At 66.5% G+C, this 57671-nt stretch carries 51 protein-coding genes and 1 tRNA gene (2 of these 52 cut by a window edge); 20 read left to right on the top strand and 32 right to left on the bottom strand.

Features of this window, described 5'->3' with window-relative positions; translation table 11 throughout:
* The 3 genes in view from FPY90_RS18795 to FPY90_RS18785 are tightly spaced (at most 56 nt apart) and all read right to left on the bottom strand, a layout consistent with a single transcriptional unit that may run on beyond the window.
* On the bottom strand, positions 1–76 hold the start of the coding sequence (locus FPY90_RS18795; protein WP_498682727.1) for a DUF5719 family protein. 1808 nt of this gene lie to the left of the window's left edge; the window shows 76 of its 1884 coding nt (coding positions 1–76); its start codon is at positions 74–76; its stop codon lies off the left edge, out of view.
* A complete protein-coding gene (locus FPY90_RS18790; protein WP_498682725.1) occupies positions 73–3444 on the bottom strand; it encodes a glycosyltransferase family 2 protein in 3372 nt (1123 codons plus the stop codon). The genes FPY90_RS18795 and FPY90_RS18790 overlap by 4 nt, the downstream gene beginning before the upstream one ends.
* A gap of 56 nt (positions 3445–3500) precedes the next feature.
* Positions 3501–4031, bottom strand: a complete 531-nt coding sequence (locus FPY90_RS18785; RefSeq protein ID WP_498682724.1) for a WhiB family transcriptional regulator — start codon at positions 4029–4031, stop codon at positions 3501–3503.
* A 289-nt stretch (positions 4032–4320) separates the two neighbouring features.
* Between FPY90_RS18785 and FPY90_RS18780 the strand changes: the two genes are divergently transcribed.
* Complete coding sequence (locus tag FPY90_RS18780) at positions 4321–5055, top strand: TIGR03089 family protein (protein ID WP_498682722.1); 735 nt, start codon at positions 4321–4323, stop codon at positions 5053–5055.
* 159 nt (positions 5056–5214) lie between these two features.
* Here FPY90_RS18780 and FPY90_RS18775 read toward each other — a convergent pair whose 3' ends face one another.
* On the bottom strand, positions 5215–5781 hold the full coding sequence (locus tag FPY90_RS18775) for a GtrA family protein (protein ID WP_071215453.1): 567 nt from the start codon (positions 5779–5781) through the stop codon (positions 5215–5217).
* 249 nt (positions 5782–6030) lie between these two features.
* Here FPY90_RS18775 and FPY90_RS18770 point away from each other — a divergent pair, with 249 nt between their 5' ends.
* From FPY90_RS18770 to manA, 4 genes are read left to right on the top strand one after another with little or no spacing between them, the layout of a single operon-like run.
* On the top strand, positions 6031–7182 hold the full coding sequence (locus tag FPY90_RS18770; RefSeq protein WP_498682721.1) for a 5-(carboxyamino)imidazole ribonucleotide synthase: 1152 nt from the start codon (positions 6031–6033) through the stop codon (positions 7180–7182).
* A gap of 29 nt (positions 7183–7211) precedes the next feature.
* A complete protein-coding gene (gene purE / locus FPY90_RS18765) occupies positions 7212–7712 on the top strand; it encodes a 5-(carboxyamino)imidazole ribonucleotide mutase (RefSeq protein ID WP_498685621.1) in 501 nt (166 codons plus the stop codon).
* Between the two features lie 7 nt (positions 7713–7719).
* The gene (locus tag FPY90_RS18760) at positions 7720–9348 is read left to right on the top strand and encodes an LCP family protein (RefSeq protein WP_498682720.1); all 1629 of its coding nucleotides are present in this window, start codon (positions 7720–7722) and stop codon (positions 9346–9348) included.
* A gap of 31 nt (positions 9349–9379) precedes the next feature.
* Positions 9380–10627, top strand: a complete 1248-nt coding sequence (gene manA / locus FPY90_RS18755; RefSeq protein WP_498682718.1) for a mannose-6-phosphate isomerase, class I — start codon at positions 9380–9382, stop codon at positions 10625–10627.
* Between the two features lie 89 nt (positions 10628–10716).
* On the opposite strand, the gene glpX is transcribed toward manA, so the two are convergent.
* Positions 10717–11739, bottom strand: a complete 1023-nt coding sequence (glpX, locus tag FPY90_RS18750) for a class II fructose-bisphosphatase (protein WP_071215450.1) — start codon at positions 11737–11739, stop codon at positions 10717–10719.
* A gap of 173 nt (positions 11740–11912) precedes the next feature.
* Here glpX and FPY90_RS18745 point away from each other — a divergent pair, with 173 nt between their 5' ends.
* The 5 genes from FPY90_RS18745 (at position 11913) to FPY90_RS18725 (ending at position 17578) form a co-directional block, all read left to right on the top strand.
* Positions 11913–12599, top strand: a complete 687-nt coding sequence (locus FPY90_RS18745; RefSeq protein WP_498682716.1) for a DUF4245 domain-containing protein — start codon at positions 11913–11915, stop codon at positions 12597–12599.
* Positions 12600–12770: 171 nt separating this feature from the next.
* Complete coding sequence (locus FPY90_RS18740; protein WP_498682715.1) at positions 12771–13415, top strand: carbonic anhydrase; 645 nt, start codon at positions 12771–12773, stop codon at positions 13413–13415.
* Positions 13416–13573: 158 nt separating this feature from the next.
* A complete protein-coding gene (locus FPY90_RS18735) occupies positions 13574–14986 on the top strand; it encodes a class II fumarate hydratase (protein ID WP_498682714.1) in 1413 nt (470 codons plus the stop codon).
* Between the two features lie 175 nt (positions 14987–15161).
* Positions 15162–15839, top strand: a complete 678-nt coding sequence (locus FPY90_RS18730) for a TetR/AcrR family transcriptional regulator (RefSeq protein ID WP_071215447.1) — start codon at positions 15162–15164, stop codon at positions 15837–15839.
* 56 nt (positions 15840–15895) lie between these two features.
* Positions 15896–17578: an MDR family MFS transporter gene (locus FPY90_RS18725; protein ID WP_498682712.1), complete on the top strand. Its 1683-nt coding sequence runs from the start codon at positions 15896–15898 to the stop codon at positions 17576–17578.
* 112 nt (positions 17579–17690) lie between these two features.
* Here FPY90_RS18725 and FPY90_RS18720 read toward each other — a convergent pair whose 3' ends face one another.
* The gene (locus FPY90_RS18720; protein ID WP_071215446.1) at positions 17691–18176 is read right to left on the bottom strand and encodes an NUDIX hydrolase; all 486 of its coding nucleotides are present in this window, start codon (positions 18174–18176) and stop codon (positions 17691–17693) included.
* 42 nt (positions 18177–18218) lie between these two features.
* Positions 18219–18737 carry a prepilin peptidase gene (locus FPY90_RS18715; protein ID WP_083411316.1) on the bottom strand — a complete coding sequence of 173 codons (519 nt, stop codon included), beginning with the start codon at positions 18735–18737 and terminating at the stop codon, positions 18219–18221.
* Between the two features lie 96 nt (positions 18738–18833).
* On the opposite strand from FPY90_RS18715, the gene FPY90_RS18710 reads away from it, so the two are divergent.
* On the top strand, positions 18834–19709 hold the full coding sequence (locus tag FPY90_RS18710; RefSeq protein ID WP_498682709.1) for a hypothetical protein: 876 nt from the start codon (positions 18834–18836) through the stop codon (positions 19707–19709).
* A 31-nt stretch (positions 19710–19740) separates the two neighbouring features.
* Here FPY90_RS18710 and phoH2 read toward each other — a convergent pair whose 3' ends face one another.
* Together phoH2 and FPY90_RS18700 are read right to left on the bottom strand one after the other, a co-directional pair.
* Positions 19741–21015: an RNA 5'-3' helicase PhoH2 gene (gene phoH2, locus FPY90_RS18705; protein WP_498685620.1), complete on the bottom strand. Its 1275-nt coding sequence runs from the start codon at positions 21013–21015 to the stop codon at positions 19741–19743.
* A gap of 280 nt (positions 21016–21295) precedes the next feature.
* Positions 21296–22057, bottom strand: a complete 762-nt coding sequence (locus tag FPY90_RS18700) for an isoprenyl transferase (RefSeq protein ID WP_071215444.1) — start codon at positions 22055–22057, stop codon at positions 21296–21298.
* Between the two features lie 217 nt (positions 22058–22274).
* Here FPY90_RS18700 and trhA point away from each other — a divergent pair, with 217 nt between their 5' ends.
* Entirely contained in the window at positions 22275–22955 is a 681-nt protein-coding gene (gene trhA, locus FPY90_RS18695) for a PAQR family membrane homeostasis protein TrhA (protein WP_498682706.1), read from the top strand.
* On the opposite strand, the gene FPY90_RS18690 is transcribed toward trhA, so the two are convergent.
* The 3 genes from FPY90_RS18690 to mca all read right to left on the bottom strand — a co-directional run bounded on the left by FPY90_RS18690 (position 22952) and on the right by mca (position 26645).
* Positions 22952–25177, bottom strand: coding sequence for a thioredoxin domain-containing protein (locus FPY90_RS18690; RefSeq protein ID WP_071215443.1), 2226 nt, complete (start codon positions 25175–25177; stop codon positions 22952–22954). The two genes, trhA and FPY90_RS18690, sit on opposite strands and share 4 nt — an antisense overlap.
* 250 nt (positions 25178–25427) lie before the next feature.
* The gene (locus tag FPY90_RS18685) at positions 25428–25700 is read right to left on the bottom strand and encodes a hypothetical protein (protein WP_071215442.1); all 273 of its coding nucleotides are present in this window, start codon (positions 25698–25700) and stop codon (positions 25428–25430) included.
* Between the two features lie 51 nt (positions 25701–25751).
* Entirely contained in the window at positions 25752–26645 is an 894-nt protein-coding gene (gene mca, locus FPY90_RS18680) for a mycothiol conjugate amidase Mca (protein ID WP_175475503.1), read from the bottom strand.
* A gap of 133 nt (positions 26646–26778) precedes the next feature.
* Here mca and FPY90_RS18675 point away from each other — a divergent pair, with 133 nt between their 5' ends.
* Together FPY90_RS18675 and greA are read left to right on the top strand one after the other, a co-directional pair.
* Entirely contained in the window at positions 26779–27180 is a 402-nt protein-coding gene (locus FPY90_RS18675) for a DUF4307 domain-containing protein (protein ID WP_083411314.1), read from the top strand.
* Between the two features lie 273 nt (positions 27181–27453).
* Entirely contained in the window at positions 27454–27948 is a 495-nt protein-coding gene (gene greA, locus FPY90_RS18670) for a transcription elongation factor GreA (RefSeq protein WP_071215440.1), read from the top strand.
* A gap of 211 nt (positions 27949–28159) precedes the next feature.
* Here greA and ilvA read toward each other — a convergent pair whose 3' ends face one another.
* From ilvA to FPY90_RS18655, 3 genes are all read right to left on the bottom strand, one after another.
* Entirely contained in the window at positions 28160–29410 is a 1251-nt protein-coding gene (ilvA, locus tag FPY90_RS18665) for a threonine ammonia-lyase (protein WP_071215439.1), read from the bottom strand.
* A gap of 102 nt (positions 29411–29512) precedes the next feature.
* Positions 29513–30829, bottom strand: a complete 1317-nt coding sequence (locus FPY90_RS18660) for an AI-2E family transporter (RefSeq protein ID WP_071215438.1) — start codon at positions 30827–30829, stop codon at positions 29513–29515.
* Between the two features lie 204 nt (positions 30830–31033).
* Entirely contained in the window at positions 31034–31846 is an 813-nt protein-coding gene (locus tag FPY90_RS18655; RefSeq protein ID WP_071215437.1) for a Bax inhibitor-1/YccA family protein, read from the bottom strand.
* A gap of 683 nt (positions 31847–32529) precedes the next feature.
* Between FPY90_RS18655 and FPY90_RS18650 the strand changes: the two genes are divergently transcribed.
* The 4 genes from FPY90_RS18650 to FPY90_RS18635 are packed head-to-tail and all read left to right on the top strand — an operon-like array spanning position 32530 to position 36566.
* Positions 32530–33762 carry a branched-chain amino acid ABC transporter permease gene (locus FPY90_RS18650; protein ID WP_175475502.1) on the top strand — a complete coding sequence of 411 codons (1233 nt, stop codon included), beginning with the start codon at positions 32530–32532 and terminating at the stop codon, positions 33760–33762.
* 16 nt (positions 33763–33778) lie between these two features.
* On the top strand, positions 33779–34759 hold the full coding sequence (locus FPY90_RS18645) for a branched-chain amino acid ABC transporter permease (RefSeq protein WP_498682702.1): 981 nt from the start codon (positions 33779–33781) through the stop codon (positions 34757–34759).
* Positions 34756–35784, top strand: coding sequence for an ABC transporter ATP-binding protein (locus FPY90_RS18640; protein ID WP_498682700.1), 1029 nt, complete (start codon positions 34756–34758; stop codon positions 35782–35784). The genes FPY90_RS18645 and FPY90_RS18640 overlap by 4 nt, the downstream gene beginning before the upstream one ends.
* Complete coding sequence (locus FPY90_RS18635; RefSeq protein WP_498682698.1) at positions 35781–36566, top strand: ABC transporter ATP-binding protein; 786 nt, start codon at positions 35781–35783, stop codon at positions 36564–36566. The genes FPY90_RS18640 and FPY90_RS18635 overlap by 4 nt, the downstream gene beginning before the upstream one ends.
* 104 nt (positions 36567–36670) lie before the next feature.
* Here the strand turns inward: FPY90_RS18635 and FPY90_RS18630 are convergent, their stop codons facing one another.
* Entirely contained in the window at positions 36671–37945 is a 1275-nt protein-coding gene (locus FPY90_RS18630; RefSeq protein ID WP_071215434.1) for an ABC transporter substrate-binding protein, read from the bottom strand.
* Positions 37946–38150: 205 nt separating this feature from the next.
* Between FPY90_RS18630 and FPY90_RS18625 the strand changes: the two genes are divergently transcribed.
* A complete protein-coding gene (locus FPY90_RS18625) occupies positions 38151–38390 on the top strand; it encodes a hypothetical protein (RefSeq protein ID WP_498682696.1) in 240 nt (79 codons plus the stop codon).
* A gap of 154 nt (positions 38391–38544) precedes the next feature.
* Here FPY90_RS18625 and FPY90_RS18620 read toward each other — a convergent pair.
* The 16 genes from FPY90_RS18620 to FPY90_RS18545 all read right to left on the bottom strand — a co-directional run bounded on the left by FPY90_RS18620 (position 38545) and on the right by FPY90_RS18545 (position 56625).
* Positions 38545–38626, bottom strand: a tRNA-Leu gene (locus tag FPY90_RS18620).
* A 163-nt stretch (positions 38627–38789) separates the two neighbouring features.
* Entirely contained in the window at positions 38790–40163 is a 1374-nt protein-coding gene (locus FPY90_RS18615) for an NAD(P)/FAD-dependent oxidoreductase (protein ID WP_071215433.1), read from the bottom strand.
* A gap of 88 nt (positions 40164–40251) precedes the next feature.
* Positions 40252–41745: a S8 family serine peptidase gene (locus FPY90_RS18610; RefSeq protein WP_071215432.1), complete on the bottom strand. Its 1494-nt coding sequence runs from the start codon at positions 41743–41745 to the stop codon at positions 40252–40254.
* 54 nt (positions 41746–41799) lie between these two features.
* On the bottom strand, positions 41800–42756 hold the full coding sequence (locus tag FPY90_RS18605) for a Ppx/GppA phosphatase family protein (RefSeq protein ID WP_498682695.1): 957 nt from the start codon (positions 42754–42756) through the stop codon (positions 41800–41802).
* Entirely contained in the window at positions 42753–43484 is a 732-nt protein-coding gene (locus tag FPY90_RS18600) for a DUF501 domain-containing protein (RefSeq protein ID WP_071215430.1), read from the bottom strand. The genes FPY90_RS18605 and FPY90_RS18600 overlap by 4 nt, the downstream gene beginning before the upstream one ends.
* A gap of 49 nt (positions 43485–43533) precedes the next feature.
* Positions 43534–44385 (bottom strand): FtsB family cell division protein, encoded by an 852-nt coding sequence (locus FPY90_RS18595; protein ID WP_286135425.1) that lies wholly within the window; start codon positions 44383–44385, stop codon positions 43534–43536.
* A gap of 144 nt (positions 44386–44529) precedes the next feature.
* Positions 44530–45810 carry a phosphopyruvate hydratase gene (gene eno, locus FPY90_RS18590; protein WP_071215429.1) on the bottom strand — a complete coding sequence of 427 codons (1281 nt, stop codon included), beginning with the start codon at positions 45808–45810 and terminating at the stop codon, positions 44530–44532.
* Between the two features lie 101 nt (positions 45811–45911).
* Positions 45912–46625: a MazG nucleotide pyrophosphohydrolase domain-containing protein gene (locus FPY90_RS18585; protein WP_071215428.1), complete on the bottom strand. Its 714-nt coding sequence runs from the start codon at positions 46623–46625 to the stop codon at positions 45912–45914.
* Between the two features lie 385 nt (positions 46626–47010).
* Positions 47011–48204 carry an adenosine deaminase gene (locus FPY90_RS18580; protein WP_498685617.1) on the bottom strand — a complete coding sequence of 398 codons (1194 nt, stop codon included), beginning with the start codon at positions 48202–48204 and terminating at the stop codon, positions 47011–47013.
* A gap of 103 nt (positions 48205–48307) precedes the next feature.
* Positions 48308–49429 carry an alcohol dehydrogenase catalytic domain-containing protein gene (locus FPY90_RS18575; RefSeq protein ID WP_498685616.1) on the bottom strand — a complete coding sequence of 374 codons (1122 nt, stop codon included), beginning with the start codon at positions 49427–49429 and terminating at the stop codon, positions 48308–48310.
* 25 nt (positions 49430–49454) lie between these two features.
* Positions 49455–49760: a putative quinol monooxygenase gene (locus FPY90_RS18570; protein ID WP_498682693.1), complete on the bottom strand. Its 306-nt coding sequence runs from the start codon at positions 49758–49760 to the stop codon at positions 49455–49457.
* A gap of 36 nt (positions 49761–49796) precedes the next feature.
* The gene (locus tag FPY90_RS18565; RefSeq protein ID WP_498682691.1) at positions 49797–50381 is read right to left on the bottom strand and encodes a glycerol-3-phosphate responsive antiterminator; all 585 of its coding nucleotides are present in this window, start codon (positions 50379–50381) and stop codon (positions 49797–49799) included.
* A 60-nt stretch (positions 50382–50441) separates the two neighbouring features.
* The gene (locus FPY90_RS18560; protein WP_498682689.1) at positions 50442–51965 is read right to left on the bottom strand and encodes an FAD-binding oxidoreductase; all 1524 of its coding nucleotides are present in this window, start codon (positions 51963–51965) and stop codon (positions 50442–50444) included.
* Between the two features lie 2 nt (positions 51966–51967).
* Entirely contained in the window at positions 51968–53629 is a 1662-nt protein-coding gene (locus tag FPY90_RS18555; RefSeq protein ID WP_498682688.1) for a glycerol-3-phosphate dehydrogenase/oxidase, read from the bottom strand.
* A 62-nt stretch (positions 53630–53691) separates the two neighbouring features.
* Positions 53692–55197, bottom strand: coding sequence for an FGGY family carbohydrate kinase (locus FPY90_RS18550; protein WP_498682686.1), 1506 nt, complete (start codon positions 55195–55197; stop codon positions 53692–53694).
* A gap of 18 nt (positions 55198–55215) precedes the next feature.
* Positions 55216–56625: an MFS transporter gene (locus FPY90_RS18545; RefSeq protein WP_498682684.1), complete on the bottom strand. Its 1410-nt coding sequence runs from the start codon at positions 56623–56625 to the stop codon at positions 55216–55218.
* 334 nt (positions 56626–56959) lie between these two features.
* Between FPY90_RS18545 and FPY90_RS18540 the strand changes: the two genes are divergently transcribed.
* On the top strand, positions 56960–57671 hold the 5' portion of the coding sequence (locus FPY90_RS18540) for a hypothetical protein (RefSeq protein WP_498682682.1). Its footprint extends 119 nt past the window's final position; only the first 712 of its 831 coding nucleotides appear in the window; its start codon is at positions 56960–56962; its stop codon lies off the right edge, out of view.

The following is a 57671-nucleotide window of genomic DNA, read 5'->3' as shown; positions in this document are numbered from 1 at the left end:
CGAGTCCCGCTGCCTCGCGGGCGGCCTGGGCTACGCGTTCGGCCTCGCGCCGAGCCCTGCGGGAATCGTTTTTCACTTCTTCTCCTTGGCCGCCGCGGCACGGTGTCCGCGATCGAGTTCGTCAATGCTTTCGGCGTTGCCGCGCGTGCGGTACTCGTCCAGGCGGCGCGCGGCAAAGCGGCGGCTGCGCGGGATCGGGATGACCAACAGCAGGGCCAGGACCAGCACCGCGAGCTGGGCGATGGCCACGGGCACCTGGTACGGGCTCTGGTAGCGCAGTTCCAGGGTGCCGCCGGCGGCACCCAGCTCAAAGCCCTGGGCCCACTGCGCAGTTTCGGCACCCGTGCCGGTGCCATCGGCATCCTCTCCGGAGGCGGCGCCAACGGTGGTGGGATTCAGGGCCACCCCGTCAAGGGTTGCCTTCCATCCGGGATCGGCGCGTTCGGCCATGACCAGCATCCGGCTTGCCTCCCCGGCCGGGAGCTTGGCCCCGGAGACGGCCCCGCGGTGCGAGGGCAGCAGGGCGAGGGTCTTGTCGTCGGCCATGATGCGCACCCGGGCGGTCGAATCGGTGGCGTTGTCCACGCCGGGGATCTTTTCCTTCGGTTCCACGCGCCACAGCCAGCCGGACTCGGTTTGCCCCACGGCCACCAGACCCGGCACGGCGTCCAGCCGTGCCACCAGTGCCGAGGCGGTCTGCCGCTGGTCCTGCAGCACCACGAACCCGGTGCCCAGGGCGGCCAGTTCCGTCCGCGGATCCAGTGCAGAATCGGACACCAGGGTCGCCACGGACTGTTCGACCAGGCGTCCGGCGTCATCGGATTCACGCAGAGCCGGGTCGATCAGGCCGCCGACCAGACGGTTTGCGGACGCCGTCTGGGACAGGGCGTCGGCGGTGGTGCCGGCCCCGTTCATCAACGCGGCGCTGACGGCGCCGTCGCCGTTTTGGGCCAGCACCAGGGTGCGGTCTTCGTAGGTTCCCAGCCCACGGTCGGCAGCGGTGGCCGGCAGCGTGCGCGGGGCGACCGGCTGCAGCAGGCTTGCGGCACCGAAATCGGTGACGGTGGCGGTGCCGCCCTCGGCCGTGGCCGGAACCGGGTTCTGCGCCAGGATCCAGTGGGCACCGGCCACCAAAACGGAAATGCCCAGCAGGGCCGAGGCCCACGCCAGGGAGCCGGCGGCGATGCGGGGCGCGCGATCCGCGGAGGAGGTCGGCACGCCGGTGCGCTCGCCGCGGAAGACGGAGATCCCCAGCCCCGCGGCGAAGAGCAGCCCCAGGGTGAAGAAGGAGACGAAGGGGCCGTTGAATGCGGTGACGAAGGTGTCCCCCGCCACGGCGGAGGGCACCAGGGAGGCGCCGTACCCGGCGGCGAGCATCAGCACGCCGCCCAACCACAGCGCGCGGGCCAGCGGCAGCGAGGCGTTCCGTCCTCCGGCGAAGAGGCCGATGACGGCATAGACAAGCAGCGGTGCCCCGACCAGCAGGACCAGGACCAGGGCCCAGGGTCCGGCGGGCAGGAAGTCGAATCCTGCCGGGATGCCGCGGAGGTCAAAGGCGTTCGGGAACCCGAGGGCCTGGACCCACAACGGGGCGGCGTCGTGGGGCAGCGCCAGTCCCGGGTCGGTGAGCAGCACGCGCGGGTTGCCCAGGGCGGCAACCACCAGCGGCAGGTGGAAGACCAGCATCGGCAGCGGCACCCACCACAGGGTCTTGGCCCGTGAGCGCAGCACGATGGCGGTCAGCACAATGAGCACCAGCAGGGCCAGGCCCGCGGCCGGGGAACCGGCGGCGAGGGGAACCAGCAGCAGCGCGGCCGCCGCGGCGGCGGTCCACGAAGGGACGCCGCCAACACCGGGATGCGAGGCGCCTGGTGCCTCGGGGCCGCGTCGGGAGCCGAAGTCGATCCCGGCGCCCACGGAGCGCAGCAGGGCCAGCAGCAGCAGCGGTGCGAGCACGTGGACGAGCACGGCGCCGGCGCGCCCGGAACCCAGGGAAACCTGCAGCACCGGGGCCAGGCCCCAGAGCAATCCGCCGACCATGCGGGCGGCACGCGAACGGGTGACCGCCCCCAGGCCCAGCCAGGCACTCATCGCCGCCAGCGGCATGGCTGCCAGGGTCAGCACCACGGCCGCGGCATTGGCGTTGCCGCCGCCGGCCAGGGCCAGCAGCCAATGGAAGTAGTCGATCGGGTCCCCGCCCGCGGGGCTGCCGGATCCGAGGTTGGCCCACCATCCGGTGGCGTTGGCAAAGATCTCGCTCGCCTTGGTGGACAGCGGCAGCAGTGCGCCTCCGGCCACGGCGCCGGCGCCCAGCAGGGCGCGCAGCCCGACGAGGGACACCGCGAGGGTGGCCAGCGCGGCGATGATTGCGCTGACGAATGCGGAGGTGCGGTTGGGTGCGGCCATGGCCGCGAAGTCGTTGCGGGCATCCCCGCTGGGGTCCTGCGAGGTCGTGGCCCCGGTGCCGTCGCCGTAGACGGTTGCCCCGTCCAGGGAGTCGATCATGTGCTTGCGGTGTTCGCGCACCAGTGCCTGGTCGGTGAGCAGCCGGGAAATCGAGTTGCGCGGGACCTTGCGGGTGGCCGCCGCAGCGGCCCGGGAGCGGGAAAGTTTAACGGGGGTGCCCACGGCACGGAAGGTGGCACCGAGCTGGCCAAAGGCGTATGCGGGGTCCTTGGCGAGCACCGAAAGCAGGAAGCGGTAGATCCCGCCGAGCACCGCGCCGACAACCAGGAAGGGGATGGCCCATCCCGGGGCGTGCTTGAGGCGCATGAAGACCTCGGCCCGGCGGGTTTCGGCCGGCCCGGCCAGGGCGCGGACGACCGCTGCCTTGTGGTGGATCTTGGCCGCGGGCACGATGACCACGCGGTTGCCCATGAGGCGGTTGCGCCAGCACAGGTCCATGTCGTCGCCCAGCCCCGGAAGCGCGGGGTCGAAGCCGCCCAGGGCCTCGAAGACGTCGCGGCGGATCAGCATTCCGGCGCTGGTCACCGCGAAGGAGTCGGTGCGCGCGTCGTACTGGCCCTGGTCGACCTCGTCGATCTCGATGAGGGTCAGCCGTTCGGCATACTTGTTCACGCTCAGGCCCACATCCAGCAGGCGGCGCGGGGAATCCAGGTCGAGTTGCTTGCAGCCGGCTATCGTCACCGATTCGGTGGCCTCGACGACGTTCACCAGCTTTTCCAGGGCGTTCAGTTCCGGCACCGAGTCGTCGTGGATCAGCCAGAGCCATTCGGTGCGCCCGGCCCGCGGGGCCCCTAGGGACTGGACCGCGGCCATCACCGAGTGCCCGAAGCTGTGTTCCGGCACGTTCAGGATCGTGGCGTCGGAGGACAGGTGCTGGCGCAGCAGGTCCGCCGAACCATCGGTGGAGGACGCGTCGACCCCGACGAAGCGGTCGATCAGGCGCGTCTGGGCGCGCAGCGCGGCCAGGGTCCGTGGCAAAAAATCTGCGCCATTGTGGGCAGCCACAATGGCGGTGACGTGGATCGTGGGGAGAATTAGACTGCTCGCTTCCGCAAGCGCCGACGTTCGCGCTCCGACAACCCGCCCCAAATCCCAAAGCGTTCATCGTTGGTCAAGGCGTATTCCAGGCATTCGGACCGCACGTTGCAGGCACCGCACACGCGCTTGGCGTCCCGGGTCGATCCGCCCTTTTCGGGAAAGAATGCCTCGGGGTCGGTCTGTGCGCACAGAGCCTCGGACTGCCAGCCCAGTTCGCCTTCCTCGTCCTCGGACCCCAATCCGATCCAGATGGCCTGGGCCGGGCTCTTGCCGTCGGCCGATGCATCCAGGCTTGGCGCCCAGGACGGGGTCGGTTCGGTGACCAGGTCGTTGGCGGCGTCATGCGCCGCGAGGAAGGCAGCGGTCTCCTCGGCCGGGGTCAGGACCCGCGAACCATTGGATTGCTGTTCCGGGCCGGAGGCCGCAGGGTCCACGAACCAGTCCGCCGGCACACCCCGGCCGCCGTTGAAGTTGGGCGCAATTCCCGTCGTTGCGGCTTCGTTGAAGCTTCGATCCACGTTCCCCATGGTTTACCAACCTTCCGCCGTTACGAACTAGACACAAAAAATGACCGTAAAATGAGCGACATCGACGACCTTCAATAAAAAGCCGTCGAGGGACAATTTCGCTCCCCCAGACGGTGCACTATCTAATTACACTGGTGTAACTCCGGTCGCGTCAAGTGCGGCCGTCGATTTTAGCCACACATGTCGTAGATTTAGAGCCACGCCACGCCCGGGACTTCGGCGGGATCGCACAGCAATACGCCTGCCCGCGGATTCCCGGGGAATTCACAGGCTTGACAAGGAGCAATACATGCCCATTGATACCAATTCGTTATCTCCCGTCGAATCACTTCTGGCACCGGTGCGCCATTCCACGCACCCGTACCTCACCTGGTACTCGCGGTCCGGGGAGCGCGTCGAGCTCAGCGGACGCGTTTTTGACAACTGGGTTGCCAAGAGCGCGAACCTTTTGCACGAAGAATTTGATTTAGCCCCGGGCAGCGTTGTCGCCACCGACATGCCCGGCCATTGGAAGTCCGCGGCGCTGGCCCTGGCCTGCTGGCACCTGGGTGCCGAAGTGCGCTGCGTGGCCCCCGGAACGGATCCCGGGAATGTCGATGTATTTATTACCGCCGATCCGCAAACCTTAGCAGTCAACGGCTCGGTCGAGGTCATCGCCGTCCCCTTGCCCTCGCTCGCCATGGCCTTCGACGGCCCGCTGCCGGTCGGCGCCACTGACTACGCCTCCGAGGTCCGCTCCTACGCGGACTCGTTTTTCCCCTCCCCCATCGACACCGACGCCACCGCACTGGTCTCCGAAACCGGGACGCTGGCCTACACCCAGCTCTTCGCCGCCGGCACCGATCGGGTGGCCGCCGGGGCCACGCTGATGAGCACCGCGTGGCCGCTGGAGCGGATCCTGCCGGCGCTCCTGGCCCAGTGGATCGGCGGCAACCCGGTGGTCATGGTCGAAGACGGGGTCAACATCACCGATTCCCTGCTCGGCGGCGAACGGGTCGTCACGCGCCTGGACGCGCAGGACTAGGGACCGGGCCCCGGCGCCTGCCGGCGCGTTGGCGGCCCCCGGGTGCCGGGCATGAAAAAACCCCGGCACGATTTCTTCCCGGATCCATCCGCCCGGTGGCGGTTGGTGGATTCCTGAAGTTTCGTGCCGGGGCATCAGCCCGGCGGCTGGGCGAAGCCCTCAGGCGGCGCCGTCGGGGGCGCGCAGCGTCCGGTTGCCGCCGGAAACTCCGTGCTCCAGCGAACCGGTTTCGGGACCGACGCTGAGCAACTCGCGATCGTGGGCGAATTCCTCTTCGTCATCCATGGCCGCGCCAAAGACCCAGAAGCGGTAGGCGAAGAACCGGAAGATGGTGCCCAGCACCAGGCCGACCACGGACCCGGCAATAAACAGGCTGGTGGTGTCGGTCAGGCCCATCCAGTACTTCGTGACGAACACGCAGGCTGCGGCGATTCCCAGCCCGATGGCGTTCATGATGAGGAACATCACCAGTTCGCGCACGACGTTGGCCTGTCGGCGGTGGCGGAAGGTCCAGAAGCGGTTGGCAACCCAGGAGAACATCGTGGCCACGACGCCGGCAACGATCTTTGCCTTGACCTCGGAGTCGTGCATGGGGCCCTGGAGCATCCACAGGTAGATGCCGGAGTCGATGACGAAGGCAACACCCCCGACGACGCCGAACTTGGCGACTTCCCGCCACATCATGGACACCAGGCCCATGAGCTTGTCCCAGATCCTCGTCAGCATGATCCTCCATGTAATCGTTTCAATGCGTTTCGCCGCCCCTCAAGGACGAAGATCCAAGTCGCGGCGATGGAGCTGATCCGCGACTTCTTGACCCGGTCAACCAAGCCATTCTAATGCGATTCGCTGAAAGTTCACCGACAAAGGTGTCCAAACTCCCTTTGCCAGCAACCCGCGAGCGCGTAGGTTGGGTAGGCTAGGCGGGTGACGTTTCCAGTGATTGGCGTTGTTGGCGGAGGCCAACTCGCACGAATGATGGCCCCCGAGGCATTGAACCTCGGCTTCGAACTACGCATCCTGGCCGAAGGCCCTGATGTCTCAGCCGCGCGCTGTGTTGCCGACGCACCGGTGGGTGATTACAAGGATTTGGCAACGCTTCGGGAGTTTGCACGCGGACTCGACGTGCTGACCTTCGACCACGAGCACGTGCCCAACGAGCACCTGCAGACGCTGATTTCCGAGGGCGTGAACGTGCAGCCGCGACCCGCCGCGCTGATCCATGCCCAGGACAAGCTGGTCATGCGTGCGGCCATCGCGGAGCTCGGCCTGCCCAACCCGGCCTGGGCCGCGGTCGAAACCGTCGAGGAACTGCTGGCGTTCGGCGAGCGGATCGGCTGGCCGATCGTGCTCAAGACCCCGCGCGGCGGCTACGACGGCAAGGGCGTGCGCATGCTCGATTCCGCCGACGAGGCCCGCGCCGCGGCCGACTGGTTCGGCAACGGCGCCCTGCTGGCCGAGGACAAGGTCGCCTTCACCCGCGAGCTGTCCGCCCTGGTGGCCCGCACCCCAGGCGGCGAGGAAAAGGGCTGGGACGTGGTGCACACCATCCAGGTCGACGGCGTCTGCGACGAGGTCATCGCCCCGGCCAAGGACCTGCCCGAGGACGTCGCCCGGGCCGCGAAGGACGCGGCCCTGAAGATCGCCGACGCCTTCGGCGTCACCGGAGTGATGGCGGCGGAACTCTTTGAGACCCCCGGCATCGGTGCCGGGTTCGTGATCAACGAACTGGCCATGCGCCCGCACAACACCGGGCACTGGACCATGAACGGTTCGATCACCAGCCAGTTCGAGCAGCACCTGCGCGCGGTCCTTGACCTGCCGCTGGGCGCTACCGACGCGCTGGCCGAAACCACCGTGATGAAGAACTACCTCGGCGGGGCCAACCAGGACCTGTTCACCGCGTTCAACGCCGCACTGGCCGCCGAACCGCGCGTAAAGGTCCACGCCTACGGCAAGTCCGTGCGCCCGGGACGCAAGATCGGCCACGTCAATGTGGTTTCCGAGCCCGGCGAATCGGTCGATTCGCTGCGCGACCGGGCCAACGCCGTGGCCTCCCTGATCCGTGACGGCGTGCCCTCAGCGGCACCCGCCACCGCCACCTCCGTCGAAGGACACACCTCTTGAGCACTCCCGCACCGCTTGTAGGCCTGGTCATGGGCTCGGACTCGGACTGGCCCGTGATGAAGCTGGCAGCCGAGGCCCTGCGCGAATTTTCCATCCCCTTCGAGGCCGACGTGGTCTCCGCGCACCGCATGCCCGAGGACATGATCGCCTACGGCAAGGCAGCCCACAGCCGCGGCATCCGCGTGATCATCGCCGGAGCCGGCGGCGCCGCCCACCTGCCGGGCATGCTCGCCTCGGTCACCCCGCTGCCGGTTATCGGCGTCCCGGTGCCGCTGAAGACCCTGGACGGCATGGATTCGCTGCTGTCCATCGTGCAGATGCCCGCGGGCGTCCCCGTGGCCACCGTGTCCATCGGGGGGGCGCGCAATGCCGGCCTGCTGGCCGTACGCATGCTCGCCGCCGGCACCGACGAGTTCGCCGCCCGGCTCCAGGAACAGCTCATCGACTTCGCAGGGACCCTGCGGCAGGTCGCCGCCGACAAGGGCGCCGCGCTGCGGGCCGCCGTCGCCGCCGAAACCCCCGGCACCTAAGGACCCCATGACATCGAGCCGCCACCACTCCCGCAACCCGGACCTGCTCCCGGACGCCGTCTCGGCTCCCGCGCCGGTGCGTTCCAAGCGCGCACTGTTCCTGCTGCTGCTGACAGTCTTCTTCCCAGGCAGCGCCCAATGGGTCTCGGGCAAGCGCGCCCTGGGCGGGTTCGTCATGCGCATCACCCTGGCCTGCTGGGCGCTGCTGCTGCTGGTTCTGGGCGTCGCGCTGTTCAAGCGCGACTGGCTGCTGGGCTTCTTCGCCCAGGCCTGGGTCCAGCTGGGGGCCTCGGTGCTGCTGGTGGTGCTGGCCGCCGGCTGGTTGTTGATGTTCCTGAACACCCTGGCAATCATCCGGCCCAAGTACCTGGCCCCCGGGGCCCGCATCGGGCTCACCGCCACGCTGTTGGTGCTGGCCCTGGCCATCACCGGGTCGCTGGGCTACGGCGCGTTCGTGCTGAACAAGGGCCGCGAAACCATTTCCAACGTCTTCTCCGCCGGACCGGCGTTCAAGCCCGTGGACGGGCGCTACAACATCGCGGTGTTCGGCGCCGACTCGGCCGGGAACCGCGAGGGCGTGCGCACCGACTCGATGTCGCTGCTTAGTGTCGATGCCAAGACCGGCAAGTCGCTGCTGATCTCGATCCCGCGCAACTTCCAGAACGCCCAGTTCTCCAAGGACTCCCCCATGCGCGAGGTGTACCCCACCGGGTACAACTGCGGCGACGAGTGCCTGTTCAACGCGATCTACCGCGATGCCACCGACAACCACGCCGACCTCTATCCCGGCGTCGCAAACCCCGGGGCGCAGGCAACCATGGAGGCCATCGAGGGCACCACGGGCCTGAAGGTCCAGTCCTACGTGATGATCGACATGGCCGGGTTCGCCGGCTTCATCAACGCCATGGGCGGGGTCACCGTGGATTCGGGCGGCTGGGTCCCCTACAACGGCAAGGCCTGGCCCAATTCCTCGGTGAACACCCATTGGTTCGCCCCCGGCGAGCACCACTTCACCGGCAAGCAGGCCCTGTGGTTTGCCCGCTCCCGCGACTTCACCACCGACTACCACCGCATCGCCCGCCAGCAGTGCCTGCAGCAGGCCATGATTTCCCAGTTCAGCCCCAAGACCATCCTCACGCGTTTCACCTCGCTCATGGATGCCGGCGAGCAGCTGGTGGAAACCGACATCCCGCAGCAGCAGCTCGGCTCCTTCCTGAACCTGGCCGACAAGGCCCGCGCCACCCCGTTCAAGCGCCTGACCCTGGGCGCGCCGGACTTCGGGTCGGCCGCGGACAAGTTCTCCACGTACCCGGACTTCGACGCGATCCACACCCGCATCCAGGACTTGATCGCCGCGCAATCGGGCGCAGCGGCCTCCAAGGCCCCGGCCAAGAAGAGCGCCGAGGCGACCAAGAAGTCCGATTCCGCCGAATCCTCGGCCTCCTCGGGCTCGGATCCGGGCAGCAAGCGCAACTCCGAGCCCGGGAAGATCTCCGTGGTGCCCTCCGACGCGCCCACCGCACAGGCCGATGGCTCGGAGCTGACCGAGAGGTACCTGGTGACCCTGGAACAGATCGGCCGCACGGACTTGCTGGAAAAGATTGCCGCCAACAACAACGAGTGTTCCGTGCCCTGACCTGGGCCCCTTCCCATGCCAAAGGACCATGATGTATCGCCTGACAAACACCATCCGTGATTATGCCTGGGGATCCACCGGCGCCATTGCCGGTCTTTTGGGAACCGCTCCCAGCGGCAGGCCCGAGGCCGAGATGTGGCTCGGAGCCCACCCCTCGGCCCCTTCCCTGACGCCGGACGGCGGCGAGGCCACCGGCCTGGACCGGTTGATTGCCGCCGACCCCCAAGGACTGCTTGGCCCGGAGGTCGCACAGGCCTACGGCCAGCTGCCGTTCCTGATGAAGCTGCTGGCCGCCGGCAAGCCGCTGTCCATCCAGGTGCACCCCTCCGCGCAGCAGGCGGCCGCCGGCTTCGAGGCCGAGAACGCCGCGGGCCTGCCCGCCGACGCGCCGCACCGGAACTACCGGGACGGCTCGCACAAGCCGGAAATGATCTATGCCCTCTCCGATTTCGCGGCCCTGAGCGGCTTCCGCTCCCCCGCCGCGACCGCCGAACTCTTCCGTTCCCTGGGTGCCGTGCTGGATGGGCCAAACGCGGCAACCTGCGCCCGGATCGTGGAGCTGCTCTCCAACCCCGTCGAGGCCGAAGCACTGAGCTCGACCTGCGAGTACCTGCTGGGCGGGACCCCGGAACCGGGAAACCTGGTGGCGGCCGCCGTCGCCGCGGTGAAGGCCCACCCGGCATTGGCCGAACATGTCTCGCTGGCGGAGCTGCCGCGGATCAACGAGCACTATCCGAACGACATCGGGGTGCTGGTCTCGCTGTTGCTGAACCTGGTGGTGCTGGCCCCGGGGCAGGCCATCTACCTGGATGCCGGGAACATGCACGCGTACCTGCGCGGGCTCGGCGTGGAGGTCATGGCCAACTCCGACAACGTGCTGCGCGGCGGGCTGACGCCCAAGCACATCGACGTGCCCGAGCTGCTGCGCATCACGCGTTTCGAGGCCCTGGGCGTCCCGCTGCTCGAGCCCGAGACGACCATGTACGGCCAGCAGGTCTTCACCCCGCCCTTTGCCGAGTTCCAGCTCCAGCACATCGAGCTTGACGCCGTCGCCGACGCCACCGACATGGGCGGCGGGGACGTGCCGGTGGCCGCCAACGGCCCGGTGATCGTGCTGTGCGTCGCCGGCGAGGTGCTCATCGACACCCCGCGCGGGGACGAGCTGCTGCGCCGAGGCGACTCGCTGTTCATCGGCGCCAACGAGGCCCCCGCCATGGCCCGGCGCAGCGCGAACTCCGCGGGCCGCGCGTTTGCCGTGACTCCGCAGCCGGTGCCATAGGCGCCCAAGGCAAAAAACGCCGCGGGGCCCGACAGGAATGAACTTCCTGTCGGGCCCCGCGGCGTTAAGCGGCAGGGCCGCCATGGGTTTTAGCGGGTGTAGGCTTCCCACTTGTCGGACTGGTGCTCGCCCTCGACGAAGCGGATGGTGCCCGACTTCGAGCGCATCACGATCGACTGGGTGTGGATGCGGCCGTTCTTGTAGCGCACCCCGCGCAGCAGGTCGCCGTCGGTGATGCCGGTGGCGGCGAAGTAGCAGTTGTCGCTGGTCACCAGGTCGTTGGTGGTCAGCACGCGGTCCAGGTCGTGGCCGGCGTCGATGGCCTTCTGCTTCTCGTCGTCGTCCGTGGGCCACAGGCGGCCCTGGATGATCCCGCCCAGCGACTTGATGGCGCACGCGGTGACGATGCCCTCGGGGGTTCCGCCGATGCCCATCAGCGCGTCCACGCCGGTGCCCTCGCGGGTCGCGGCAATGGCGCCGGCGACGTCGCCGTCCATGATGAACTTGGTGCGTGCGCCGGCGGCACGGATCTCATCGACCAGCCCCGCGTGGCGCGGGCGATCCAGGATGCACACGGTGATCTGGGAAACCTTCTTGCCCTTGGCCTTGGCGATCAGGTGCAGGTTCTGCTTGACCGGCAGGCGCAGGTCGACCAGCTCGGCGGCCTCGGGGCCGGTGACCAGCTTTTCCATGTAGAAGACCGCGGAGGGGTCGAACATCGAACCGCGGTCGGCCACGGCCAGCACCGAGAGGGCGTTGTTGATGCCCAGGGCGGCCAGTCGGGTGCCGTCGATCGGGTCAACGGCAACGTCGCACTCGGCGCCGGTTCCGTCGCCCACGCGTTCGCCGTTGAACAGCATGGGGGCTTCATCCTTCTCGCCCTCGCCGATGACGACGACGCCATTGAAGGAGACGGTGGACAGCAGCGAGCGCATGGCGTCGACGGCCGCGCCGTCGGCGGCATTCTTGTCGCCGAACCCAACCCAGGGGCTCGAGGCAATGGCAGCGGCCTCGGTCGCGCGCACCAGCTCAAGGGCAAGGTTGCGGTCCGGTTCGGCGTCGCCAACTGAAAGTCGTGGGGACAGGTGGGCAAAATTCGTGGCTTCAGTCACGGTCTTCCTCGTCGTTGAGATCTGTTCGTTTGCCGGGGGCCAACACCGTCCATCATATCTCCCGAGGTCAATTACGCCCTTTCGGCACCGACTTGCGTTTCGTGCCATCCCGGGGCGGCGGCCGGCGCCGGGCCTGTTTAGATTCTGCGGGTGCCATGGGCGAGAATGGAGGGGTGAGTGAACACCCCGAAAGCCCCGCCGTGCCCGCAAACACCCCAGAGCCGACCGAGACCCCGGCCACGGTGGACACCGCCGTGCCGTCGAACGCCGCCGGCCAGGTGCCTGACACCGGCCAGGAACCGGCCCCGAAGCCGCTGCTGACCCCCTCACAGGCCAAGCGGGCCAACCAGACACTCAAGGGCATGATCATCTCGGTGGTGCTCACCGTGGCCGTGGCGGTTCCCGTGATCCTGATCAACCCGCCAAACAAGGCCGACACCTACCGCGCGCCCGTTGACATCGCCGCTGTCGCCTCGCAGGCCGCCCCCGACGCCGATTTCACCCCGTGGGCCCCGAACCTGCCCGAGGGCGACTACGTGAACTTTGCACGCTGGATCACCAAGAACGTCGACGGGATCAAGTACTGGGAGTTCGGCGTCGTCACCAAGGACGACAAGTTCGTGTGGGTCCGCCAGACCGCCAAGACCAACCCGTCGTGGCTGGCCGCCGTGACCCAGGGCGCTACCCCCGCGGGCACCCACACCGTGGACGGGACCGAGTGGGAGCTGCGGAAGAAGGAGAAAACCCAGGTGTTGATCGCCACGCGCGGCCAATCCACCATCGTGCTCTCCAGCGACAGCGGCACCGAACCCCTGGAGAAGCTCGCCGGCCTGGCCCAGCGCGAGATCCCGGCCAACTAGCGGTCCATTGCCCGCTGCATTCCGGACGCGGCGTTCGGCGGACACCACGGCAAGCATGAGACTTTCCCCACATCCGACGTCCCCGGCGCGCCGCGGGATAGCGTTTCCACGGGGCTTCACGAAACACATGGGTTTCAACCCGGCACCGGTGTTGCGTCTATGCTAAAAAACATGAACCCACCCGAAGCCGAGGCATTCGCCGACCACGTACAGTTGACCCCCGCCCAGGCCTGGCGGAGATTGCGTGAAGGAAATTCCCGTTTCGTTGCCGGGCACACCGACCACCCGAACCAGGATGCGTTGCGCCGCCAGTTCCTGGTCGACAAGCAGCACCCCTTCGCCGTGATCTTCGGCTGCTCGGACTCGCGCCTCGCGGCGGAAATCATCTTCGACCTCGGCCTGGGCGATGTCTTCGTGGTGCGCACCGCCGGGCACGTGATCGACTCGGCGGCGCTGGGCTCGCTTGAGTACTCGGTGGCCATGCTCAACGTCCCGCTGATCGTGGTCCTGGGCCACGACTCCTGCGGCGCGGTGACGGCCACCATCGATTCGGTGGAAAGCGGAACCATGCCGCCGGGCTTCATCCGCGACCTGGTTGAGCACATCACCCCGTCGGTGATCACCGCCCGCCGCAACGGCATCCGCGACGTGAACACCACCGTGGTGGAGCACGTGCAGCAGACCACCCACCGCCTGGTCGAACAGTCCCGGATCATTTCCTCCGCCATCGACGAGGGCCGCACCGCGGTCATCGGGGTGACCTACCGCCTGGCCGAGGGCAAGGCGGAAATGGTTTCCGGTTTCGGCGTGCTCTAGGCACCACCGTCCTGGAACCGGCCGGCCCCCGGGAGCCGGCCGGTTTTTTCATGCGCGCGAGGTGCACCAAGCTGGCTTTTATTCCCGTGTTCGCCGTTCGCAGGAACTGTGCGCCCGGCCACTGCCGAAGCGGGGGCTTCGGGCGTACCGTGGGTGACATGGACACTTCTGTTGACTTCCGCATTGAACACGACACCATGGGCGAGGTCCGGGTACCGGCCGCCGCCCTCTACCGGGCGCAGACCCAAAGGGCCGTGGAGAACTTCCCGATTTCCGGCAAGAAGCTGGAGCCCGCGCACATCCGGGCGCTGGCCCAGGTGAAGAAGGCCGCGGCGCTGGCCAACCTGGAGCTCCGGGTGCTTGATGCCGAGCGTGCACTGGCGATCGTCGAGGCCGCGGACGAGGTCGCGGACAACAAGTACGACGAGCATTTCCCCATCGACGTGTTCCAGACCGGCTCGGGCACCTCGAGCAACATGAACATGAACGAGGTCCTCGCCGAGCTGGCGACCCGCGCGCTCGCCGCGGCCGGATCCGAGACCATCGTGCATCCCAACGACCACGTCAATGCGTCCCAGTCCTCCAACGACGTCTTCCCCACCTCGGTGCACGTCGCGGCAACCGCCGGACTGCTGGGCGACGTGATCCCGGGCCTCGAGGTCCTGGCGGCCTCGCTGGAGGCCAAGGCGGTTCAGTTCAAGGACGTGGTGAAGTCCGGGCGCACCCACCTGATGGACGCGACCCCGGTGACCCTGGGCCAGGAATTCGGCGGCTACGCCGCGCAGATGCGCTACGGCGTCGAGCGCATCATGGCCTCGCTGCCGCGGGTGGCCGAGGTGCCGCTGGGCGGCACCGCGGTGGGCACCGGCATCAACACCCCTGACGGGTTCCCGGAGCGCGTCATCGAGCTGCTTGCCGAGGACACCGGGCTGCCGCTGACCGAGGCCCGGAACCACTTCGAGGCCCAGGCCAACCGCGACGGGCTCATCGAGGCCTCCGCCCAGCTGCGCAACATCGCGATCTCGCTGATGAAGATCAACAACGATTTGCGTTGGATGGGCTCGGGACCGAACACCGGGCTGGGCGAGATCGCCATCCCCGACCTGCAGCCGGGCTCCTCGATCATGCCGGGCAAGGTCAACCCGGTGATCTCCGAGGCCGCGATCATGGTCGCGGCGCAGGTGATCGGCAACGACACCGCGATTGCCTGGTCCGGGACCAACGGGGCGTTCGAGCTGAACGTGGGCATCCCGGTGATGGCCTCGAACCTGCTCGAGTCCATCCGCCTGCTGGGCAACACCAGCCGGGTCATGGCCGAGAAGATGGTCGACGGGATCACCGCGAACGTGGAGCGCGCCCGCTTCCTGGCCGAGGCCTCCCCCTCCATCGTCACCCCGCTGAACAAGCTCATCGGCTACGAGAACGCCGCGAAGATCGCCAAGAAGGCCGTCGCCGACGGTCTCACCGTGCGCGAGGCGACCGTGGCCCTGGGCTTCGTGGAGCGCGGCGAGGTGACCGAGGCACAGCTCGACGAGCTGCTCGATGTCACCACCATGACCGGCAAGCACTGACGCCCACGCAGCATCCCCGGTCCGCGGCGGCCCGTCCAGGAAGGTTCCATTTCCCTTCCCCGGCGGGCCGCCGCTTGCATGTACCGGCACCTGGGCCGAGGGGTCCGGGAAGGCGGCCCGGTGAGCAATGCCACTTAAGTTGCACTCAACAACCAATAGTGCAAAACTGCACTCTGTGAAGAATAGTGCAAATGAGCTTCCCGCCGAGCCGGCCACCCCGCCCACCCTCAGCGCCCGCATGCTCAAGACCCGCCTGTCCATCTCGCGGAACGCGCGCGAGCTGACGGCCGAGCACGGCTTCGCCGGCTTCACCGTCGAGGAACTCTGCGCCCGCGTCGGGATCTCCCGGCGCACCTTCTTCAACTACTACGCCACCAAGCTCGACGCCGTCTTCGGGCACGCCGAGGACGGGCTCTCCGCCGAGGCGCTCGAGCGGTTCATGAACGCGAGGCCCGCCGGGACCACGGGGATCTCCCCCACGCTGCTGGCCGACCTGGTGACCCTGGTGCTCGAGCAGCTGCGCCTCGACGACGCCGAGATCCGCGGGGTCCACGGGTTCTTCACGATCCTGCACCGCGAGCCGGAACTGCTGGCCCGCATGATGAAGGTCGGCCCCGAACGCCAGGCCGAATTCACCGCCCTGGTGGCCAAGCGCGAAGGCGTGGCGGCCGACCACGGCGGCATCGGCGTGCTGGTGCACGTCCTGCAATTCGCGACCCACCGGGCCATCGAGCGCTACCTGGCCTCCCCCGAAGGCCCCTCGCTGGAGGAAGAATTCCTCTCGGTCATGAACCAGACCCGGGAGCTGTTCGGCCAGCACCTGCTGCACGAGCCCCAGGCTCCCGCGTCCTGACCCGGCGCTCCGTCGCCGCCACGCATTTTTCCCACCACACGCAAGGAAATCCCCTTATGGCCACCACCACCGCGTCCCGGAAATCCCCGGACCCGGCACCGCTGCTGCTGACGCAGCGGCGCATCTGGATCATCTTCTCCGCGCTGATCGCCGGCATGATGCTCTCCAGCCTCGACCAGACCATCGTCTCCACCGCCATGCCCACCATCGTGGGCCAGCTCGGCGGCGTCGAGCACCAGGCGTGGATCACCACCGCCTACCTGCTGGCCACCACCATCGTCATGCCGATCTACGGCAAGTTCGGCGACGTGCTGGGCCGGCGCAACCTCTTCCTGATCGCCATCGCGCTGTTCACCCTGGCCTCGGTGGGTGCGGCGTTTGCCGGGACCTTCTGGATGTTCGTCTTCTTCCGCGCCATGCAGGGGTTGGGCGGCGGCGGGCTGATGATCCTCTCGCAGGCCATCATCGCCGACATCGTCCCGGCCTCCGAGCGCGGGAAGTACATGGGCCCGCTGGGTGCCATCTTCGGCCTTTCGGCCGTCGCCGGTCCGCTGCTGGGCGGCTTCTTCGTCGACCACATGACCTGGCAGTGGGCGTTCTACATCAACATCCCGATCGGCATCGGCGCGTTTTTGATCGCCTGGTTCGCGTTGACCATCCCGAACAAGAAGTCCACCAAGAAGATCGATGTGCTTGGCGTGCTGCTGCTCTCGATCGCCACCACCTGCCTGATCTTCTTCACCGACTTCGGCGGGAACAAGAACCATGGCTGGGCCGCCCCCGAGACCTGGGCCTGGGGCGTGGGCATGCTCGCGGCCATCGTGCTCTTCGTGATCACCGAGGCCCGCGCCGAGGACCCGATCATCCCGCTGTCGCTGTTCAGGAACCCGACCTTCGTCAACGCCACGGCCATCGGCTTCACCCTGGGCCTGGGCATGTTCGCGGCCATCGCCTTCGTGCCCACCTTCCTGCAGATGTCCTCGGGCACCTCCGCGGCGGTTTCCGGGCTGCTGATGGTCCCGATGATGGTCGGCATGATGGGCACCAGCATCTACTCCGGCATCGCGATCACCAAGACCGGCAAGTACAAGGGCTACCCAATCGCCGGCGCCCTGGTCACCGCCGGGGCCATGCTGGCCTTCACCACGCTCTCGGCGACCACCCCGTTGTGGCTGATCTGCGTGTACCTGTTTGTCTTCGGCGCCGGGCTGGGCCTGATCATGCAGGTGGTCGTGCTGGTGGTGCAGAACGCCGTGGACCCCGCCATGGTCGGCACCGCAACCTCCACGAACAACTACTTCCGCGAGGTCGGCGCGTCCCTAGGCGTGGCCATCTTCGGGGCGATGTTCACCAACAGGCTCTCCGAGAAGCTCACCGACGTGTTCACCGGCGCCGGGGCGAGTGCCGCCGATGCGGGCAACGCCACCGCGACGCTGGACCCGCAGACCATGGCGCAGCTGCCCGAGGCCGTGCGCGAGGGCATCGTGAACGCCTATGCGGACTCGCTGGCCCCGGTGTTCTGGTACCTGATCCCGTTCATCCTCATCGCCTTCGTGCTGGCGCTGTTCCTCAAGCAGGTCAAGCTCTCGGACACCGCGGGCATGGTCGCCCGCGGCGAGGCCATCGGCGGCGAGGAAGCAAAGACGCTGGAGGACGCGGCCCGCTTCGGTGGCACGGCCGTGGTCGGCACCACCGGGGCCCCGGAGGCCGACGCCCACGAACCGGGGGCGAACCGCTAAGGGTTTTCCCCACCAGGCATCGGTGCCCCGCAAGACCGTGTTCCATTCCCGCACCGGGAATGGAAGGGCAGGTCTTGCGGGGCACTTTTGCGTTCTGCAAGTCCGCGTCGGGTCAGGCCCGGTCCGCGTTGCCGGTGATGAAGTGCCCGGATTCGGTGGGCTCCAGGGTCCAGTCAATGGCGCGTTGGTGTTTGGGCGGCACCTTGGGCATCGCGTCGAGACCGAACCACCCGACCTCGAGGTTCTCGTCGTCGTTGACCATTGCCTGGCCGCCCAGGTACTCGCCGGCCAGGATGATATCCAGGTATTGGGCGCGGTCCCCGTTGGGATAGAGCGCCTCGTCGGTGGTGGCCACACCGACCAGGCGGGTGATGGCGCAGTGCACCGCGGTTTCCTCGAACACCTCGCGCACCGCCGCGACGGCCGGCTCCTCGCCGGGCTCCAGGATGCCGGCGGGAAGCGTCCATTTCCCGTTGTCGGCCCGGCGGACCAGCAGCACCCGGTCCTCGTGGATCACCACGGCCTTGACCCCGGGCAGCCACAGCGGGTCGTTGCCGATCTTTTCTCGCATCTTCACAATGAATTCGGGTGTGGGCATGGAAGGCCTCGGGCACCTTTCGTGGTTTGGCTTGCTTCTTGGCTATCCGGCCACGGCCAGGGCGACAGCGGCGCCCACCAGCATGAACGGGCCAAAGGCCACCGAGGAACGCAGCGTGACCTTGCGGGCCAGCAGCAGCGCGATCGACCACAGGGCCCCGACGATGAAGGCGAACGCCGTGGCCCACAACAGGTGGGTGTAGGACAGGAAGCCGAGGTAGAGCCCCAGCACCGCGGCGAGCTTCACGTCCCCCAGGCCCATGCCCGCCGGTGCGATCAGGTGCAGCACCAGGTAGCCGGCAAAGAGGATCACCGCGCCCAGCGCCATCCGCAGCAGGGTCATCGGCTCCCCGGCCAGCAGCGCGGCCGCACCCAGCAGCACCAGGGCGGCGATGAACCACGGGCCCAGGATCCGGTTGGGCAACAGGTGCGAGCGGAAGTCGATGACGGTCAGGCGCACGGCGTTGTACAGGTAGAGCGCCAGGGCCAGGGCGGCCAGGATTCCGGCCACCGTGGCCAGCGCCTGCGGGGAGGCAAACCAGTGCAAAATGAGTTGCGGCATGGGCCAAACCTTACGCGGTGGGGTGCCCCGGTGTCAGCGGCGGCACGCTGTCCAACGGGCAAAGCCGTGCGGCGGGGACCTCGCTAGACTGAAATCATGGAACAGTCCAATGGTGAGGCCGTCTTCCCGGATCCGGACCGGGCACCCAGCAAGGAACTCATGGGGCGTTTCCGCCGTCTGGCCCGTTCCTCCCCGTGGCTGTGGAACACGCTCCAGGTCACCATCTCCGTCACCGACGCCGAGCAACATGCGATCGCGTTTGCCGCCCCGAACCTGCCCAAGCAACTCACGGTGCTGATCAGGCGCCCCGATGCCATCCGAGTGGAGGATGAGTCCGGCGCGGTGCTCTTCCGCACCGAACACATCAACGACTCCCGCGACGCCAGCTTCGTGGCTGCCACCCGCAAGAGCTGGTTGCTTCCCCCGCAGCTGCTGGCCCCGGTCTACGGGGACGATGGGCTGGTTTCCCGGCGCCCGGAGGCCGACTACGTCAACGAGTTGATGCCGGTGGGGCTGTGGAGCGCGTTCCTGGACCCGGTGGAGGTCGCAGGCTTTGCCCCCGGGCCGGCCGACATGGCCTTCCCGCATCCCAGCACCATCCATTCCCTGCGGTCCATCGTGGACGATTCGGGACGCGAGTGCCTCGAGGCGGTGCTGTCCCGCGGCCACTCCTACGCACCGCTCATGCCCGAGGCTCCCCTGCTGGGCGAGGGAATGACCCGGATCCGGCTGGATCGGGCCACCGGAATCTGCGTGCTGCGCCAGGTGCTGGACGGTCCCGAGGCCGGGGTCGAGCACCGGATCGCGATCACCGCCGTGGACGAATACATGATCGACGGGCTGTTCACCCAGCCGCTGTCCTCGCTGTCCGACGTGCGCCGGGCCCCGCTGTGGCCGATCCCCGGGTTGGCCGACTATCCCGGGCCCGAAGCGCCCGAGCACGCACGGCACCGGGGCGGGCCCGCGGCCTGAACCGCGCGCCCGCACCCGGGGATTCCCGTTCCTAGTGGATCCGGTCCTCGAGCAGCTCGGTGACCAATGCGGCGATCTCGGAGCGCTCGGAGCGGGTCAGGGTCACGTGCCCGAAGATGTGGTGGCCCTTGAGCTGTTCGACCACCGCCGCGACGCCGTCGTGCCGACCCACCCGCAGGTTGTCGCGCTGGGCCACGTCATGGGTCAGGATGACCTTGGAGTTCTGGCCGATCCGCGAAAGCACCGTGAGCAGCACGTTGCGCTCCAGCGACTGGGCTTCGTCCACGATCACGTAGGCGTCGTGCAGGGACCGGCCGCGGATGTGGGTCAGCGGCAGCACCTCGAGCATGCCCCGGCTCAAGACCTCGTCGATCGCATTCTTGGACACCACCGAGCCCAGGGTGTCGAACACCGCCTGGGCCCACGGGTTCATCTTGTCCGCCTCGGCACCGGGCAGGTACCCCAGTTCCTGGCCGCCGACCGGGTAGAGCGGTCGGAAGACCATGATCTTGCGATGTTCGCGGCGTTCCATGACCGCTTCGAGCCCGGCGCACAGCGCGAGCGCCGACTTGCCGGTCCCGGCCCGGCCGCCGAGCGAAACGATGCCGATTTCCTTGTCCATCAGCAGGTCCAGGGCCAGGCGCTGCTCGGCGGAGCGCCCGCGCAGCCCAAAGGCCTCGCGGTCCCCGCGCACCAGGCGCACCAGGTGGTTGCGGTCCACCCGTCCCAGTGCCGAGCCGCGCGGGGAGTGCAGGATCAGCCCGGTGTTCACCGGCTGCTCCGCGGCCTCCTCGAGTTCCAGGGATTCCTCGGCGTAGAGCGCCGACATGTTTTCCTCGGACACGTTCATTTCATGGACGCCGGTCCAGCCGGAATCCGCGATGAGCTCGTTGCGGTATTCCTCTGCGATCAGACCCATGGCCGAGGCCTTGATGCGCATCGGCATGTCCTTGGAGACCAGGGTGACATCCAGCCCCTCGTCCAGCAGCGACTTGGCCACGGCCAGGATCCTGGTGTCGTTGGCCGAGTTGCGGAAGCCCACCGGCAACACGTCGGGGGCAATGTTGTTCAGCTCGATGCGCAGGGTCCCGCCCTGCGTCCCCACCACCATGTCCTTGGCCAGCCCGCCGTGCCTGGACCCCAGGTCCTCCAGGGTCCGCAGCGCCTCGCGGGCGAAGAACCCCAGGGTCGGGTCGTTGCGCTTGTGCTCGAGCTCGCTGATCACCGTCAATGGCAGGACCACGTGGTGCTCGGCAAAGCGCAGCATGGCGTGCGGGTCCGCGATCAGCACCGAGGTGTCCAGCACGAAGGTGCGGGCACCCTCCTGCGGGGCCGGTTCGGTGGCGCCCGCAACGGATCCGGCGGGTGAGCTGGTTGGGTATTCCTGGTTCGCTGCCAAGTCTCGCTCCTCGCGGGGAGATGCTCCCCGAATCGGCGGGCGATGACGGCCTCATCACCCGTTAATCCCCAACATACGCGCACATCAACGGGCATTCCTAGGGTGCGGAGCGAGTCGTGATGAAGACGAGATTAAGGTTCCGGGACTCCGGGGTGTCCGGAAGGTTGCCGCGACGGGCGCTGCAACCTCAGGAACCGAAGCGGCGTTGCCGGTCGGCGAAGTCGCGCAGCGCGCGCAGGAAGTCCACGCGCCGGAAGTCCGGCCACAGCGCCTCGCAGAAGTAGAACTCGGAATAGGCACTCTGCCAGGTCAGGAATCCGGAGAGGCGCTGTTCGCCCGAGGTGCGGATGACCAGGTCCGGGTCCGGCTGTCCCTTGGTGTACAGGTGGGTGGCCAGCTGGTCCGGATCCAGGCCCTGGGCGATCTGTGCCGCGTTCTGCCCGTTGGCGTGGCCCTGGAGCAGCAGTGCCTTGACCGCATCGACGATTTCCTGCCGGCCGCCGTAGCCGACGGCAACGTTGACGTGGATGCCGGCGACTGCCGCGGTGGAAGCCTCCAACTCGCGCAGCTTGCTGGCCAGGTAGTCCGGGAGCAATTCGAGGTTCCCGACGGGCTTGACGCGCACGGTCTTGGTTTCGCCCAGCCGGTCAAGGGTGTTGGCGATGATGCCCATCAGGTCATCGAGTTCCTGGCTGGAGCGGTTCATGTTGTCCGTGGAGAGCATGTAGAGCGTGACCAGGTTGATATCCAGCTCCTGGCACCAGCCCAGGAATTCCAGGATCTTGTCCGCACCCGCCTGGTGCCCGCTGGCGGTGGTCTGGCCCGAAAGCTTGGCCCAGCGGCGGTTCCCGTCCACGAGCACGCCAATATGCGCCGGCAGCTTTTCCGGGGCCAAGAGACCCCGCAGCTGCCGCTCATAGAGCCGGTAGACGAATCCCGGTAGTTCCACGGCGATACTCCTGCTTTGGATAGGGGGTGCATGCGGGCGGTCCCCACGGACCGCATCCGTTGGTTAACGCTACCGGGTTCCACTGCCGGCGAGGTGTCATGACTCGGGCATTGTCCCGGGCAATAGCCCACACCGTGTCCGGCGGGGAGCGGGGAACCCGGGGAGCCTTGCGGCAGGAAGTCAGTCAACCTACCACTTGGCAAGTTAGGCTATGGGCATGATCCAACCCTCCGGAATCCACCCCCAGCCACCGGTTCCGTCCCAGCCGGACAAGCCCTTGCTGCGCGGTTGGATCCATGCCGTCACCGCCCCGCTGGCCCTGGCAGCGGGCATCGTGCTGGTGGTCCTGGCCCCGGCCGGGGCGGGCAAGATCACCAGTGCCGTCTTCGCGTTCACCGGGGTGCTGCTCTTCGGGGTCTCGGCGTTTTACCACCGTGGGAACTGGTCGCCGCAAACCACGCGTTTGCTCAAGCGGATCGACCACACCAACATCATGCTGCTGATCGCCGGCTCCTACACGCCGCTTGCCTGGGCATTGCTTCCACCCAGGTCCGCCACGATCCTGCTGGTTTCGATCTGGATCGGCGCACTGGCCGGGGTGGGCTTCCGGGTCTTCTACACCGATGCCCCGCGTTGGCTCTACACCCCGGTGTATGTGTTGCTGGGTCTGGCCTCCCTGCTGTTCATCGGGGATTTCTTTGCCGCGAACCCGGCCGCGGCAATCCTGATATGCAACGGCGGAGTCTTCTACATCGTCGGGGCGGTGTTTTACGCGCTCAAGGCCCCGAACCCGATTCCGGGCGTCTTGGGGTTCCATGAACTTTTCCATGCGTGCACGCTCGTTGGTTTTGCCTGCCATTTCACCGCGATCAGCATGGCGGTGCTGGGCACCGCCTAAGCGCCCTGCCCGCCGCGGGCAAGACCGGGCACGATCAGCGCGGCCAGCGAGGGGATGTCGCTGACCGGTGCATGGCAGATGCCTCCGCGGCACACATAAAGCCGCAGCTGGCCCTTGGGTCCGGCGGGATATCCGGCCGCATCCGCTCCGGTGCTGACCGCGCCGCGCTGGGACAGCCCCGCCAGCACCCCCAGGCGCACGGCGGAGAGCCGCTCGTCCTCGGTTCCGCCGGCCACGGCCAGCTCGGTGCTCGAGCCGTGGAGGAACCGGGCGACCACGCCCAATGCACTGCCGACCGCCTGCGGCGCCCGTTCGGCCAAGGCCGGGACGAACCCCAGCAGCATGCGAACCACACCCAGGTCGGCCTCACTGCGCTCGAACCCGGCATCCGTTTCCCCGGAGCCAAGTTGCAGGCGGCCGGCCCTGTCCAGCAGTGCCGCGGCCAGCAGCGAGGTGGCCGCCGGCACCGCATCGTCCAGTGCCTCGGCGCTGCTCGCCCCGCCGCGCACGGCACGCACCCGCGGGTCGTTGGCTGCGCTGTCGCGCGGCCGTCCATCCTGCAGGAAGATTTCTTGCGCGGATGCCAGCACCTCGTCTGCCCGCGCGAACCACTCCGGCTCCCCCGTGGCAACCCCCAGCGACTGGAATCCCAGGGCTACCCCCGCGTAGTCCTCCAGCACGGCGTCGATGGCCGTGTTTGCCCGGCCCTGGTGGCTGATGCGGTGGAGCACTCCCCCGGCGCCCGCGGTCGCGGGAACCCAGTGCACCGCATGGAGGTAGGCGGCCGCCCCGGTGGCGAGCTCCAGCAAGCGCGATTCGCGCAGCAGCACCGACGCTTCGGCCAGCGAGGCGATGGTCAGGCCGTTCCACCCGGCAACGACCTTGTCGTCGCGGCCCGGCTGGACGCGCTTGGTTCTCTCGGCTTCCAAGGCCTTGAAGGCCCTGTCCAGTTCCGGCCATTCGAGCAGGCTGGGGGTTCTCGACAGCGCAATGGTCATGGGTGCATCCTGCGGAGGGAGGCTTGCCGTCCGGGCATCCTCGGCGGGAAGCCTGGCCCCCTCCCACAGCTGCCAGAAGACGCTGCCCGTGCCCGGAAGCGCATCGGGACGCGGCCCGGCGGGGTTGCCGCTTGGTTCGCCCAGGATCCGGGCGACCTCGGCCCGGGTGAAGACGTAGGTGGCGCCCTCGTGGTGGGTTCCATCGGGCATCACGGTGTCGGCGTCGAGCGAGGAAGCGAATCCGCCGCCGGGAAGCAGCATCCGGGTCTCCAGCCACCGGGATATGCCCACGGCCGCGACCCGGCACAGCTTGGCGACCTCGGGATCGGGCAGCTGCACGGATGCGCGGGCGTAGAGGCCCAGCAGCTGGGCATTGTCGTACAGCATCTTCTCGAAGTGCGGGATCTTCCACCCTGGGTCCACGCAGTAGCGGGCAAAGCCGCCGCCGACGTGGTCGGCCAGGGCGCTGCGGGCCATGGTTTCCAGGGTGTCCGAGGCCAGCGCGGTGGCCTGGCCGGCCGCCGATCCCAGGCCCAGCCCCGCGCGCAAGAGGAAATCCAGCACGGGGCTGGGCGGGAACTTGGGTGCCGGCGCAAACCCGCCGGTGGGGTCCTGCAAGGTGGCCAGCTTGTTCACGGCCGCTGAAACGACCGGGGCCAGCGCGGAGCCGTTGCTGCCGGTGGGCAGCGGCAGGGCACGGGTAAACATCTTGGCCTGTCCCCCGGCCACCGAGCCCAGATGGTCGGCAAGCGTCGTCGCCTGCAGTTCGAGTGCATCGCGCCGGTTCACCCAGGCGTCGGTGACCGCCTCGAGCACCTGCCCGAAGGAGGGCATGCCGGGGCGCGGGACGGGCGGGAAGTAGGTTCCGGCGTGGATGGCACGGCCGTCCGGGAGCGTGAACACGCTCATCGGCCAGCCTCCGGCCCCGGTGAGGGTCTGCGTGGCGGCCATGTAGGCCTCGTCGACGGCGGGGTGTTCCTCGCGGTCGACCTTGATCGGCACGAAATGTTCGTTCAGGTATGCGGCGACCCGGGGATCGTCAAAGGATTCGGCGGCCATCACGTGGCACCAGTGGCAGGCCGCGTAGCCGATGGACAGGAACACCGGGATGTCGCGCGCCGCGGCCTCGGCAAACGCCTCGTCCCCGTAGGGCCACCAGTCCACCGGCTGGTGGGCATGCTGGCGCAGGTAGGCGGAGGCGCTGGAGGCGATTCGTTGTCCCATGCATCAAGTCTCCACCACGAACGCCCTTCGCGTCGTGGCCCGCGAAATCCTGCGTATGCGGATGACCTGTTGCCCTCCGATATCGCCTGGGACGATTCCGGGGCCAGGTGCCTGGACTCCGGATTGCCGGTCTTCGACCTACGGCACCGCACGCACATGAGCTCGAGCTCGTTGGGCGGTCAGCGGTCGCGGCGAACGGCCCCGGCGGAGGAATGTCCGCCGGGGCCGTGCCTTGGATGGCCAAGCGCGCTTAGCGCGCGGGGGTGTCGCCCGGTTCGTCGGGCTGGATGTCCTTGCCCTTTTCGACCAGCTCCTGCTGGCGGGCTTCGGCCTCGCCCTGGTAGCGGACGCGGCGGATGCGGCGGGTCATGTCACGGATCAGGAAGATGGTGACGATGACGACCGCTGCGGTGGCAACAAAGCCAACGAAGCCCGGGCCGATGTTCTGGGCGGCGTCCCCCACGGGCGCGCCGGGTACCGGGGACGGACTAACGGAGGCTGCATACAGCAGGAACGAATACACGCGTGGGGCTCTTTCTGAAAAAGTTGGCGGCCGGATTCACCGGCACGCTACCTATCTTAGACCGGCAAACAGGTCGGTCTCTGGGAGTGTGGTGGGAACCGCGGATTTGATCAAGGTGAAATCCTCCCACGGCCATGCCTGGGCGTAGATTGCCTCGGGCACGGCAAAGAAGAATCCGGTCGGATCGATCTGGGTCCGGTGCGCCAGGAGCGCCCGGTCCCGCTGCTTGAAGAAGTCGGCGCAGTGCACCTGGGTGGTGGTCTTGTGCGGCGAGACCCACCCGAAGAACTGCTCTTCCGGGTGTTCCTCCCAGGCGGCAACGCGCTCGGCATAAGGCGATTCGATGCCCGCATCGACCATCGCGTAGTGCAGGGTCCGGAAACGTTCGGGGGCAAAGGCGCGGTCGTAGTAAAGCTTCGAGGTTTCCCAGGGCTCGCCCAGTTCCGGGGAGCTGTCGGCCTTGGCGGCTTCCGCGAAGGCATGCACGGCGACCTTGTGCGCCTGGATGTGGTCGGGGTGGGGGTATCCCCCGTTTTCGTCGTACGCAATGATCACGTGCGGCTTGAACTCGCGGATCAGCTTGATCAGCGGGGCGGATGCGCGGTCCAGCGGCTGCAGCGCGAAGGAGCCGAAGTCGAGTTCCGGCAGCGGATCGCCCTCGGGCAGCCCCGAGTCGGTGAATCCGAGCCAGCGGTGTTCGATGCCCAGCACCGCAGCGGCCTCTGCCATCTCGGTGCGCCGCACTCCGGTCAGGTCGCGGTGCGCGTGGGCGAGTTCCCCGACGGCCGCGTTGAGGATGTCCCCGCGTTCCCCGCCGGTGCAGGTTGCCACCATCACCCTTGCCCCGGCGGCAACATATGCCGCCATGGTGGCCGAGCCCTTGGACGCCTCGTCGTCGGGGTGCGCATGGACCGCCAACAATCGCAGGCCCGATGAATCAGCGATATGCTCCACGTTTCGTACTTCCACCTAGGTGACTCCAACTTCCTCATGCTCGGTGAAGGGTTCCCCTTGCCAAGGCTTAGACTGGTAGGGATGATTTCCCGGCCGCGACGCCCATGAATCGAAAGAGGCGCCATTGTCCAGCTTAACGAATAGGTACGGTTCGCCCAAGCGCGGCCTGGCCAAAAGAACCCGCAAGACGCTGATCGTCCTCGGCCTGGCCGTTGGCATCGTGGCTGCGTTCTACCTGGCCACCGCCACCACTTCGAAGGTGGAATTCAAGGACAACTCCTTCATGGTCCACTCCCCCACCAGCGCCACCGCGATCGTGGACATCTCCAAGGATGCCGGCGACACGGTCCAGTGCGAGATCCGGGCGCTGAACGAGTCCTACGCGATTGTTGGCTGGAAGACGCTGGTCGTGGGCCCCACCGAGGGCAAGGGCATGACGACCACCAGGTTCGATGTGAAGCTCCGCACCGAGTCCCTGGCCACCACCGCAGGCGTCGAGGAATGCCGGTTGCTCAAGGCCTCCTGACCACCGCGGGACCACCGCATCCGGGGCGTCGCTGAATGTTTCGACTGCACGACGCGCCGCTACGCCAAAAGCTCAAACTCTTGGGTAAATAGCCGAATTGCGGCTAATATCTTTCTAATACGTTAATGCCCCGCTACAGACCGTGACGGACAAAGTTCTTCACCTGCTGTGCGGGGTCTTTGCTTGCAAGATGTTCGTCGCATCATCGGGCGGGACCGTCTCGGCATGTTGTTCCCCAGGGAATAGCGGCCCTGATTACACAAGGAGTATCACGTGACCACGACCAATCACGAACCAGTTGTTTGGCTGACCCAAGAGGCCTATGACCGCCTTGCCGCCGAGCTCGAGCACCTCTCGGGCCCGGGCCGTGCAGAGATCGTTGACCGCATTGAGCAGGCACGTTCCGAGGGCGATCTCAAGGAAAACGGTGGCTACCACGCGGCCAAGGAAGAGCAGGGCAAGGCCGAGGCCCGCATCACGTACCTCAAGGACCTGCTGCGTCGCGCCCACGTGGGCGAAGCTCCCGCCGATGACGGAATCGTCGAGCCGGGCATGCTGGTCGAGGCAATCATCGCCGGCGACAAGACCACCTTCCTCTTTGGCAGCCGCGAGGTAGCCGGGGACACCGACCTGGAGGTCTACTCGGAGCGCTCCCCGATTGGCGCCGCGGTCCACGGCGCGAAGTCCGGTGACACGCTCAGCTACACCGCACCGAACGGCAAGGAAATCACCGTCGAGATCGTTTCCTGCAAGCCTTACAGCGTTTAATGCACTTCCCCGCGCCATGGCGCGGGACTCGGCTTGGTGGCCGTTGATCCTTCACCCGGATTCCGCCCTTGCCCCATCGGGGCGAAGAGCGGGGGGTGGACGTATCGGCGGCCATCGGTCGTTAACGCCTGCTCCGGCCCGCCAAAAAACGCCCTCCAGGTTCCTGCGCCTAAGCAGGAACCTGGAGGGCGTTGTCGTTTGCGGTCGGGATTCAGCCCATGATCATGGGCTGGAAGCCCTCGGCGCGCAGGTTGTTGAGCACCAGTTCCGAGTGCACATGCCCCTTGGTCTCCATGTCGATGGTGATCGCCACGTCGCCCATGGACAGCGATCCGCCCACGCGGGTGTGGTCCAGGCGCGTCACGTTGGCATCGGACTCGGCGATGACCCGGGAAATGGTTGCCAGCTCGCCGGGACGGTCATCAAGCATCATGCGCACGGTCAGGTAGCGCCCGGCCGCGGAGAGGCCGCGCTGGATGACCTTGAGCATCAGCAGCGGGTCGATGTTGCCGCCGGAAAGCACCACCGCGGTCTTGGCGGGGGTGATCCCGAGTTCCGCCAGCTTGCCCTCGAGCAGCGCGGCCACGCCCACGGCGCCGGCCGGCTCGACCACCAGCTTCGAGCGTTCCATGAGGAAGACCAGGGCGCGGGCCAGGCCGTCTTCGGAGACCGTGACCACCTCGTCGACCAGTTCGCGGATGATCTGGAAGGGCAGCTGGCCCGGGCGGCCCACGGCGATGCCGTCCGCGATGGTCCGCACGGTGTCCAGCGGGACCAGCGCGTCGGCGGCCAGCGAGGGAGGGTAGGCGGCGGCGTTCTCGGCCTGCACCCCGATGATCTTGATGTCCCGGCCCAGTTCCTTGGCACGTGTCTTGATCGCCACCGCGACCCCGGCGAGCAGGCCGCCGCCGCCCACGCCCATCAGCACGGTGTCGACGTCCGGGAGCTGCTCGAGGATTTCCAGGCCGATGGTTCCCTGCCCGGCGATGATGTCGGGGTTGTCGAAGGGGTGCACGAACACCGCACCGGTCGCGGTCGCGTAGCGCTCGGCCTCGGCCAGCGCCTCGTCCACGTTGTGCCCGTGCAGGATGACCTCGGCCCCGTGGTCGCGGGTGGCGGTGAGCTTGGGCAGTGCCACGCCCAGCGGCATGTAGATCCGGGCTTTGATCCCCAGTCGGCGGGCGGCCTGGGCCACGCCCTGGGCGTGGTTGCCTGCCGAGGCCGCCACGACGCCTCGGGCGCGCTCCTCGGCGGTGAGCTTGGCCATGCGCACGTAGGCGCCGCGGACCTTGAAGGAACCGGCACGCTGCAGGTTCTCGCATTTCAGGTAGACCTCGGAGCCGATGTCCAGGGACAGCGCGCGCGAGTGCTCCATCGGCGTGCGGACGGCCACACCCTCAAGCAGGTCGCGGGCCTCTTCGATGTCGGACAGGCTCACCGGGAGTTGGGTCTTCTGGATCATGGGAGCGGCTTTCTTCTGGGCGTGTTCACACGCGGTGCAATCAGGAATGGAAGTCTTTCGGGGCCATGACCTTGGACCGGGGGTGGGCGGTGCAGGTGCGGATCAGGAACCGGGGTCTGGTTCTTCTCCGTCAAGGTCGGCGGGAGCCGGTTCCGCGGAGCGGACCGGCTTGGTAATTCGTGAACCGTTCACGGCCGCCACGGCCGCGGTCTCTGGGCCAAAGAGCGGATCGTGCTCCCAGCCCCGGTCAGAAATGTACTTCACCACGGTGTTGGCCACGGCCAGCACCGGGACTGCAAACAGGGCGCCGGCGATGCCGGCGACGATGGAGCCGCCGGCCACGGCCATGACGACGGCCAGCGGGTGCAGGCTCACGGCCTTGCCCATGACCAATGGCTGCAGGATGTGGGATTCGGCCTGCTGGATGAAGAGCACCACCAGCAACATGATCAGCGCGTTGACCCAGCCGTTGGCCACCAGGGCCAGCAGCACGGCCACGGCCCCGGTGACCAGTGCACCGATGACCGGGATGAACGAGCCAATGAAAACGAGCACGCCCAGCGGAAGGGCCAGCGGCACCCCGAGGATCAGGGCGCCCACGCCGATGCCCACGGCGTCGATGAAGGCTACAAAGAGCTGGACGCGGACGTAGCTGACCATAGAGCCCCAGCCGAGGTGGCCGGCACCGTGGGCGGCGGCCCGGGCACGGCGCGGCAGCAGGTTGATGAAGAAGCGCCCGATGCGCGGTCCATCCAGCAGCAGGAAGATCAGCGAGAAGAGCACAAGCAGCATGCCCGTCACCAGGTGCCCGAGGGTGGTGCCCCAGGACAGCGCACCGGAGAGGATGGACGAGGAGTTGTTCTTGAGCGTGTTCAGGGCGTCTTGGAAAAGCGTGTCGAGGTCCTGGTTGCTCAACCCCAGCGGGCCGGTGGAGAGCCAGTGCTGGATCTGCGCGATGCCGGTCAGTGCCTGGGCCCACAGGGAAGCGAAGCCGTTGGCCAGCCGCTGCCCAACGATGGAGAGGCCTCCGACGATCACCGCCAGGAAACCAACCATGGTCACCCCGACCGAAAGCCCCTTGGGGAAACGCAGGGTGCGGGTCAGGAACTTCACCACGGGGCTGAGCAGCCCGGCCAGCAGGGCCGCGATCATCAGCGGGATCACCAGCAGGGACACGTGGGACAGCAACCAGACGGCGATGCCCACGGCCAGCACGATGACGATCAACCGCCAGGACCAGGACGCGGCGATCCGCACGCCGTAGGGCAGGTCCTCGGCCTCGGCATGGGCGGCGTAGATGATCGCCGGGTTCTCCTCGGCCTCGGGCGAGGCGGCCATCCGTTGCTTGGTGGCCGCGGCGCTTTGCTGCACCGCTTCGGTGGCCGCGGCCAGGCGCCGCAGGGGGCGGGGCAGCTTCATGCCTTGACTCCTCGGGGAAGGGGCCCGGGGGTCGCGAGCCTGCGCGCCGTCTTCCCGGTCGATCCCTTGCTGCCTGTCAATGCCATGAACATACGTTATCCCTTGAAAGTTGCCGGTGCGGCATAGATGACGCACATATTGCAGAAAAACCGCGGGGCAGTACCCAAATCATGGGTACTGCCCCGCGGTCACACAGCAGAATGACTAATCATCGCCACGCAGGATAGCCAGAATGCGCAGAATCTCAACGTACAGCCAGACCAGCGTCACGGTCAGGCCGAATGCGGCGGTCCAGGCGGCCTTGGCCGGTGCGCCCTGGCGCACGCCCTCGGAGATGTTGGTGAAGTCCAGCACGAGTGCGTAGGTGGCCAGCAGCACGGCGAGCACGCCGATGCCGACGCCCAGCATGCCGCTGCGCATGCCGAACATGCCATCGACGGCGCCGAACATCATCAGGCCGAAGTTCAGCAGCGAGAACACGCCGTAGCCGATCATCGCGATCATGAACATGCGGGTCATCTTCGGGGTCGCGCGGTACTTGCCCGAGCGGTAGAGCACCAGGGTCACGGCGAAGACCGAGAATGTCGCGAGCACGGCCTGGACGGCGATGCCCGGGTACATGTTCTCGAAGACGCCCGAGAGGCCGCCGAGGAACAGGCCCTCGAAGCCGGCGTAGAGCAGGATCAGCGCCGGCGAGGGCTGGCGCTTGAAGGAATTGACCAGGCCCAGGCCCAGGCCGACGAGTGCGCCGACGAGCATCAGGGCCGGCAGCTGCCAGCCGATGGCCGCGCCAATGAGGACCACGCCGAGGCTCAGCATCGTCTTGTTGATGACGTCGGCGTAGGTCATGCGGCCGGTTTCCTGCGGTGACGCGGAAGGCTGCGAGTACAGGTCCTGCAGGGCCTGTGCGCTCATCGGCTGAGCATAGGTGGTGGACGCGGCACCCGTGGCGCCGGCCGCACGGGTCTGCTCGCGGTAGTTCTTGGACTTAAAGACCGGGTTTCCGCCCAGGGCCATGGTGTTTCTCCTCGGTAGGGTTGTTAGTAAATAGCCTACGTTGGTTCAACGTTCGGTGCAGACCAATAAATCCCCAAATCAGGACCTTTTTGGGTTTAAGTTTGCGGTTCATGGTTTTCAGGTGCCGCAACCTTGCCGATATTCGCGGTTTCCCGTGCAGCGATCGGGCCAGAGCCCACAACCGAGCGACTTCGCCCGGAGACCCGTGACCCCGCTTCAACCGGCGGACCGGCATCCACAGACTCGAGCCGCTCCCCCGGTTGCGCGTGGAAAATGGCGAGACGGGCCCACTCGCCCTTGCTCGGGATCGGGCGCCGGTGCGTGCCACCCCTCGGGGCAACGGACCGACCCGGACCCCTCCGCGCACCTGGCTCCGGATCCGGATATCGCCCCGGCCGCGCAGCCTCCGGAATTCCGGCCTTAACCAGACCGTTACCGTTTCCCCCAAGCAATCGCCGCCGAACCGTATTGCTACACACCTCCGCGGCACTACGATGGGCACACGTGAGTGACATAAGTCACTCCCGTGTCCGGTGCTTGTGGTTGCCGGGCCACGCTACGACGAGAGGGCTCGCACCGTGTTTCGTCAAGCAAACGCAGCAGTGATCCGCTGGGTGGGGGTCGTGGGGCTTATCGCCTTGTTCGCGGGGTTGGCCCTCGCTTCGGCAGTGCCGGCATTGGCGATGCCCTCGGCATCGGCATCGGCGGCCGGACAGCTCCAGGCGCCGCTGCAGAAGCAGGAACTGACGATCCGTGGAACCCTCCGCGATGGATCCGTTCCGATCGAGGGCGTACGGATCACGGCGAGCTCAACCACCGGTTTCAGTGCGGAGGCGACAACCGACAAGGATGGCCGGTGGGTCATCGTCGTTCCCGCAAAGGGAACCTACGAGGTCCTGTTGGACGTCGCCACGCTGCCCGCGGACAAGCCCCTGAGCGAGGGGGAGGCGAACCCGCGCATCGTGGAATTCGGCACCTCGTCCAACATGGGTGTCATATTCAAGGTCGGCGAGAACGCGGCCGCTGCCACCAGGAGCTTCGGTTCGATCCTGGCCGAGCGGACGGTGGCCGGCTTGAGTTTTGGGTTGCTCCTGGCCTTGACCGCGGTCGGGCTGTCGCTGGTCTTCGGAACAACGGGCCTGACCAACTTTGCCCACGGGGAAATGGTGACCTTCGGCGCCGTGTCCACCTTCGCGCTCTCGGCCTGGGGATTCCCGCTCTGGGCGGCCCTGGTCGTTGCCGTCCTGCTGGGCGGGGCCTTGGGCTGGCTGCAGGATTGGGGATTGTGGAAGCCCCTGCGGCGCCGTGGCTCGGCCTTGGTGCCCATGATGATCGTCTCCATCGGGCTTGCCCTGGCCATGCGCTACATCATCCTGTTCTTCTTCGGCGGAACCACCGAACAACTGCCCTCGGCGCAAAGCCCGATCCTAGTGGTGCTGGGGGTTTCGATCTCGCGAAACACGCTGGTTTCCCTGGTGGTCTCGCTGGTGGTGATCATCGCGGTGGCATTGCTGCTGCTCAAGACCCGGTTCGGCAAGGCGACACGCGCCGTGGCCGACAACCCGGCGCTTGCCGCGGCTTCGGGAATCGATGTGGACCGCGTGATCCGCATGGTGTGGGTGGTCGGCAGCATGCTTGCCGCACTCGGCGGAATCCTCTGGGCGTACTACCGGCCCGGTGTCGCCTTCAACATGGGCCAGCAGATCCTGCTGATGATCTTCGCCGGGGTGACCCTGGGCGGACTCGGCACGGTGTTCGGGGCGCTCATCGGTTCTGTGCTGGTCGGTCTCATGGTGGAGATTTCGACGATCTGGCTGGAGGCCGATTTGAAATACGTCGGTGCACTGGCGGTCATGATCCTCGTGCTGCTGTTCAAGCCGCAGGGCCTGCTGGGCCGCCGCGAGCGCGTGGGCTAGGGGAAAGGAACCCATCATGGACTTCGCAGCGATCTTCACCAATGCCTTGACGGAAATCGTCAGCCCGATCACCGCGTCCTATGCGCTCGCCGCGCTGGGACTGGCAGTGCACTTCGGCTACGCGGGCCTGCTGAACTTCGGACAGGCCGGCTTCATGGCCGTGGGCGCCTACGGCTTCTCCATCTCAACGCTCACCTTTGGCGCGCCGCTGCCCGTGGCGTTGCTGGTGGCACTCGTGGCCTCGGTCCTGTTCGCGTTGATCCTGGGCATTCCCACGCTGCGCCTGCGCGCGGACTACCTGGCCATCGTCACGATCGCCGCGGCCGAGATCGTCCGCTACATCGTCACCACCAATTCCCTGACCAACGTCACCGGGTCGGCCAACGGCCTGGCCACCTTCGAGCGCGGCTTCTACGCTTTGAGCCCTTTCCCTCCCGGCGACTACCCAGTGGGTCCGCTGAATTTCAATGACCGCAGCCTCTGGGTGACCCTTGTCGCCTGGGGCATCGTGCTGCTCTGCGCCGCGATCGTGTGGGCGCTGATGCGCAGCCCGTGGGGCAGGGTGCTGAAGGGAATCCGCGAGGACGAGAACGCCGTGCTCTCGCTGGGCAAGAACGTCTTCGTCTACAAGATGGAGGCGCTGGTCATCGGCGGCCTGTTCGGCTCGCTGGCCGGGATCTTGTTCACCTTGCCCACCGGGGCGGTGCAACCGGCCAACTACGGCTCGGAGCTGACCTTCTTCCTGTGGACGGCGCTGCTGCTCGGCGGCATGGCCACGGTCTTCGGGTCGGTGCTCGGAGCCATGATCTTCTGGGTGGTGCTCTCCCTGACCCAGGGCATCCTGCTGGGGCTCATCGAGGCCGGGTACATCACCTTCCTCTCCAGCGCCCAGGCCGGCCAGCTGCGCTACATCCTGGTGGGTGTGGCCCTGATGCTGCTGATGATTTTCCGCCCGCAAGGAATCCTGGGCAACAAGAAGGAGCTCGCTTTCTCATGAGTGACCCGCAACGAATTCCGCCGGGGCCCGCCACCGGCCAGGACCCGGACACCTCCCCGTTCAATGACACCGGTCCCATTGCCGTGGGGCCGGCCGCACCCGGCTGCAAGAAGCGCGACCCGATAATCATCGCCGATGGCGTGCGCCGCTCGTTCGGTGCCCTCAAGGCGGTGGACGTGGACCATGTTGAAATCCCGCGGCACAAGATCACCGCGCTCATCGGCCCCAACGGCGCGGGCAAGACGACGTTCTTCAACCTGCTCACCGGCTTCGACACCCCCGATTCGGGGTCGTGGACCTTCGACGGAAAAAACCTTGCCGGGATCCGCCCCCACCGGGTGGCGCGCCTTGGCATGGTCCGCACCTTCCAGCTCACCAAGGTCATGGGCAAGCTCACCGTCATCGAAAACATGCGCCTCGGCGGTGCCGACCAGCCCGGCGAAGCCCTGTGGAGGGCCATGTTTCCCTGGCTGTGGCGGGAGCGCGAGGCCGAGCTCACCCGCACAGCCGATTCCCTGCTGGCCATGTTCAAGCTGGCCGAGAAACGCGAAGACTATGCCGCATCGCTTTCCGGGGGCCAACGCAAGCTGCTGGAAATGGCCAGGGCACTGATGGCCGAACCAAGGCTCGTCATGCTCGACGAGCCCATGGCCGGGGTCAACCCGGCCCTGACCCAATCCCTGCTCGACCACATCAAGAACCTCAAGGCCACCGGGACCACGGTGCTTTTCGTGGAACACGACATGCACGTGGTCCGCCACATCGCCGACTGGGTCATTGTGATGGCCGAGGGCCGCGTGGTGGCGGAGGGCCCGCCCAAGGAAGTGATGCAGGACCAGGCGGTCATCGACGCCTACCTGGGTGCCCACCACGATGTCGACCTGGGTGCCCCGGAGGGCGTCGCACGCTTGGAAGACGTCTTGAGCGAGGATGCCGAATCCGTTGTCGGCACCGAAGACGCGGGAGAACTCCTGGCCGTGCATGACGAGCCGGACACCCAGGACCCCCATGGGAGGCAGCCATGAGCACCGAAGCGGAAGCCGCCGTCGTCAGCGTGACCGACCTGGTCGCCGGCTACCTGCCCGGGGTCAACATCCTCAACGGCTGCAACCTCGAGGCGCGCCAGGGTGAACTGATCGGCATCATCGGTCCCAACGGGGCCGGCAAGTCGACGCTGCTCAAGGCGATGTTCGGGCTGGTGAAGGTCCATTCGGGGCACGTGGTCGTCCACGGGGCCGACCTGACCGGACTCAAGGCCAACAAGCTGGTTTCCCGCGGGCTGGGATTCGTGCCGCAGACCAACAACGTGTTTCCGGCGCTGAGCATCCAGGAAAACATGGAGATGGGCATTTTCCAGCGTCCCAAGGACTTTGCCGAGCGCTTCGAGTTCGTCACCTCGCTCTTTCCGGAGTTGGGCAAGCGCCGGAACCAGCGTGCCGGCTCGCTCTCCGGCGGCGAGCGGCAAATGGTGGCCATGGGCAGGGCGCTGATGATGGAACCCGCGGTCCTGCTGCTCGACGAGCCTTCGGCGGGTCTCTCCCCCGTCCGGCAGGACGAAACCTTCCTGCGGGTCCACGAGATCAACCGGGCCGGCGTGTGCGTCATCATGGTCGAGCAGAATGCCAGGCGATGCCTGCAGATCTGCGACCGCGCCTACGTCCTTGACCAGGGCCGCGATGCGCACACCGGCACCGGGCGCGAGCTGCTCAACGACCCCAAGGTCATCCAGCTCTACCTGGGCAACCTGGCCGAGACCGTGGAACGCGAGGAGTCCGAAGGCGGCACGCCGCCGCCCGCACCGCAATAGCAACGCCACTGCCCGCGCCGGGCGCAGGCACGCAAGGAGAGGCCGAACCGACATCAAGTCGGTTCGGCCTCTCCTTGCGTGCCTGCCGGGGTGCTTGGGGCCGTCTAGACGGCCCCGGCCTCCTCACGCAGTGGCTTTGGCACATTGTTGCCGTCGTACTGGTAGACGCCCATGATGCCCTCGGTGATGTCGCCCTTCTCGTCGAAGGTCACCGGCCCGGCAACGCCGTCGTAGTCGATGTCCTTGCCTTCGTCGAGCAACTTCTTGCACGAGGCGAAGTCCCCGCACTTCTCGCCGTCGCGCGAGACCGCCTGCAGCTGGGCCGCAATGGCCGCGCCGTCGTTGGACTTGGCAACGGTGGAGGCCAGCGCGATCAGCGTGGTGGCATCGTAGGATTCGGCCGCGTAGTTCCAGTCCTTGAGCGAGTCGTTGACAGCTTCCAACCGCGTCTTGAAATCGGTCTTCGCGAAGGATCCCGGCTGGGTGCCCATGGCCCCTTCCAGGGTCCCCTTGTCGAAGTCCTTCGAGTAGTCAAGGATGTTGCCATCCACGAAGTACATGGTGGTGGGGTCGACACCCTTCTGGATCAGCAGCGGGATGATGGAACGGGCTTGGTCGAAGCTCAGGATCGCAATGGCATCGGGCTTTGCCGCGACGACCTCGTCGACCTGGGACGAAAATTGCGAGTCCCCTTCGTTGAACATCGATTCGACGACGATTTCGCCGTTTGCCGCTTCGACCGCCATCCGGATGTTCTTGGCCAGTCCGGTGCCGTAGGCATCGTTGAGCACGATCATGCCCACCGTCGCTGCACCCTGGCCGACCATGACGTTGCCGAGGATCCGGCCCTGCATGACATCGGATGGAGCGGTGCGCCAGTACAGGCCCTTGTCGTCCCAGGTGCTGAATTCCGGAGCCGTATTGGCCGGGGACATCATCAGTGTGCCGGCACCGGTGATCTGGTTGATCACGGTCTTGGTGACGCCGGAAGAAGCTGCGCCAATGATGGCTGAGACATTCTGTCCGAGCATTTCGGTGCTCGATTGCGTGGCGATATTCGTCGTGGTGTCGCCCGAGTCGCGGTGCATGACCGTGACGTCCTCGCCGTGCACGCCACCTGCTTCGTTGATTTCCTTGATTGCCAGGTCCACTCCGGCGGTCATGGGTGGGCCGAAGAAGGAAAGGTTGCCGGTGCTCGGAAGCAGCGTTCCAAGCTTAAGCGGGCCTTCGGCCGCCGGTGCAGAGCCCGTTGCCGTTGGTGAGGCGCTGGGTTCGTTGCCGCCTCCTCCGGCGCATGCCGTGGCGGTCAGGGCAAGTGCGGCCCCGACGGCCAGGAAACGGCCCCCTCGAGTAAAACGCGATCGTGGTGGAGCGATCATGTTGATTCCCCTCAAAAGTATGCCCTCTAGGCTGTGGCCCGATGGGCGGCCAAGGCACCTCGGCTACTTAGGAACGTAACCCAAAAAACCCTAGAATATAAGGAGTAATTGATTACAGGCAGATAACGGCGAGTCTCAGTTTTCAACGAAAGATCGATCGATCAACGGCGGACCCGGAAGGCATGGAGATCCCCCGGCTTCAACCGTGACTCAAACCTTTCAAAACGGCTTCCGCGGATCAAGGGTTCTGGTGGAACGAACCATGCAAACACCTCCTGCCAGCGCTGTCGCATTCTGCGCTGATTTCGCCCTTGCCCACCTCGAGCAACAGGCATTCAATCTGTTCGCGAACGTCATTGCAGCACCCGGCCATCGTTCAGGTCGTGACATTGCATGTATCCGCGTCGGGATGTTCTGGAGGGCACCGCTCGTTGCTACTTCATAGTCCGCAGAAACCACGTGGGGAGCCGCGTGGCAACCGAGAATCGTGGCGATTCATTTCCAACCGTGGGCAAAATGTGGGCTAAACAGTAGTTTTGGGCAAAGCGAAGGCCCCTGCTTCCTTGTAAAAAACAGGGAAGCAGGGGCCATTCACTCGGTACCCCCAGTGGGACTCGAACCCACAATCCTTTCGGCAGCTGATTTTAAGTCAGCCGTGTATACCAGTTCCACCATGGGGGCCTACCCGACCAAGCGTACAAGAACGTTCCCACTCTGGGGAAACGTAGCATGTACCTGGCATGGGAAGGGGCGGCGCCACCGTCGTTCGCGGATCCCGGGCCGTGGGCCTATCACGTTGGGCCCGGGATCCGTGGCACGGTGCCACCGCCTCCGCTCGTAACTGCTAGGCGCGCGGCTTCGGGGTTGCTGCCTCCACAAAGGTGGAGCGCGGGTTTTCGAGGTTGTTCAGCTGCAGCGAGTCGCGGGTGAAGAAGAGCGCCACCATCCAGTCGCCCAGAACGCGGAACTTGCGCTCGAAGGTCGGCATGGCCATGCCGTGGTAGCCACGGTGTGCCATCCAGGCTGGCCAGCCCTTGAGCTTGACGCCCATGACCTTGGCGACGCCCTTGTTCGCACCGAAACCGGCAACTGCGCCGAGGTTCTTGTGCTTGTAGTTCTTGACCTGGCCCACGCCGTAGCGGGTGGAGTACAGGTTGTGTGCCAGCAACTTGGCCTGGCGCACTGCGTGCTGTGCGTTGGGCACGCAGGTGCCGTCCGGCAGGCCGCCGGTCACGTCGGGCACTGCCGACACGTCGCCTGCGGCCCAGGCGCCCTCGATGGCGACGCCGTCTTCGCCGGTGATGCGCAGGTCGGTGCCGGTCATGACGCGGCCGCGGGGCTCGATCGGGAAGTCGGTGGAGCGAACCATCGGGTTGGCCATGACGCCGGCGGTCCAGATCAGCGTGTCGGACTCGAAGGTCTCGGCAGCGGACTTGTCCGGCATGTTGATCAGGGCCAGCTTGCCCTCGGTGGCGTCGGCCAGCGAGGTGTTCAGCAGGACCTCGATGCCGCGGCTGCGCAGGTGGTCGACAACCCACAGCGCCTGGTCCTCGGTGACTTCTGGCATGATGCGGCCCATGGCCTCGACCAGCACGAAGCGCAGCTCGTCCTTGCCGATGCGGCCGTTCAGGGCTGCGGCGTGGCGGGCCATGTCCTCGATCTCGGCGATGGTCTCGATGCCGGCGAAGCCGCCGCCGACCACGACGAAGCTCAGGGCGCGCTTGCGCTCGGAGGCGTCGGTCATCAGCGAGGCCGACTCGATGCGCTCGAGGATCTTGTTGCGCAGGGCAACGGCTTCCTCGATGGACTTCAGGCCGATGCCCTCATCCGCGAGGCCCGGGATCGGGAAGGTGCGGGTGACCGCGCCGGCGGCCAGGACCACGTCGCGGTACTCGAGCTCGAACGGCTCGCCGACAACCGGCACGACGACGGCCTTGTTGTTCTTGTGGTCGATGGCCGAGACGCGGCCATTGATCAGTTCGGCATGCTTGAGGTGCTGGCGGTGCGACACCACGACGTGGCGCGGCTCGATCTGGCCACCTGCCACCTCGGGGAGGAACGGCTGGTAGGTCATGTACGGCAGCGGGTCCACGACGGTGACGATTCCGCCGTGGTCCTTGACCTTCTTCTGCAGCTTCATTGCGACGTAAAGTCCAACGTAGCCGCCGCCAACTACAAGAATGCGCGGGCGGTCGGAAAATTGTTGAGTGATAGGCATGTACCCATCATATCCCCAAAAACACCCTTTGTGAAAGTCTTCACTAACACACCGAGGGGTGGCGCAGACCACTTTTCGGCCCGCATCCTCAGGAGTTTTCGCCGGACTCCGGAAGCTCGTCGAAGATGTCCTTGCGACCGGTGCGATCGCCCAGTTTCAGCGCCGAAACCGGCGCGCTCTTGGTCGATTCGGCGATGGCCACCCGGCGCCTGGCACGCGTGTAGTGCAGGGTCCCGCCCAGCATGGTCAACAGCAGCAACCCGCCGAAGCCCAGCACCAGCAGCGGCGGCAGGAATCCGGAGCCGTCGCTCGGCGGCAACGGCGCGGGGGCCGCGATGGGCTTGATGTCGGACTTCTCCGTGGAGATGCCCGGGGCCTCGGTGGGCCCGGCGTTGACCTGTGCGCCGCGGCGGTGCACCCGGATCCATTCGGTGATGGTGTTCATCGGGTTCGCCTCCACCTGCGGCACGTCGGCGGTGAGCGCCGCATGGGCATCGAGGATGCCGTGGCCGTAGAGGTTGTCGATGCCCGGCTTCCCTGCATCTCGCGCGGTGGCCAGTATCCGGTTGATGACCTGCGGGGCCTTCATCTCCGGGTACTTGGAGCGGATCATCGCCGCGACCCCGGCCACCAGGGGCGCGGCGCCGGAGGTACCCGACCAATCCGCGTAGCCGCCGCCGGGCAGCCCGCCGACCAGCGGGTCGGCCGGGGCCGCCACGCCGATGCTGATGCCCTCGGTGGAGGAATCGACGCTGGCCTTGCCCTGGCGGTCGATGCCGGCCACGGTGAGCACCCCGGGGATCGTGGCCGGGGCCCCGACCTGCTTCATGCCGCCGGCACGGTTCCCGGCCGCGGCGACAATGACCACGTCCTTGTCCTCGGCGTACTTGAACGCCGTGTCCCAGCTGGTAGGCCAGTCCGGCTGGGTGGAACCCAGCGAGATGTTGATGACCTTCGCCCCGTTATCCACGGCCCACTTCACGGCCGCTGGCACCTGCTCCTCGACGGAAATCCCGGCGGGGTTCTCCGTGCCCATCCACAGCGAGAGCGAAAGCAGGTTGGCCTCCGGGGCCACGCCCAGCATGCCGTCGGGCCCGGCGGCGGGCTTCGGGATCTCGATCGGCTCGGGTGCCGGGGGCGGATCCTCGTCGGCTTCCTTGGCGGAGGCGACGGCCCGCTCGTAGGCGTTCTTCTGCGCCTCGGCATCGGCCTTGGCCTCGGCGATCGCCGCGCTGTTGTTGCCGCGCCCGGCCAGCAGCGTGGCCACCAGCGTCCCGTGCTCAGGCAGCGTGCCCAACGGCTTGGAGCCGTCCGGGATGCCAGCGCCGGAGATGTCCTTGCCCCCGGTGACCGCACCGAGCAGGTCGGGGTGGGAGGTGTCGATGCCCGTGTCAATGACCGCCACGGTGACCCCGGCGCCCTTGGAGACCTCCCAGGCCTTGGTGATGCCGGAGGATTTGAGCCACCATTCCCCGTCGCGGGCCGCGTCGGCATGTGCAGCAGGGGCCACGGCCAGTGCGGCCGTGAGGCCAAGCACCAGGGTCAATGCCGTGGCGGCGATGCGGCGCAGTCGTTGGCTCAAGTGTTCTCCTAGCGTGGGGCGTGGGGGACGCATGGGGGTTTCGGGCTGCGGTGCTTAGTTCCCCGGGCCAAGTCCCAGGGCAATTCCGTCCAGAATATCGTGCTCCGAGGCGGTGGCGGTGCCGATCCTGCCCGCACCCGCGCCGGCGACCCGTTCCAGGATGCATCCGTAGATCAGCGCGCCGGCGGCAATCACATCCACCCGGCCGGGGTGCATATAGCCAAGTGAGGCACGGGTTTCCCGGTCGGATTCGAGTATGAACGCAATGGCGGTTTCAAGCTTGTCGATGCCCAGCTCGGCACCGTGGATGAGGTTCGAGTCATAGTTCGCCAGTCCCAGCGCGGCGGCGGTGAGCGTGGTGATCGTCCCGGCCACGCCCACGATCCGGTCCACCGTGGAAAAGTCGACGGTTTCCTGGACCTCGTCGAGCACCGCGTTGACCTGCGCACGGGCGGCAGCAATGGTCTCGGGGGTTGGCATGTCGTGGCGCCAGAAGCGCTCGGTGAGCCTGACGCAGCCCATGTCCATGGACCGGGAAGCCACCGGCCCGTTCTCATCCCCCAGCACGAACTCGGTCGATCCCCCGCCCAGGTCGACCACCAGGATGCGGGTTCCCGGCGCGGCCGGCGCCACGGAGGCGGCCCCGGCGAAGGACAGCGCCGCCTCGGTGTCCCCGGGCACAACCTCCGGGTCCACTCCCAGGCGCGCGCGGACCTCGGCGACAAACTCGTCGCGGTTGGCCGCATCGCGGGTGGCCGAGGTGGCCACGAATCGGATGCGGGTGGCCCCGTGCTCGCGGATCATCTCGGCATACTCGTCAATCGCGGCGAAGGTGCGTTCCAGTGCCTCGGGGGCGAATTCGCCGGTGGCATCCACATCCTGGCCCAGGCGCACCACGCGCATCTGGCGCAGCACGTCCTCCAGCGCCGGGCCCGTCGGGGTCTGGCGGGTGTCGGCGATGAGCAAGCGGATGGAGTTGGTGCCGCAGTCGATCGCGGCGACCCGGCTCACGCGCCAGGCGCTTCGGTGGAACCGGAGGCCGGGTCGTTGGCCGCGGCCTCGCGGGCGGCGCGGGCAGCTGCCCGCTGGGCCTGTTTGATGGCCGGGTCCACGGACTGGGTCTTCACGTGGCGCGAGCGGTCCTGGCTGGGGGCCTGGCCCTCGGTGTCCCAGGCCCCGGCGCAATAGCACTTGTCCTTGGTCCACCACTCGGCGATGGCCTCCAGGGCGCGGTCGCCCAGCGGGTTCACGCCCGGGCCAGCGGCCAGCGAGTGGCCCGCCAGCACGTGCAGGCACTTCACGCGGGTGGGCATGCCACCGGCGGAAACCCCCGCGATTTCCGGGACGGCCCCAGTGCCGGAGCGCTCGCCAATGGCATCGCGCACGGCCAGGTACTCGTCGTGCGCGCGCGCGTAGGCGGCGGCCAGCTCGGCATCCTGGCCCAGCTCGGCGTTCATCTCGTTCATGACCCCCGCGGCCTCGAGGCGCGAGACCGCTGCGGTGATCACCGGGTGCGTCAGGTAGTAGGTGGTCGGGAACGGGATCCCGGAGGAGAGCCGCGGTGCCGTGGTGGCCACCAGCGGGTTCCCGCAGACGCAGCGGGCACCGATCTCCACCACGTCGCGCACCGGGCGGTTCAGTTGGCGGGACAGGGTTTCCAGGTCCGCGGCGCTGGGCACCCGGGCTGCAGCATCGAGTGCTTCGTGGTTTTGGTTCGCGGCGTCCACGGTTGGGAGCATCTCCTCGCGTTGGTGTGTCATGAAAAAGGTGTGTGTGCGGCCGTGCGGCTCAGTCGGTGGCGGCGCGCTGCGCCGAGTCGAAGAGCGCATCGACCCAGGGCAGGTCGGTGCGGACTTCCTTGGGGCTTTGGTTGGGCTCGCCTGGCGCTGTTTCCTCGGGGCGGGTGCCGACGACCATGTAGTTCCGCTCGCCCGGCATGACCAAGTTTATCCGGTCGCGGGCCTGCTGCTTGATGTACAGCGGATCGTCCCAGCGGGCGATCTGGTCCTTGAGCGCTTCCTGCTCGGCCTGCTTGGCGGCAATCGAGGTGCGCAGCGCGGCAATCTCGTCGCGCTGGCGCGCATAGGTGCCGATGCTGGGCACCAGCAGCACCGCAAAGACCGACAACGCGATGCTCAACGCCAGCAGGCGGCCGGAAAAGCTGCGCGCCGGAATGGGCTTCTTGGGGCCCGCGGGTCCCTTGCGGGATTCGGGCGGGGCAGCCTGGGCGTCCTTGCGCACGGCACCGGAGAGCAGGTTCCGGTCCTCGATGCGCCGCTGCGAGGCGCTGGTCTTGGCCTTGGCCTTGGGTTTTGCGGCCGGCTTGGAAGCGGGCTTGGGTCCGGTCCGCGGCTTCGGGGCCGCCTTGGTCGCGGCGGGCTTCGCCGCGGCAGGCTTCGGGGACGCCGGAGCGGGCTTGCCCGAGGCGGTCACCCGGCCCAGCGGAACGACCTTGGGACGCGCAGGAGCGGCCGCGGGCCTGGGAGCCGACTGTGCCTGGCGGGGTTCTTCGCGGTGTTGCCGCGGGCGCTTGGGCGGTGCCTCGGAGGCAGCGGCTCGCTGCGGATCGGTGTCGTCCCCGCGTGCCGGGCCCTTGGCCGAGGTCCCGGAGCGCGGCATGGGAGGACGTCGCGTGGCCATCGTGCTCCTTTGCCCTCTCGGTCCGGAGCCCTTTTCACATGGCCCCGGGGTTCTTCGTCGTCTCAAGCTTTCGGGGGTTAACACAAAAACTCGTGGGGGAACCAAGAATAGTTCCCCCACGAGCCTACGTGTAATTACGGCTGGTTAGGCACCGAAACGCGGGAAGGCGCCGGCACCGGCGTAAACCGCCGCATCGCCGAGTTCTTCCTCGATGCGCAGCAGCTGGTTGTACTTCGCCACGCGCTCCGAGCGGGCCGGGGCACCGGTCTTGATCTGCCCGGCGTTGGTGGCCACGCAGATGTCGGCGATGGTGGTGTCCTCGGTCTCGCCCGAGCGGTGCGAGGTGATCGTGGAGTAGCCGGCACGCTGGGCCATCGAGATGGCGTCCAGGGTCTCGGTCAGGGTGCCGATCTGGTTGACCTTCACCAGCAGCGAGTTGGCGGTGCCGGTCTCGATGCCGCGGGCCAGGCGCTCAGGGTTGGTGACGAACAAGTCGTCGCCCACCAGCTGGACCTTGTCGCCGATGGCGTCGGTGAGGGTCTTCCAGCCTTCCCAGTCGTCCTCGTCCAGCGGGTCCTCGATGGAGACCAGCGGGAAGTCGGCGACCAGCTGTGCGTAGTAGTCGCTCATTTCCTGGGCGGTGATCGACTTGCCTTCGAACTGGTAGGTGCCGTTCTCGAAGAACTCCGAGGAGGCAACATCCAGGGCCAGGGCAATGTCTTCGCCCGGGGTGTAGCCGGAGCGGGTGATGGCCTCGGTGATCAGCTCGAGGGCCGCACGGTTGGAGGGCAGGTTCGGGGCGAAGCCGCCCTCGTCGCCTAGGCCGGTGGACAGGCCCTTTTCCTTGAGCACGGCCTTGAGGTTGTGGTAGACCTCAACGCCCCAGCGCAGGCCCTCGGAGAAGGTCGATGCGCCGATCGGGGCAATCATGAATTCCTGGATGTCCACATCGGAGTCGGCGTGCGAGCCGCCGTTGAGGATGTTCATCAGCGGAACCGGCAGCACGTGGGCGTTCGGGCCGCCCAGGTACTTGTACAGCGGCAGGTTCGAGGACTCGGCGGCGGCGTTGGCCACGGCGAGCGAGACGCCCAGGATCGCGTTGGCGCCCAGCTTGGACTTGTTGGACGTGCCGTCCAGGTCGATCATTGCGGCATCGAGTGCACGCTGGTCGGTGGCGTCCATTCCCTCGACGACTTCGCCGATGTCATCGATGACGGCGTTGACGGCGCCAAGGACACCCTTGCCCTGGTAACGCTTGGGATCTTCGTCGCGGCGCTCTGCTGCCTCGAAGGCACCGGTGGAGGCACCGGAAGGAACCGCTGCGCGGCCCATCGAGCCGTCGGAGAGCAGGACCTCAACCTCAACGGTTGGGTTGCCGCGCGAATCGAGGATCTCGCGGGCGTGGATGGCTTCAATCAATGCCATGGGAAGGTACTCCTTCAAGGTGTGGATGTTGGTCGAACGTGAACTGCATGACGCAGGCGCCGTTGCCTGCCCCTAGCCTAGCTTGGGCGAGAGGCAGTTCACTAAGTTGTTTCCTGCGTTTCGCCCTGCGCCAATGCAATGCGTTGCTGCACGACAGTGCGCAGGGCTCGTTCGGCGTCGAGGCCCCGGGAACGGGCCGCGTCGCACAGGGCGAGCAGCTGCTCGCCCAGTTCCTGTTCGTTTTCCGGAGCGCCAAGGTGCGGCGCATCCGGCGGAACGATGGAATCCTGGTTCGTCCCCGTATCCACGCCGGGCGCGGCACCGGCATCGGTGATCGCCGCGTGCCTCTCGGTGCGGGAGAGAAAGGTTTGGGCATAGAGCAGCGCCGGCAGGTTCTTGGGCATGCCCGCGGTCGGCGACTCGTTCAGCGGTTTTTCGGCGCGCTTGGCGCGGTCCCAGGACTCGATGATCTCGGCGATCGAGTCCGGGAAGCTGTCCTTGAGGCTGCCGTCGGGGTGGAAGATGTGGGTGTTGCGGCGCACCATCTTCGCGGCCAGGAAGGCGGCGATGGAATCGAAGTCGAAGGACCGGCGCTCGGCGCCGATTGAGGCGTGCAGGAGCACCTGCAGCAGGATGTCGCCAAGTTCGGCTTCCAGCTCGGCATCCGGGGCGTGGGACTCGATGGCCTCGGTGAGCTCGTAGGATTCCTCGAGCAGGTACCGGACCAGGGATTCGTGGGTCAGCGCGGCGGTCCAGGCGCAATGTTCGCGCAGCTGGGAAATGATCTCGACGAGGCGGTCGACCTGCTCACTCACTGGTGGTTCTCTCCCCGTTGGTGCGAAGGGGCCGTGCACGTGCCGTTGCCGAAAGCCGCAGGCCGGTTGCAAAACCCGTGGGCGTCGTTGCCCGCGTCCAACACTATCGGACACCGTTCGTGTCGGCCCCGCGGGCCCGATCCAGTGTGAGTCACATCTTGCATCGGATGCTTAATCTTTTACCCCCTCGATGTGGAATCCCAATCATTCGGTTTGGGTCGCGCGCAGCGGCCTTCGGCGGCCGGGTCGGTTCGGTGGTTCCCCGGACCGGCCCTGGGTATTAAGCACCGACGCCGGTGCACCGGCGCCCCAAGACGGGCACTGATGCACCGGCGGCCGGTGCCGGGGAAGCGGAAGATCCGCTCCCCCGTAAGGCGGACGGCTGTTAGTCGTCGTCCTCGTCGTCGAAGTCCTCGAACTCGTCGTCGTCGCCGTTCTGCTCGTCGGACATCTGCTCGTAGGCCTCGTTGATGAAGTCCACCAGGGCCTCGCGTTCCTCCAGCGGGAGGAAGGCCGCCTCGGCGGCGTTCAGCGTGAGGTCCAGCAGGTCCTCGAGGTCGTAGTCGAAGGCCTCGACGAGCAGCTCGAACTCGTCCGAGATCGTGGTGCCGCTCATCAGCCGGTTGTCCGGGGAGATGGTGACGTTGAACCCGGTCTGCACCAAAAGGTCCACCGGGTGAGATTCGATGCCGTCGCCGAAGGCGGCGGTGGCTCCGGTCTGCAGGTTGGAGGACGGGCAGATCTCCAGGGCGATGCCGCGGTCGCGGACCCAATTGGCGACCGGGCCCAGATTGACCAGGCCGGTGTCGTCGCCGACCTCCTCGCCGTCGTCGTCGAGCCCGCCGAACTGGATCTCGATGTCCTCGGCGATGCGCACGCCGTGGCCCAGGCGCTGGGCCCGTCCGGTGATCAGCGCGTCGCGGATAGAGTCAAGGCCCGCGGCCTCCCCGGCGTGCACTGTGGTGGGGAAGAAGTTCTCCGCCAGCAGGTCGAAGGCCTCCTTCATGCGCGAGGGCGGGAACCCGTCCTCGGCGCCGGCGATGTCAAAGCCCACCACACCGCGCGAGCGGTGGCGCAGGGCCAGCTCGGCGATCTCAACGCCGCGGTCGGCGTGGCGCATGGCGGTGACCAGCTGGCCGACCTGGATCGGGGTGCCGGCCTCGGTCAGCCGCTCGCTGGCCTCCTCGAGTCCCGCCTGCACGGCCTCGACGGCGTCGTCCAAGGACAGGCCGTCCCGCTGGTGCTGCTCGGGTGCCCAGCGCACCTCGGCGTAGACCACGCCGTCGGCGACCAGGTCCTCGACGAATTCGGCCGCGACCCGCTTGAGCGCGTCCTTGGTCTGCATCACCGCGATGGTGTGTTCAAAGGTTTCGAGGTAGCGCTCCAGCGAACCGGAGTCGGCCGAGGCCCGGAACCAGGCGCCGAGTTCCTCGGCGTTGGTGGAAGGAAGCTCGTGGCCCGCGGCGGCGGCCAGCTCGATGATGGTTTGCGGGCGCAATCCCCCGTCGAGGTGGTCGTGCAGCGAGACCTTGGGAAGGGCCTTGAAGTCGAAGGAAGGGTCATAGGCAATGTGGATCATCTCGTCAGTCACCCGCCCAGCCTAGCGGGGCCCGACGGCTTCCAACAGTGGATCGGGGTGGTGTTGGGCCGAATGTTCACCTGCCGTTCCAATCCGCGTTCTGCTAGCTTCCGAAGTCAAAGAGCCTGCGCACCACCAATCCGTCGGCCAAGGCGTCCAAACCCTCGTTGAGCTCGTCCGCCGGCTTGGTGTCCGTGTGCAGCAACTCCACGGGAAGCCTTCCTGCCCGCCACATGGCGACATAGGCGGGGATGTCAATGGCGGGGTTGGCATCGCCCATGTAGGAGCCCAGCAGGCGTTTGCCCATTCCGGCGAATTGCAGTGCCTGGACATCGAGCCTTTGGTCCGGGTGCGGCAAGCCCACCGAGACAAGGGCGCCGCCGCGGGTCAGCAACCCCAAACAGTTTTCGATGACGCGGGCGCTGCCCACGGCTTCCACCGCAACATCGACACCGTCTCCGGCATGGGCGGCCACCAGCGCGGCTGCCTCCGCCGGGGATCCTGCCACGTGGGCCCCGCACTTGAGCGCCAGCGCCTGCTTCTCCGCCAACGGGTCGATGGCGATGACCGTGGTACCCGGGATTTGCGCGGCCGCCATCACCGACATCAATCCCACGGCGCCCAAGCCAAAGACGATCACCGATTGCCTCGGCAGTACTTTGGCGGTGTTGAGTACGGCACCGATGCCGGTCAATGCTGCGCAGCCGAACATCGCCGCAACGTCGAAGGGCACGTCGTCCTCGATCACCACCACCGACTCGCGCGCCACCACCGCGTACTGTGAAAATGCGGAGACGCCTAGATGGTGGTTGATGCGGGTGCCGTCGGCGCCGCTGAGCGCCGCCGGGCCGTGGAGCAGGTCGCCGGTTCCGTTGGATTCGGCCGCACGGTGACATAGGGCAGGGCGCCCCGCGGCGCAGGCGCGGCAGTCTCCGCAACTGGGCACGAAAACCAGCACGACTTTAGACCCCATCGGCACGTCGGTCATTCCGGGGCCAACACCGGCAATGGTGCCGCTTGCCTCGTGGCCCAGCACCATCGGCAGCGGTCGCGGCCTGGAGCCGTTGATGACCGACAGATCGGAGTGGCAGAGGCTGGCGCGTTCGATCTTCACCAGGACTTCCCCGGCGCGCGGGGCCGGTATTTCCAAGTGTTCCAGAGTCAGCGGCCTGCTCGTCGCGTAGGGCCGTGCGGCGCCGCTGGCGTGCAGCACGGCGCTATGCATGTGGGTTGCGGTTTCCGCCGGGTTGTTAGGCATCGGTGCTGCCTTCGTACGACTCGATGCGGCGATCGGAAAGTTTGGGAATGATCTGTCCCAGACCGATGCGCTGGAAGTGTTCGTACTCGCGGTGCGCGGCAAACCCTGCCGCATCGCGGTACCGCTCAAGGATCACGATGTGCGCCGGGTCCTCGGCACCTCGGAAGAAGCCATAGGACATGTTTGCCTCTTCTTTTCGGCTCTCGATGGCCAACTGGCCGAGTAACTCCAGCACGTTCTGGACTTCCTCCGGCTTAGGGAAGTAATGTGCGATGACTTGGAAATAGCTTTGTGACATGGCGTGGATTCTCAATTCCTCGTGTCGGTCGGTTGGTTAGGTGCGCCCGGCCAGGTCCCACAATTCCGGGCTGCTAGAAGAAACGCCGATGGCGCCCGCACTCAATAGGGACGCGACATCCGGCGCGGACTTGATGAAGCCCGAGGCAATGAACGGTGAAAGACTACGAAGCTCTCCGGGCTCCAGGTGGGAGATCACGGGCGAAGGCATGATTTGGACAAGGTCTGGTTTGCTTTGATCTACGGCCGAAGCGCTGCGTGGAAGGTTCGAACGGTCAGTGACAAAGACCTTGTGGATTGTCGCCATGCCTGTGGAGTTGGCCCGCTGGATCAATGCCGTCTTGGTGCTCACCACACCTTGTACCCCGATACTCTTGAGGTATTCGACGGCTCCGCGGTCCTGACCGAGTCCGGAGCAGGCATCGACGTTCACGAAAGTGAACTTGCCTGCTCCGGACAGGGCGGCGAGCAGCCCATGCAATTCGTGCAACCCCACATTTGCTAGAATGCACACCTTGCACCCGGATCCTAGGAAGTGCCCCACGGCTTGGGGTCCGAACACGGAAGCGATCACCGGGTTGCGGGTCAGCGCTTCGCTGAGATGTTGGGGCAAGGTGCTCATCTGGGTATTCCTCTGGCTTTTAGCGGGGTCTCGTGTGGGGTCTCGTGCGGGGAGCCTGGGTTAGAGTCCCAGTTTGCCGGGGTTCAGCAGATTCTTAGGATCCAACGCGGTCTTGACCGCCCGCAATACCTGGAACCCGCCGCCGAGCGACTCCTCCATGTACGGGGCTCGCAGCAGCCCGACCCCGTGGTGGTGGCTCAGCGTAGCGCCGTGCCTGATGATGACCTCGTTCGCCGCGTCCCAAGCGGAACGGTACCAGGTAGCGCGTTCCTCGACCGCGATGTCTCCTCGGATCGAGAAGTAGAGGCAGGCGCCATCGACGTAGGCGTGCGACTGGTGTGCCGATCCGGCCAGTGTTCCCGGGATCGCGTTCACCGCGGCGACGACCTCATCGTAGATGGCCGGCAGGTCCTTCCAGCGGCCGACCATTTCCAGGGTGTCCGCTACCAGGCCGGGGCTGCTCTTGAAGCCTTCGGCGCTCTTGCCGGTCAGGTACCGGGTGTCGAGCCAACGCTCGAAGATCGCCTCGTCGTCAAGCTTGATGCCGGTCTCGGCGCAAACACGCTCACTGATTTCCAGTCCCGCTTCGACGGATTCCTTTGCTCCCTCGTCGGCAACCAACAGTACGTTGGTGTCGGGCAGGTTGAACTGGACGCCGCTTTCCAGGTTGTCGTACAGGCGCAGGGCCGCCGGGGTTGCCCCCTGCTGCATGATCTGTCGGCACGCCTCGAGCCCGTCGGCAAAGGTCTCGAACCCATAGGCGATGGCTCGACCGTGGTCCGGCAGCCGATGCAGCTGCAGGCGGATGGTGGTGACAACACCCAGGGTTCCTTCCGAACCGATGAACATCTGAAGCAGGTCCGGGCCCACCGCTGCACGGGAGCTGTTGCCAAGGGTCACCAGATCCCCGTTGGCCAGAACCACGTCCATGCCGAAGACCATGTCTTCGATCTTGCCGTAGCGGGTGGAGAGCTGCCCGGCGCCACGGCAGGCAACCCAGCCGCCAACGGTGCTGATGGCGTAGGAGGAGGGCCAGTGGCCCAAGGTCATGCCGTATTCGGCCTGGATCTTTTCCTCGAAGATGTCGCCGAAAACACCGGCCTCGACCTCGATTATCTGGCTTTGCTCATCGAACCCGAGGAACTTGTCCATGCCGCAGATATCGAGCACGATTCCACCGGCCAGGGGCAGTGCCGCGCCGGTGACGTTGCTGCGTCCGGCGGAGACCGTGACGGGGATGTTGTGGGCATCGGAGATGCGCATGACGGCCTGCACTTGTTCGGTGCTGGAAACCGAGACTATTACGGATTCAGGGGCAACGGGGCGTCCGCTGGTTTCGGCGATCATCGATGCCGCCCACCAATCACGGGTGCCTTCGCGGACCGCGGCGGCATCGGTGGTGACAGAGTCCGCGGCGGCAGCCAGCAGATCCAGCACCGCCTGTGGGACAGCCACGGCCTCGGTGCCGAAGAACGAGTCCCCCGAGATTTCTCCCGCGTTGGCGGCCCAGCCAGGCTGGCTTGGTGCACCCACGGTGTAGTTGCCTCGGTTGTATCCGCGTTTTACTGCCTCTTTGCTGATCATAATTATTTTTCTCCCATCAGGACGGCGCGTTCGTGCGCGGTGTGGTTTCGGTATGCTGCAACTTGCTCTTCGACTGCGAAGGCCGAAAGGTCAAGTTCTTTCATCAAGAGTTCCCCGACGCGTTCGGCCGCGGCTGCCGAGGCATCGCGTGCCATCATGCGGGCGCGGGTCCGGCGTGACAGAATGTCGTCGACACTGCGTGCCATCTCGTGGCGGGCCGCATACACGACCTCCGCTTCAAGGTAGGGCAACCCTTCGACGATCGGCTTGCCGAGGCCCGGGTCATCAGCAAGGATGTCGGTGACGAATCTGGCCTCGGTCCCGTAGCGCTCGCCGAGGTGCGAGGAAAGCCCACCCGAGGCGACGATGGCTTCGGCGTCGTAGCCCGCGGCCCCCAGCAGGTATGCGGATTTCGTGTGGCAGCGGCGTCGTTCCCCGAGCACTTTTTGTGCCTCGTCGACGGTCTGCTCGGCCATGTGGCGCGAGGTGGTGAGCTTGCCGCCCACCACTGTGACCAGCCCGTCGGGATCCGTGCGGATCTCATGGTTGCGCTTGACCTCAGTGGTCTTGCCGCCGGGCGGCGCGACCAGGGGCCGGCAGCCTCCCATGCTGCCCACGACGTCTTCGGGTTCGATATCGATGTTCAACGCCGTGCGCGCACCATCGAGCAGGAAGTCCATTTCCTCGCGGGTGCAATTGACGTCGTCGAGGTTGCCTTCATAGTCCTCGTCTGTGGTTCCCAGGTAGGAGGTGTCGCCCCATCGGGTGATGGTGGCGCGCCTGTTGCGTCCCGGGACCGGGATGGTGACGGTGCAGTCGTTGCGGATCTTGGTCCAGGGGACCGCTATGTGCACGCCCTTGGCCGGACGGATCGAGGGGGCGTCGACGTCCTTGCCCGCACCGGTCCAATCGCGCAGCCAAACACCGGTGGAGATGATGACTGACCGGGCCGAAGCACGCACCTCGTGACCGTCGATCTCCGCGACGACCCCATTGACCTTGCCGTTCTGCCGGGTCACGTCGGTGACCTTGGCTCCGTTGAGCAGCACCGCGCCGTGGAAGGCCGCGGTGCGGGCCAGCGTGAGCGTCAGTCGGGCGTCGTCGGCGCGGGCGTCGTAGTACATGAAACCGCCGTCGAGGTTTTCGGCCTTGAAGGTGGGACAGTGCGAAAGCACCTCGTTTTTGGTCAATTTTTGGTGCAGCACGCCCTCGCGCCAGCCCCCGGCCAGATCGTAGGTCCACAACAGCGATTCGAATCCGGCGGCCAGCCGGCGGTCGAAGACCCCGTTGGTGGAGAGAACTGGGAAAAGGAAGGGCAGCCGCTGCACCAAGTGTTGTGCGTTTTTGCGCAAACGCTGACGTTCAAGCAGGGAATGGCGTACGAGCGGCAGGTTGCCCTGCTCGATGTAGCGCAGTCCGCCATGGATCATCTTGGAGGATTTTGACGAGGTCCCGGAGGCGAAATCGTCCTTTTCCAGCAGTGCTACCTTGTAGCCGCGCAATGCGGCATCCATAGCCGTGTAAGCGCCGGTAACGCCGCCGCCGACGACGATCATGTCGAATCGTTCGCTTCCCAGCCGTTCGATCTGCTCATCGCGTCCCAGGGATAGTGGTGTGTCGGAAACCATCTTGGCCCGGTTGGCCTTGGGTTTGCGGGATGGCATGGAAATCATGTTGTTGTCTCTCTTAGCAATCAGAAATCTTGGTGGGTGCCGTCGGTACGCCTTCAGGCGTCGACCAGTTCCAGTTCGGCGCCAATGCGCGCCTTCCAGCTCTCGCGCAGGTCCCTGCGTTGGTCATCGCTGATTTGGGGTTGGAATACTCTTCCGCCGCCGAGGGCTGCGACGGCTTCCGGCAAGGAATCCCAGAGCACGCCGTTTGAACCAGCCAGGAAGGCGGCCCCGCGCAGCGTCGCGAATTCGGTGCCCGGCAGCCGAAGCATCGGGATGCCGGTGAGATCCGCCTGCATTTGGATCAGCGGATCGCTGCCCGAAAGGCCCCCGCCGACGACGATCTCGGTGACGCCGATGCCGGCGACCCTGGCGTTGGCCTCGACGCTAGTTGCCACCGATTGGGCGATCCCCTCAAGCACGGCGTATGCAACCTCCGCGCGGGTGGTGGCCATGGACAGTCCGGTCAGTGACGAACGCAACCCCGGTTCAACGACGGGGGTGCGGATGCCCGTGAGGCTGGGAACGAACGTCACGCCGTTGGAGCCCTGGACAGTACCGGCCAACTCACTGATTTTCCTGGAGTTTTCGAACCAGCCCAGGGCGTTGCAGACCCAGTCGAGTGCCGAACCCGTGGTCGGGGTGAAGGTTTCCACCGCGTAGACAGTCTGGTTGCTGCTGCGCCAGCCCGTCATGGTCAGCGTGCCGTCGTACAGGCCGGGGTTTTGTGGAGGGGTGGGCCCGGTCAGCAGGTCAACGAAGCTGCCGGTGCCGTGACCGCACATGGCCTGGCCCGAGCTGATGCATCCCAGTCCGATGGTGCTGGCATGCTGGTCACCAAGCGCAGCCAACACGGGAATCCGCACCCCGAGCAATTCCGGATCGGTGTGACCGAGCAGTTCGGCATCCTGCTTCAGCTCGGGCAACAGTTCTTCGGGGAAACCCAACGCGCGAATCCAGTCGAGCTCGTATTCGTGTTTGGAGAACACATAAGCCCCGGCCGAGGTGGCGTTAGTGGGTGTGGCCACGTAGGACCGTTCCGCGGTGAGGTTCCAGAGCAGCCAGGTTTCAATGGTTCCGAATCCAAGCCGGCCCTCGCGGTGGGCATCGGCCACTTCGGGTGACTCGCGGAGTTGGTGGGCGGCCCACAGGTACGGGGAGCGTACGCCCGTGGGCCGTCCCACCGAGGCCAGCAACCGGTCATTCCAGTCGTGCCCCAGCTCCGCGAGTTCATCCGCGTAGCGGTTGTCCTGCCACACCATGGCCGGCACGAGTGCCTGGCCGCTCACCGTGTCCCAGAGGACCGTGGTGGCCCTTTGGGTGGCGATGGCCATTGCCACCAGTTCAACACCGGCTGATTCAGCCCGGGCGACGACGGCGCGGACGACCTCGACGGTCTTGCGCAGGATATCGTTGGCGTCCTGCGTAACGACACCGCTGCGCGGACTGTCGACCGCAAGCGCTCGGTATTCAATAGCGTGCACCGCACCTGCGGCGTCGACCCATGCTGCGCGGGTTCCGGTGGTTCCTTCATCAATAGCCAGGATGGCAGGAGTCTTCATGCGTTTTGGCCTTTTCGCTTATTTGACCAGCGCGTTGTGGTGCGCCAGATCGCTCTTGAACTGAGGTGCGTTGGTCTCTTCATCCGGGCTCAAGGCAGCACGAGTCGGGTCCCATTTGATGACCAGGCAAATAATGCAGGCGATCAGCGGAACGCTGGAAAGGATCAGGAAGGTCGGACCCAGCCCCAGATCTTCCTTCAGGATGGGGAAGACCAGCAGGCCCAGTGCCGCACCGGTGCTGCCGATGGCACCGATGATGCCGTTGGCGCCTGCGCGCAATTCGCTGCGGAAGGACAACGTTGAAAGGCTCTTGCCGTTGGCTCCCGGTCCGCCGGAGTGGAAGAGGATGAACAGTGACGGCACCAGGAACGCCAGCGCGATCGGCATGGTCTCGTAGGACAGGCCCATGATGACCAGCATGATGAACACGGCACCGAAGCCGATGGCGGATGCCTTGCGCAGACCAAAGTACTTGCCGATCTTCGGGGACATGAAACCGCCGACGACGCCGAAGAGGTTGAACACCAGGGCACCAATCGTGGCGACGACAAAATCCTGTCCAAAGAGGGTCAGGCTGATGATAGGCAGGTACCAACCCACGGCAAAGTACTGGATCGACTGTGCCATTTGCACAGTACCTGCCAGGATCGTGCGGGGCAGGTAGATTCCCCTGAAGATCAGGGCCACATTGGCGAAACCCTTGGTGGCCTGGTTCAGGATCGGTGCGCGGTCCTCGGTCGATGCTGCGACAAACGGTTCCTTGTAGATCTTCGTCATGGACAGTGCTGCCCGTTCCAGCTGCCCCTTGCGTGCCGCCCAGGTCGGGCTTTCAACGAGGTAGCGGAGCTGGACGACGAACAGGGCCAAGGCGACGATACCCGCGGTTCCGACGGAATAGCGCCAGATCGCGGGTCCAACATCCATGTTGTAGAACATGATGGCCAGGATCAGGTTGGAGCTAACGGCGGTGTACCAGACACCCTGCCAGGTGTTGAGGCGGCTCTTGAACCGGGCCGGGGTGAATTCGGCCAACAATGCCATCGCAATGGCGAAGTCGATGCCGTAGGCGGCTCCAACGAAGAAGCGGCCGATCAGGACCATTTCGAAACCCGGTGCGAATGCGGCCAGGCCGGCACCGATCAGCGCTAGGAGCTTGGCAATTACCAACGGTGGGATTCGACCGTATTTATCGGCGAGCCAGCCACCGATCGGGTTGAATACGATGGCGACCCAAGAGGCCAGTGAGGTGAGTAGCGCCACCTGCATGGCGCTGAGCTCGAGGTCCTTAGTCATCGGACCCAACCCGGCGCTCAAGGCGGAGTTGGAGAAGGCGTCCAAGAACAAACCACTAAGCGCGAGCCACCAGATCAGGCCGGCACGGCCTGCAATCCTGGGGCGCGCGTCGATGTAGGACACAACGTCATGCACACCGCGTAGAACTATATTTGACAACGGCCTAACCTTTTCTCTCGTGAAACGTCGCCGTTGGAGAAGACTTAGTTCCACGAAAAAAGGGCAGAATAAAACCTCCAACAGGAGGTCTCATATTCTTGCCCTGACACATGAGACTGTAATCACTATCAAGCCGCATGGCAAACTATGTTAACCCGTTAGTACATGTCCGTTTATCTCAGGCATGGCCCGTTTGAATGGGGATTTCCGGAATTCCCGCATTCGATTCTGTAGCTCTAGCTCGGCATCTTCATGAGAAAGCCCGTCAATAAGCGTATTCAACGAGGAAAAGCTGAGCTGGGCTGGGAAAATGGAGTTACCACACAACATTTCACACCAGATCAGGGCTCATCCTCTCGAGGCTAAATACACGTGTTTCCCCGCCGTTCCCGCAGCCCCGACCGGCCAGTCGCAGATCTCCGCCACCGGGCCGGACACCGTGGCCTCCTTCCTCGACGGGACCGGATTCGGTAGCCTGGCCGACGAACACTTCTCCCGGTTCGTCCCCAAACAGGCCGCCCAACACCCCGGATGGATCCTCGGATGCCTGAACACCATGCTCGCTGGCGGTGGGGAACGCGTCTCGGACCTGGACGTACTGCGCAACAGCCCGGAGCTGTTCGACCCGGCACCCTCGAACGCGACGGTCTCCCGTTTTGTGGAGCGCGCCGCCGAGCAATCTACGGCCTTCGAGGACGGATTCACCGCGCTCATGTGCCAGATGCGGTCACGCATCTGGCAGTCCGCCGGGAAACGGAACCCCGCAGCCCGGGCCACCTCGCTGGACCTGCTGATCATCGACATCGAGGCCACGCTCGTGACGACGCACTCCGAGAGGGAACTTTCTGCCGGAACTTTCAAGGGGATACAGCCTCGCGCCCATGGCGGTGAGCATCGACTACGGGCTGGGCGACGGGACCGGGAAACCCTCGCCACCCTGATGGGCGGCGGTAATCGGACCCCGAACTCCGCAGCCGACCACGTCCGCGCCCTGGGCTCGGCACTGGCGCAGCTGTCAGGGG

The organism is Arthrobacter sp. C2 (assembly GCA_024207135.1).
Classification (GTDB): domain Bacteria; phylum Actinomycetota; class Actinomycetes; order Actinomycetales; family Micrococcaceae; genus Paeniglutamicibacter.
Note: the sequence above shows the minus strand (reverse complement) of the source record. Positions and strands in the feature narration are given on the sequence as shown.

Coding starts and splice junctions, on each gene's coding strand:
- FPY90_RS18785 (WP_498682724.1), bottom strand. CDS start 4,031: ATGGGGAACGTGGATCGAAGCTTCAACGAAGCCGCAACGACGGGAATT.
- FPY90_RS18780 (WP_498682722.1), top strand. CDS start 4,321: ATGCCCATTGATACCAATTCGTTATCTCCCGTCGAATCACTTCTGGCA.
- FPY90_RS18775 (WP_071215453.1), bottom strand. CDS start 5,781: ATGCTGACGAGGATCTGGGACAAGCTCATGGGCCTGGTGTCCATGATG.
- FPY90_RS18770 (WP_498682721.1), top strand. CDS start 6,031: ATGATGGCCCCCGAGGCATTGAACCTCGGCTTCGAACTACGCATCCTG.
- purE (WP_498685621.1), top strand. CDS start 7,212: ATGGGCTCGGACTCGGACTGGCCCGTGATGAAGCTGGCAGCCGAGGCC.
- FPY90_RS18760 (WP_498682720.1), top strand. CDS start 7,720: ATGACATCGAGCCGCCACCACTCCCGCAACCCGGACCTGCTCCCGGAC.
- manA (WP_498682718.1), top strand. CDS start 9,380: ATGTATCGCCTGACAAACACCATCCGTGATTATGCCTGGGGATCCACC.
- FPY90_RS18740 (WP_498682715.1), top strand. CDS start 12,771: ATGAACCCACCCGAAGCCGAGGCATTCGCCGACCACGTACAGTTGACC.
- FPY90_RS18735 (WP_498682714.1), top strand. CDS start 13,574: ATGGACACTTCTGTTGACTTCCGCATTGAACACGACACCATGGGCGAG.
- FPY90_RS18725 (WP_498682712.1), top strand. CDS start 15,896: ATGGCCACCACCACCGCGTCCCGGAAATCCCCGGACCCGGCACCGCTG.
- FPY90_RS18720 (WP_071215446.1), bottom strand. CDS start 18,176: ATGCCCACACCCGAATTCATTGTGAAGATGCGAGAAAAGATCGGCAAC.
- FPY90_RS18715 (WP_083411316.1), bottom strand. CDS start 18,737: ATGCCGCAACTCATTTTGCACTGGTTTGCCTCCCCGCAGGCGCTGGCC.
- FPY90_RS18710 (WP_498682709.1), top strand. CDS start 18,834: ATGGAACAGTCCAATGGTGAGGCCGTCTTCCCGGATCCGGACCGGGCA.
- trhA (WP_498682706.1), top strand. CDS start 22,275: ATGATCCAACCCTCCGGAATCCACCCCCAGCCACCGGTTCCGTCCCAG.
- FPY90_RS18690 (WP_071215443.1), bottom strand. CDS start 25,177: ATGGGACAACGAATCGCCTCCAGCGCCTCCGCCTACCTGCGCCAGCAT.
- ilvA (WP_071215439.1), bottom strand. CDS start 29,410: ATGATCCAGAAGACCCAACTCCCGGTGAGCCTGTCCGACATCGAAGAG.
- FPY90_RS18660 (WP_071215438.1), bottom strand. CDS start 30,829: ATGAAGCTGCCCCGCCCCCTGCGGCGCCTGGCCGCGGCCACCGAAGCG.
- FPY90_RS18655 (WP_071215437.1), bottom strand. CDS start 31,846: ATGGCCCTGGGCGGAAACCCGGTCTTTAAGTCCAAGAACTACCGCGAG.
- FPY90_RS18650 (WP_175475502.1), top strand. CDS start 32,530: ATGCCCTCGGCATCGGCATCGGCGGCCGGACAGCTCCAGGCGCCGCTG.
- FPY90_RS18645 (WP_498682702.1), top strand. CDS start 33,779: ATGGACTTCGCAGCGATCTTCACCAATGCCTTGACGGAAATCGTCAGC.
- FPY90_RS18640 (WP_498682700.1), top strand. CDS start 34,756: ATGAGTGACCCGCAACGAATTCCGCCGGGGCCCGCCACCGGCCAGGAC.
- FPY90_RS18635 (WP_498682698.1), top strand. CDS start 35,781: ATGAGCACCGAAGCGGAAGCCGCCGTCGTCAGCGTGACCGACCTGGTC.
- FPY90_RS18630 (WP_071215434.1), bottom strand. CDS start 37,945: ATGATCGCTCCACCACGATCGCGTTTTACTCGAGGGGGCCGTTTCCTG.
- FPY90_RS18615 (WP_071215433.1), bottom strand. CDS start 40,163: ATGCCTATCACTCAACAATTTTCCGACCGCCCGCGCATTCTTGTAGTT.
- FPY90_RS18600 (WP_071215430.1), bottom strand. CDS start 43,484: ATGCTCCCAACCGTGGACGCCGCGAACCAAAACCACGAAGCACTCGAT.
- FPY90_RS18595 (WP_286135425.1), bottom strand. CDS start 44,385: ATGGCCACGCGACGTCCTCCCATGCCGCGCTCCGGGACCTCGGCCAAG.
- eno (WP_071215429.1), bottom strand. CDS start 45,810: ATGGCATTGATTGAAGCCATCCACGCCCGCGAGATCCTCGATTCGCGC.
- FPY90_RS18580 (WP_498685617.1), bottom strand. CDS start 48,204: ATGATCCACATTGCCTATGACCCTTCCTTCGACTTCAAGGCCCTTCCC.
- FPY90_RS18575 (WP_498685616.1), bottom strand. CDS start 49,429: ATGCATAGCGCCGTGCTGCACGCCAGCGGCGCCGCACGGCCCTACGCG.
- FPY90_RS18570 (WP_498682693.1), bottom strand. CDS start 49,760: ATGTCACAAAGCTATTTCCAAGTCATCGCACATTACTTCCCTAAGCCG.
- FPY90_RS18565 (WP_498682691.1), bottom strand. CDS start 50,381: ATGAGCACCTTGCCCCAACATCTCAGCGAAGCGCTGACCCGCAACCCG.
- FPY90_RS18560 (WP_498682689.1), bottom strand. CDS start 51,965: ATGATCAGCAAAGAGGCAGTAAAACGCGGATACAACCGAGGCAACTAC.
- FPY90_RS18555 (WP_498682688.1), bottom strand. CDS start 53,629: ATGCCATCCCGCAAACCCAAGGCCAACCGGGCCAAGATGGTTTCCGAC.
- FPY90_RS18550 (WP_498682686.1), bottom strand. CDS start 55,197: ATGAAGACTCCTGCCATCCTGGCTATTGATGAAGGAACCACCGGAACC.